The sequence below is a fragment of the Dysgonomonas sp. 37-18 genome (assembly GCF_001899125.1).
In the GTDB taxonomy this organism is placed as follows: Bacteria; Bacteroidota; Bacteroidia; order Bacteroidales; family Dysgonomonadaceae; genus Dysgonomonas.
The window spans coordinates 57,107-114,777 of the sequence record NZ_MKVC01000047.1 but is presented as its reverse complement, the minus strand read 5'-3'; the positions used below and the strand labels follow the sequence as shown (position 1 = coordinate 114,777).

44 protein-coding genes, 1 tRNA gene and 1 pseudogene (2 of these 46 running past the window's edge) are annotated in these 57,671 nt (G+C 36.4%); 25 read left to right on the top strand and 21 right to left on the bottom strand.

The features are described from left to right. The 3 genes from BGO84_RS17645 to BGO84_RS17635 form a co-directional block, all read right to left on the bottom strand. Positions 1-102, bottom strand: the start of a protein-coding gene (locus tag BGO84_RS17645) for a helix-turn-helix domain-containing protein (RefSeq protein ID WP_291031113.1). The gene continues 486 nt to the left of window position 1, outside the view; 102 of the gene's 588 nt are visible here — the first part of the coding sequence; the start codon lies at positions 100-102; its stop codon lies off the left edge, out of view. A 975-nt stretch (positions 103-1,077) separates the two neighbouring features. Continuing rightward, positions 1,078-3,042 carry a DUF3857 domain-containing protein gene (locus BGO84_RS17640; RefSeq protein ID WP_291031110.1) on the bottom strand — a complete coding sequence of 655 codons (1,965 nt, stop codon included), beginning with the start codon at positions 3,040-3,042 and terminating at the stop codon, positions 1,078-1,080. Then, positions 3,039-4,865, bottom strand: a complete 1,827-nt coding sequence (locus tag BGO84_RS17635; protein ID WP_291031107.1) for a DUF3857 domain-containing protein — start codon at positions 4,863-4,865, stop codon at positions 3,039-3,041. Before BGO84_RS17635 ends, BGO84_RS17640 begins: the two co-directional genes overlap by 4 nt. A 182-nt stretch (positions 4,866-5,047) precedes the next feature. Between BGO84_RS17635 and purH the strand changes: the two genes are divergently transcribed. The 6 genes from purH (at position 5,048) to rodA (ending at position 12,488) form a co-directional block, all read left to right on the top strand. Further along, on the top strand, positions 5,048-6,571 hold the full coding sequence (gene purH, locus BGO84_RS17630) for a bifunctional phosphoribosylaminoimidazolecarboxamide formyltransferase/IMP cyclohydrolase (RefSeq protein ID WP_291031105.1): 1,524 nt from the start codon (positions 5,048-5,050) through the stop codon (positions 6,569-6,571). A gap of 33 nt (positions 6,572-6,604) precedes the next feature. Further along, complete coding sequence (locus BGO84_RS17625; protein ID WP_006843992.1) at positions 6,605-7,630, top strand: rod shape-determining protein; 1,026 nt, start codon at positions 6,605-6,607, stop codon at positions 7,628-7,630. A 64-nt stretch (positions 7,631-7,694) separates the two neighbouring features. Continuing rightward, positions 7,695-8,555, top strand: a complete 861-nt coding sequence (gene mreC, locus BGO84_RS17620; RefSeq protein ID WP_135106054.1) for a rod shape-determining protein MreC — start codon at positions 7,695-7,697, stop codon at positions 8,553-8,555. A gap of 16 nt (positions 8,556-8,571) precedes the next feature. After that, positions 8,572-9,066 carry a rod shape-determining protein MreD gene (gene mreD / locus BGO84_RS17615; RefSeq protein WP_228093915.1) on the top strand — a complete coding sequence of 165 codons (495 nt, stop codon included), beginning with the start codon at positions 8,572-8,574 and terminating at the stop codon, positions 9,064-9,066. Continuing rightward, complete coding sequence (gene mrdA, locus BGO84_RS17610) at positions 9,048-11,024, top strand: penicillin-binding protein 2 (RefSeq protein WP_291031103.1); 1,977 nt, start codon at positions 9,048-9,050, stop codon at positions 11,022-11,024. The genes mreD and mrdA overlap by 19 nt, the downstream gene beginning before the upstream one ends. A gap of 6 nt (positions 11,025-11,030) precedes the next feature. Beyond that, positions 11,031-12,488: a rod shape-determining protein RodA gene (rodA, locus tag BGO84_RS17605; RefSeq protein ID WP_135106059.1), complete on the top strand. Its 1,458-nt coding sequence runs from the start codon at positions 11,031-11,033 to the stop codon at positions 12,486-12,488. A 3-nt stretch (positions 12,489-12,491) separates the two neighbouring features. Here the strand turns inward: rodA and BGO84_RS17600 are convergent, their stop codons facing one another. The 3 genes from BGO84_RS17600 to BGO84_RS17590 form a co-directional block, all read right to left on the bottom strand. Next, positions 12,492-13,508 (bottom strand): ABC transporter ATP-binding protein, encoded by a 1,017-nt coding sequence (locus BGO84_RS17600; RefSeq protein WP_291031101.1) that lies wholly within the window; start codon positions 13,506-13,508, stop codon positions 12,492-12,494. Between the two features lie 90 nt (positions 13,509-13,598). Further along, positions 13,599-14,630 carry an iron ABC transporter permease gene (locus BGO84_RS17595; protein WP_291031099.1) on the bottom strand — a complete coding sequence of 344 codons (1,032 nt, stop codon included), beginning with the start codon at positions 14,628-14,630 and terminating at the stop codon, positions 13,599-13,601. Positions 14,631-14,681: 51 nt separating this feature from the next. Continuing rightward, complete coding sequence (locus BGO84_RS17590) at positions 14,682-16,316, bottom strand: C69 family dipeptidase (RefSeq protein ID WP_291031096.1); 1,635 nt, start codon at positions 16,314-16,316, stop codon at positions 14,682-14,684. Between the two features lie 595 nt (positions 16,317-16,911). Here BGO84_RS17590 and BGO84_RS17585 point away from each other — a divergent pair. Beyond that, on the top strand, positions 16,912-17,403 hold the full coding sequence (locus BGO84_RS17585; RefSeq protein WP_291031095.1) for a helix-turn-helix transcriptional regulator: 492 nt from the start codon (positions 16,912-16,914) through the stop codon (positions 17,401-17,403). Between the two features lie 238 nt (positions 17,404-17,641). Here the strand turns inward: BGO84_RS17585 and BGO84_RS17580 are convergent, their stop codons facing one another. Next, complete coding sequence (locus BGO84_RS17580) at positions 17,642-19,018, bottom strand: tryptophanase (protein WP_291031093.1); 1,377 nt, start codon at positions 19,016-19,018, stop codon at positions 17,642-17,644. A 295-nt stretch (positions 19,019-19,313) separates the two neighbouring features. Here BGO84_RS17580 and BGO84_RS17575 point away from each other — a divergent pair, with 295 nt between their 5' ends. The 3 genes from BGO84_RS17575 to BGO84_RS17565 all read left to right on the top strand — a co-directional run bounded on the left by BGO84_RS17575 (position 19,314) and on the right by BGO84_RS17565 (position 22,108). After that, positions 19,314-20,096: a dihydroorotate dehydrogenase electron transfer subunit gene (locus tag BGO84_RS17575; RefSeq protein WP_291031091.1), complete on the top strand. Its 783-nt coding sequence runs from the start codon at positions 19,314-19,316 to the stop codon at positions 20,094-20,096. Beyond that, positions 20,084-20,995, top strand: a complete 912-nt coding sequence (locus tag BGO84_RS17570) for a dihydroorotate dehydrogenase (RefSeq protein ID WP_291031089.1) — start codon at positions 20,084-20,086, stop codon at positions 20,993-20,995. The genes BGO84_RS17575 and BGO84_RS17570 overlap by 13 nt, the downstream gene beginning before the upstream one ends. A 75-nt stretch (positions 20,996-21,070) precedes the next feature. Continuing rightward, positions 21,071-22,108, top strand: a complete 1,038-nt coding sequence (locus BGO84_RS17565; protein WP_291031087.1) for a galactofuranosyltransferase — start codon at positions 21,071-21,073, stop codon at positions 22,106-22,108. A 79-nt stretch (positions 22,109-22,187) separates the two neighbouring features. Here BGO84_RS17565 and BGO84_RS17560 read toward each other — a convergent pair whose 3' ends face one another. The 8 genes from BGO84_RS17560 to ilvD form a co-directional block, all read right to left on the bottom strand. Further along, positions 22,188-22,751, bottom strand: a complete 564-nt coding sequence (locus tag BGO84_RS17560) for a 30S ribosomal protein S16 (protein ID WP_291031085.1) — start codon at positions 22,749-22,751, stop codon at positions 22,188-22,190. A 122-nt stretch (positions 22,752-22,873) separates the two neighbouring features. After that, positions 22,874-23,842 carry an alpha/beta hydrolase gene (locus BGO84_RS17555; protein ID WP_291031083.1) on the bottom strand — a complete coding sequence of 323 codons (969 nt, stop codon included), beginning with the start codon at positions 23,840-23,842 and terminating at the stop codon, positions 22,874-22,876. 107 nt (positions 23,843-23,949) lie between these two features. Next, a complete protein-coding gene (locus BGO84_RS17550; protein WP_291031081.1) occupies positions 23,950-24,567 on the bottom strand; it encodes a hypothetical protein in 618 nt (205 codons plus the stop codon). A gap of 135 nt (positions 24,568-24,702) precedes the next feature. Beyond that, a complete protein-coding gene (ilvC, locus tag BGO84_RS17545; protein ID WP_135106081.1) occupies positions 24,703-25,749 on the bottom strand; it encodes a ketol-acid reductoisomerase in 1,047 nt (348 codons plus the stop codon). Positions 25,750-25,780: 31 nt separating this feature from the next. Next, the gene (locus tag BGO84_RS17540) at positions 25,781-26,524 is read right to left on the bottom strand and encodes an acyl-ACP thioesterase domain-containing protein (protein WP_291031079.1); all 744 of its coding nucleotides are present in this window, start codon (positions 26,522-26,524) and stop codon (positions 25,781-25,783) included. 24 nt (positions 26,525-26,548) lie between these two features. After that, a complete protein-coding gene (gene ilvN / locus BGO84_RS17535; protein WP_135106084.1) occupies positions 26,549-27,106 on the bottom strand; it encodes an acetolactate synthase small subunit in 558 nt (185 codons plus the stop codon). A gap of 68 nt (positions 27,107-27,174) precedes the next feature. After that, positions 27,175-28,878, bottom strand: coding sequence for a biosynthetic-type acetolactate synthase large subunit (ilvB, locus tag BGO84_RS17530; RefSeq protein WP_135106086.1), 1,704 nt, complete (start codon positions 28,876-28,878; stop codon positions 27,175-27,177). 26 nt (positions 28,879-28,904) lie between these two features. Further along, complete coding sequence (ilvD, locus tag BGO84_RS17525; RefSeq protein WP_291031077.1) at positions 28,905-30,734, bottom strand: dihydroxy-acid dehydratase; 1,830 nt, start codon at positions 30,732-30,734, stop codon at positions 28,905-28,907. Between the two features lie 724 nt (positions 30,735-31,458). Between ilvD and mfd the strand changes: the two genes are divergently transcribed. After that, positions 31,459-34,662, top strand: coding sequence for a transcription-repair coupling factor (gene mfd / locus BGO84_RS17520; protein WP_291031314.1), 3,204 nt, complete (start codon positions 31,459-31,461; stop codon positions 34,660-34,662). A gap of 56 nt (positions 34,663-34,718) precedes the next feature. Here the strand turns inward: mfd and BGO84_RS17515 are convergent, their stop codons facing one another. Then, on the bottom strand, positions 34,719-34,916 hold the full coding sequence (locus tag BGO84_RS17515; protein WP_291031075.1) for a hypothetical protein: 198 nt from the start codon (positions 34,914-34,916) through the stop codon (positions 34,719-34,721). A 305-nt stretch (positions 34,917-35,221) separates the two neighbouring features. Between BGO84_RS17515 and BGO84_RS17510 the strand changes: the two genes are divergently transcribed. The 9 genes from BGO84_RS17510 (at position 35,222) to BGO84_RS17470 (ending at position 49,394) form a co-directional block, all read left to right on the top strand. Then, on the top strand, positions 35,222-36,463 hold the full coding sequence (locus tag BGO84_RS17510; protein ID WP_291031073.1) for a DUF4105 domain-containing protein: 1,242 nt from the start codon (positions 35,222-35,224) through the stop codon (positions 36,461-36,463). After that, entirely contained in the window at positions 36,460-38,058 is a 1,599-nt protein-coding gene (locus tag BGO84_RS17505; RefSeq protein ID WP_291031071.1) for an alkaline phosphatase family protein, read from the top strand. The genes BGO84_RS17510 and BGO84_RS17505 overlap by 4 nt, the downstream gene beginning before the upstream one ends. A gap of 46 nt (positions 38,059-38,104) precedes the next feature. Then, complete coding sequence (gene secA / locus BGO84_RS17500) at positions 38,105-41,422, top strand: preprotein translocase subunit SecA (protein WP_291031069.1); 3,318 nt, start codon at positions 38,105-38,107, stop codon at positions 41,420-41,422. A gap of 192 nt (positions 41,423-41,614) precedes the next feature. Continuing rightward, positions 41,615-44,215, top strand: coding sequence for a DNA gyrase subunit A (gyrA, locus tag BGO84_RS17495; protein ID WP_291031067.1), 2,601 nt, complete (start codon positions 41,615-41,617; stop codon positions 44,213-44,215). Between the two features lie 22 nt (positions 44,216-44,237). After that, entirely contained in the window at positions 44,238-45,530 is a 1,293-nt protein-coding gene (locus BGO84_RS17490) for a hypothetical protein (RefSeq protein WP_291031065.1), read from the top strand. A 182-nt stretch (positions 45,531-45,712) separates the two neighbouring features. Beyond that, entirely contained in the window at positions 45,713-46,495 is a 783-nt protein-coding gene (locus BGO84_RS17485; protein ID WP_291031063.1) for a universal stress protein, read from the top strand. Between the two features lie 234 nt (positions 46,496-46,729). Then, complete coding sequence (gene meaB / locus BGO84_RS17480) at positions 46,730-47,827, top strand: methylmalonyl Co-A mutase-associated GTPase MeaB (protein ID WP_291031061.1); 1,098 nt, start codon at positions 46,730-46,732, stop codon at positions 47,825-47,827. Between the two features lie 112 nt (positions 47,828-47,939). Beyond that, entirely contained in the window at positions 47,940-48,902 is a 963-nt protein-coding gene (locus BGO84_RS17475) for an ROK family protein (RefSeq protein ID WP_135106107.1), read from the top strand. Positions 48,903-49,058: 156 nt separating this feature from the next. Beyond that, positions 49,059-49,394, top strand: coding sequence for a YegP family protein (locus BGO84_RS17470; protein WP_006843962.1), 336 nt, complete (start codon positions 49,059-49,061; stop codon positions 49,392-49,394). 98 nt (positions 49,395-49,492) lie between these two features. Here the strand turns inward: BGO84_RS17470 and BGO84_RS17465 are convergent, their stop codons facing one another. The 3 genes from BGO84_RS17465 to BGO84_RS17455 are packed head-to-tail and all read right to left on the bottom strand — an operon-like array spanning position 49,493 to position 52,093. Continuing rightward, positions 49,493-50,917 carry an ammonium transporter gene (locus tag BGO84_RS17465; protein WP_291031059.1) on the bottom strand — a complete coding sequence of 475 codons (1,425 nt, stop codon included), beginning with the start codon at positions 50,915-50,917 and terminating at the stop codon, positions 49,493-49,495. Between the two features lie 37 nt (positions 50,918-50,954). Beyond that, positions 50,955-51,323 carry a P-II family nitrogen regulator gene (locus BGO84_RS17460; protein WP_135106111.1) on the bottom strand — a complete coding sequence of 123 codons (369 nt, stop codon included), beginning with the start codon at positions 51,321-51,323 and terminating at the stop codon, positions 50,955-50,957. Between the two features lie 41 nt (positions 51,324-51,364). Then, the gene (locus BGO84_RS17455) at positions 51,365-52,093 is read right to left on the bottom strand and encodes a hypothetical protein (RefSeq protein WP_291031058.1); all 729 of its coding nucleotides are present in this window, start codon (positions 52,091-52,093) and stop codon (positions 51,365-51,367) included. 443 nt (positions 52,094-52,536) lie between these two features. Between BGO84_RS17455 and BGO84_RS17450 the strand changes: the two genes are divergently transcribed. The 3 genes and pseudogenes from BGO84_RS17450 (at position 52,537) to BGO84_RS17440 (ending at position 54,917) form a co-directional block, all read left to right on the top strand. Further along, positions 52,537-52,610, top strand: a tRNA-Asp gene (locus tag BGO84_RS17450). 297 nt (positions 52,611-52,907) lie between these two features. After that, positions 52,908-54,080 (top strand): annotated as a pseudogene (locus BGO84_RS17445) (site-specific integrase); the annotation flags it as partial. Between the two features lie 288 nt (positions 54,081-54,368). Continuing rightward, entirely contained in the window at positions 54,369-54,917 is a 549-nt protein-coding gene (locus tag BGO84_RS17440) for an ORF6N domain-containing protein (protein ID WP_085535602.1), read from the top strand. A gap of 147 nt (positions 54,918-55,064) precedes the next feature. Here BGO84_RS17440 and BGO84_RS17435 read toward each other — a convergent pair whose 3' ends face one another. Further along, positions 55,065-55,211: a hypothetical protein gene (locus BGO84_RS17435; protein ID WP_291031055.1), complete on the bottom strand. Its 147-nt coding sequence runs from the start codon at positions 55,209-55,211 to the stop codon at positions 55,065-55,067. Between BGO84_RS17435 and BGO84_RS17430 the strand changes: the two genes are divergently transcribed. After that, positions 55,210-55,731: a dihydrofolate reductase family protein gene (locus tag BGO84_RS17430; RefSeq protein ID WP_085535603.1), complete on the top strand. Its 522-nt coding sequence runs from the start codon at positions 55,210-55,212 to the stop codon at positions 55,729-55,731. The genes BGO84_RS17435 and BGO84_RS17430 overlap by 2 nt on opposite strands. Before the next feature lie 53 nt (positions 55,732-55,784). Here the strand turns inward: BGO84_RS17430 and BGO84_RS17425 are convergent, their stop codons facing one another. Further along, positions 55,785-56,312 carry an antirestriction protein ArdA gene (locus BGO84_RS17425; RefSeq protein ID WP_085535982.1) on the bottom strand — a complete coding sequence of 176 codons (528 nt, stop codon included), beginning with the start codon at positions 56,310-56,312 and terminating at the stop codon, positions 55,785-55,787. A 461-nt stretch (positions 56,313-56,773) separates the two neighbouring features. Between BGO84_RS17425 and BGO84_RS17420 the strand changes: the two genes are divergently transcribed. Then, positions 56,774-57,671 carry the 5' portion of a DUF3945 domain-containing protein gene (locus BGO84_RS17420; protein WP_085535604.1) on the top strand. Its footprint extends 500 nt past the window's final position, so the window shows 898 of its 1,398 coding nt (coding positions 1-898); the start codon lies at positions 56,774-56,776; its stop codon lies beyond the right edge, outside the window.

The window sequence follows — 57,671 nt, the reverse complement described above, 5'->3', positions numbered from 1 at the left end:
TTCTTTTTCTACAATTACTGTTCTGATGGCATTAATTAGTTTTTTATGAACTGTGTTATCTATTTTTGTCTCCCTCACATTATTAAAATCTAAATTATTCATTTTATTTCCTCTATAATATTAGTATTTAGTATTTTATCAAAAGAAAAAAGTGTGTTTTTATAATCTCAATGCCTAAGTTGAGTTAAGACTTAAATGTTTGTGACTAATTAAAGTGTATTCTTTTGTTTAATTGCAAAAATACAGATTGCTTAATGATGTGTAGTTTCATTTTTTGAGTATTATACACATGTTTTTTTCTAAAATCCTATTATTCTTAAATTTAAAACCATATTGTATTATTTATATAATCCGAATTCGTATTTAATCTATTTATATTGTTAAAAATGCATTAATCGTTGTTTTATGGGGTTTATGATGCAAATATTGACTTTGAAAAAAATAAGGATTTCTTTGTTTTTATAATATTAATAATTATAGAAGGAAGATGATAGATAGAAAGCGATGATTTCTTCTGATTGTTTTTTACCAGATAATGGCTACTTTGTTGATACAGTTTAAGAATATGAGCTTGTTATTACTCATAATTGGTCAAGATATACCCTAAAAAAGCCAAATAAGAGATTTTTTAAGCTTTAATAAGGTTTTCCTACAATTCACTATACCATATTGAGGGAAAGGGTATTGCTATGCACACATACATAATCTCTTAATATACATTATTAAGATTCACTTTCCGATAAAAAACTAACCCTTTTATACTTCTTATTTAAAAACAGCAACAAAAGAATAAAAAAAATAGGACTTTATTGTATCTTTTTGAATTGTTTATATATAAATATTATTTATTAGTATCATACATCTTTTTGTTTGTGATCTATGTCCTTGTTTGTTAGATTTTTATTATTTTTTTTTTATATGGTGTCTGATTAAATTGTGTACAATGATGACTGTTGAGTATCGGCGTAATTGATGCGTTAATATCGTATTACAAATAAAGGAGCAGAAAGATTAACTCCTTCTGCTCTCTTATTAAAAATAGATCCTATATTATTTGTTTTATATATACTCTGAAGGTTACTCTTTCTCAAGAATAACCATCTCTGAAAACCTTTTTATTGCCTCAGCAAAAGACATTTTCAGGCTAATATAGTTTTGAGGTTGATATATATTCTGTTTAAGAGTATAACCAGCATTTATTATTATTTTATTATTCTCTTTTTGTACTGTATATTGTATTGAGACCAGGTTGTCATCTACAATATAAGGTGATGGTAAATAATTAATCTTATACCCTTCAGGAATATTTATTTCAGATCGATAAAAATCACTTTGCATGTATATCATATCTACAGGTAATGTCCGCTTGGTTTGCTTAAAAGGGTTATCGCTGATGGATAGGTTGCAAAATGGATGAATAAATAATTTATCCGATAAATTTTCGAAAGAAGCATCAAATGCGAAAGAGAAAACAAAAGGTTTGTCTAAGTCATCATTTTCATCGATATTGATATCGCCTTTTACATCAATATTGTTATTGCTTTTCAATTCTTTTTGCAAATTTTCTGTTTTTCCTAGATATGTTGAACGATAATTATATGCTTTTTGTCCTCTCCCGGCAAATCTGGCTTTTACGTTCATTTTACTTTCTTCCGGAATAATATCTAGAATAAAATTCTTCTGTGAAATGGAAAGTTCTTTTTGTCGGATACTAACCCATTCTTCAGATTTAGGTTTTACTACAAGCCCATTTACATTGAGGCAGCGTTCAGGAAGATCACTATAGTAAAGTAACGGTTCGGTGGCGTCGAGATAATATATTTTTTCTCCAATTCTCACTAGTACTATTGTATAATTAAAGAACTGTTGAAAAGGATGAGATAAGCTTATCGATCCGTTCTTTCTTGTACTTAATATTATAGGATATGCTTCTAGTCCCGCAGAACGGAGTAGCCCGGTTAGAAATAGGTTTATATTGGCAACATTCCCCGTTTGTTTTTTTATAAAATCGGAAACACTATATTCACTGAGTTTACCATAATTTCCATTCCAATTGTATTTTTCTTTTACATATTTAGTTATAGCCTCCACTTGTTCCAGAGGAGTCTTACTTGCTATATCTAAAGTGGACAGTATTTTTTTACTTTCTTTTTCACTATTCTTTATGTACTTTCCAAAATCATTATCTTTCAAGAAATCATCACACATAGCAGGCCAGGTAGTCATGATTTCTTTGCTGCCTCCTCTTGGATAATATATTTTAGATAGCTGGAAGTAAAGACTTATCAAATAATCCTGTTCGGAAGTAATATACTCTTCGTCTTTAAATGCGGGAAGGTTTTTTAATCCAAACTCATATTGCATTTCTTTATAAACTAAATGACCAAAGCGAATTTCGTCATTTAGTGGTGTTGCTTTATACTCGTCAAATTTATTTATACTTCTTAGTATATATGTATACTCATAATATGGCATAGCTTTATATTTTAATTTGCTATAAACAACAGGTATTTTCTTTTGAAAATCCCATTTTCTCATGTTAAAAAAGTAAGGAGTCGTAATTAGATATTTGTATTCGATTACCGAACCTTCGCGGACATCAGCTAATGCGACCTTTTTTATACTTAGATTATTGCTAACCTTTTCTTCGTATATGTTTTTAGGATCGAGAATTGTTTTTGTTAATTGTCCTCCTTCCATGTTGTATGTTATGGCTTCTATTTTTTCGATAGACTCCCATTCTCTATTCTCTGAATAGTAAGGTATTTCGAAGTTTGCGTATTTTGTGCCTGCTTGTTTCAGTATTTTAATTTTTACTTTACGTTCCATCGATAACAAGAATCCTCGAGATTCGTCTGGTCTGAAATAATAATCGCCCAAGTCGTATATAACAACAGCTTCGGCATCTTTATCTTGCTCATATTGTGACATTGACATTTCATACTGTGTGACTTTTCCGAATTCTTGCGAATAGTTAAATTGAGAGTATCCACTTATAATAGATATTATAAATAGGATAGAAGCTGTAATTGTCTTTTTCATATGTACTGTAGGTATATTTTTTTTAGTTCATTATTCTTTACAGTCGTTATAAAATCATAGAATTCTTTATATTCAATAAGGTTGTATCTTCCCGATGAAATCAGTATCGATTTATATATATAAACTTCATTGTTTTTTTGCTTATAACTTATAGAGTATTTTCCATAATCAGATTCCATATTTATATCTTCCGGCAATTTTACTTTTTTGTCATCATGTAAGGAATAGCAAATAGTATCTTTATAAAAACTTGGATAATCTATTTGGAGATCACTTTTTCGTGTATCAGGTGTCTCATAGGTAGGTATCTCTATAGAAAAAGTCTCAATAATTAAGTTGACCCCATATTTTTTCAATAAATTATGAAACTGACACTCAGCATTCAGCTTTATAGAGGGATTGTCAGAAGCTGCCTTCTCTAAATTGAAATCAATGAGATCGTATGAACCTGTCAAAATAGTATTTCGTATATATTTATCAATCGTATTTTTATTAATATCGGAAGCCAGATAGATTAGATTTTCATAATTGTCGCCTCTAGCTGTTGATGTAAGTTTTATGTTAGACGTTTTGAGATCAACAAGAATCGAACGGCTGCATAATATATCGTTTGGGTTTAAAGGTGGAATGTTTACAAAATGGCTGTTATTCTCATCAATAAGTAAAGCTTTGCGAGCCTGAGTAAATGCCCCCATGTATCCGAATGGCGTATTTTTTGAAGTACACTCAAGGTAAACCGTATCTTTTTCGAAAGGAATTGTAAGAATAGCATGATTGAATACCTGAGAGGGGAAAGTCGTATCTACGTCAACTATTTGTCCTCCTGCAAATATTAATGTGTAATATGATTTTATTCCGGCATATTTGAGCATTGCCTGCATGTAGTTGGTCAGAGCTTTGCAATCTCCATATTTGTTGGTAGAAACATAGCTGGCCGGATATGTTTGCATTCCTCCTATATTGATGCTAACGTTTATGTAGCGAGTATAATCCTGTAGATATTGATATAAGATTTTTGCCTTTTCTTTATCATCTGTTACGCCTGAGAGTAACGAGTTTATCTTTGCTTGCTCTGGTGCGGGTAGGATATCTCTGCCTCTATTTAATCTGTATACCCAGTTCCCAAATGATTTCCAATTCTCTTTGTTGCCCTCTACTCCATATTTGAAATTGATTGGAGCAGCGTGTATTATGGGAGCTTCGGTATTGTTTGGTGAAGCATTTAGTTCTTTTGTTTTAAGAGGTCTATAATTATATTTCCAAACATATCTGGTATTATTGTTTATAGTATCTATAGCCGGAGCATCTGTGTTTCTTTGTTTAAATGTAATAGGCAGACCTATTGGTGCTTCAGCGACAAGTTCTCCTGAGATTATAGGTGTCCGTGAATTTGTATAATTGAGAGAGGCAAGACTAAGAAATTTAGAATAAATTACTCTGAACGAATAGACAATTCTGTAAGGATATTGATTGTGTTTCAGTTCAAAAGTTTTAACAAAATCATCTTCGTATAAAGAGATATTTGAAATAGAGCTTCTGTCTGTTATTTCTTTATTCTTTAATTTTCTTACAATATTGCCCTGCATATCTTCTATCCAGGCATCTCCCACAGAAACTTTATCGCCTTTACTATAGTTGATAAGTATCTCGGCATCATGATCGCCCATTCTTTCATTAATCTGTAATATAACAGAATCTGTTCTTATCAATTTGTCACCTTTGATTTGGTTATAACTTTTATACTTTATATATTCACTTCTGAAATCTTGAGATATAGCAAAAAGAGGTATTATATATAAGATTACAATTGCCACAAATTTCATGATTAACAAGCTAAGTAAGTAAATTAAGATTTGTTTGTAAATGTATAAAAAATGTGAACGCAATATTGAATTTTTGTTGATTTATGTAACAAAATGTATTCTTCAAAAATTATACTAAAAAGGGTAAGTAATACTAATAGTTTTTTTAACTTTGTATCCCTAAAAAAGGATATTAACACACCATGTCTTTAGAGAAAAAAATTAAAACCGCATTAGTCTCAGTTTATCATAAAGATGGCTTAGATGAAATTTTGAGAAAGTTAGATAGTTTGGGAGTTCGCTTTGTGTCGACAGGTGGAACCCGAAATTTTATAGAGTCGCTAGGCTTCGCTTGTGATGCAGTGGAAGATGTAACAGGATACCCCTCGATTTTGGGTGGACGAGTTAAAACATTACACCCTAAAATATTCGGAGGTATACTCTGTCGTAGAGAACTTTCGGAAGATATGAAGCAAATAAAAGCGTACGACATACAAGAGATTGACCTCGTTATTGTAGATTTATATCCTTTTGAAGAAACTGTTGCTTCAGGAGCAGGAGAACAAGATATAGTTGAAAAAATAGATATTGGCGGTATATCATTGATTCGCGCCGCTGCAAAAAACTTTAAAGATGTAGTAATTGTAGCTTCAAAGAATCAATATGTTCCTTTAATGAGTCTTTTGGAAGAAAAAGGCGGAAAATCAGATATTACAGATCGTAAATTCTTTGCAAAAGAAGCGTTCTCCGTATCATCGTCATACGATACTGCGATCTTTAATTATATGGATAATTATGAAGGATCGGCATTTCGCTACACAGAAGATGATGCAATGCATCTCAGATATGGAGAAAATCCGCATCAGAAAGGGACTTTTTACGGAGATTTCAATGCGATGTTCGATCAATTACACGGACGTGAAATATCTTATAATAACTTGTTAGATATCGAAGCTGCAATAAGTTTGATCAGTGAGTTTGACGAAACCACTGTAGCTATATTGAAACATAATAATGCTTGTGGTATAGCTTCGAGAGAAACAGTAGTTGAAGCATGGAAAGATGCATTGGCTGGAGATCCTGTTTCTGCTTTCGGTGGAATTATTATAAGTAATAGAAAAATAGATAAGGTAGCAGCTGAAGAAATAAATACCATTTTCTTTGAGATTGTAATTGCTCCCGAATATGATAAAGAGGCTTTAGAAATACTAGAACAAAAGAAGAATCGTATTATTCTGGTGCAAAAACAGCCTTTAGAGGGAACTAAACAATTTCGTTCATTACTGAATGGTGTTTTGGTTCAGGATAAAGACCTAAGTATACAAGCTGCTTCAGATTTGAAACTTGTTACAAACAGACCTTTACAAGGAACTGAAGCTGAAGATTTGCTATTTGCGAATAAGCTTGTAAAACATACGAAGTCGAATGCTATTATTCTGGTTAAAAATAAGCAACTTTGTGCAGGTGGTACAGGACAAACATCTCGTGTTGACGCTCTCAAGCAAGCGATAGAAAAGGCCGATGCTTTTGGCTTTAAGCTTGATGGTGCTGTAATGGCTTCTGATGCCTTTTTCCCTTTTCCCGACTGTGTCGAGATCGCAGGAAATGCAGGTATCACAGCTGTGGTTCAACCGGGAGGATCTATAAAAGACAACCTATCAGTAGAATATTGTAACGAACACAATATATCTATGGTTATGACGGGAGTGCGTCATTTTAAACATTAAATGTAATTGTAAATAAGCAAATATAACATCAATATGGGATTATTCTCTTTTACTCAGGAAATTGCGATGGACCTTGGCACTGCCAATACTATCATCATACATAACGACAAAATTGTTGTCGATCAGCCATCAGTAGTGGCTTTGGAACGTAAAACAGGGAAAGTCATAGCTGTTGGAGAACAAGCCCGACAGATGCATGGCAAAACCCATGAGGATATAAGAACAATCAGACCTCTGAAAGATGGTGTGATTGCTGACTTTACGGCTGCGGAACAAATGATTCGCGGGCTGATAAAAATGTTCAATAACAAAGGACGTTTATTTGCTCCGTCATTAAGAATCGTTATTTGTATCCCATCTGGAAGTACTGAGGTTGAAACCCGTGCGATCAGAGACTCTGCAGAACATGCCGGAGGTCGTGATGTTTATATGATATATGAGCCGATGGCTGCGGCACTTGGTATTGGCCTAGATGTGGAAGCACCGGAAGGAAACATGATCGTTGATATAGGCGGTGGTACAACAGAAATTGCTGTAATTTCTCTTGGAGGTATTGTGTCTAATAAATCAATAAAGATTGCAGGTGATGACCTTACTGAAGATATTCAGGAATACATGGGACGTCAACATAATATCAAAGTAGGAGAGCGGACAGCAGAAAATATTAAAATAGCAGTTGGTGCTGCTTTGACAGAATTACCTGACGAGGATGTGCCTGAAGACTTTATCGTTCATGGCCCAAATAGAATGACATCTTTGCCTATGGATATTCCTGTATCATATCAGGAAATGGCTCACTGTCTCGATAAATCTATTTCTAAAATGGATTCGGCTATCCTAAGTGCTTTAGAACAAACACCTCCGGAGTTGTATGCTGACATTGTTCGCAATGGTATATACCTTACAGGTGGTGGCGCATTGCTGAGAGGTTTGAGCAAACGTTTCTCTGATAGAATCGGTATCGCATTCCATGTAGCAGAAGATCCGTTACATGCTGTTGCCAAAGGTACTGGTATAGCCCTAAAGAATATAGAGAAGTTTAACTTCTTGATGAGATAAAAAGAGAAGTGATTTCTGAACAAATCGCGAATCATAACTATTTTAATATAGATAATTACAGAGAATGCATAACCTAATCAATTTTTTAAGAAAAAATAGCCATTGGTTTGTGTTTATTTTCCTTGAAATAATCTGTTTTTATTTTATATTCAGTAGCAACTCTTATCAAAAGAGTATATTTTTTAACTCTTCCAACGAATTTACTGGAAGAGTTTATACTATTTCAGGAAACGTGCTGTCTTATTTTGGATTAAGATCGGAGAATGAGGAGTTATTACTGAAAAATGCAGATTTACAGTCTCAAATTGCAGAATTGAAGGACTATATTTATGATCTTGAGAATGATTCCTTAAAGACAAATGCATTTATTACCGACTCTCTGGGCACTAGACAAAAAGAGCCGCATATTATAGCTCGTGTAGAAAATAACACTATATCACAGATTTATAACTTTATTATAATCAATAAAGGGAAGAAAGATGGAGTACAGACTGATATGGGGGTAGTTTCTCAACAAGGTATAGTTGGTGTTGTTAGGGATGCTACTTTAAATTACGCTGTAGTTCAGCCTGTATTAAATCCTCATAGTAGATTTAGTTGCAAGATATTAAACTCTAATACAGCAGGGACTTTAGTTTGGGAAGGTGGAGATCCTCGATATGCAAGCCTTACTGAATATCCTAAATATGAGAAGGTAGAGAAAGGTGATACTATTGTAACGAGTGGTTTTTCTGATATCTTCCCCGAGGGTATATTTGTAGGTGTAATTGAAGACTATAAAAGTGGAACGAATGATAATTTCTATTCTTTAAAGATCAAATTATCAACAGATTTTGGATCATTGAAAAGAGTTCTTTTACTGAGTGGAAAAGATGATGAGAGAAAAGAATTGGAGCAAAAAATAAAAAATGTTCAAGAGCAGTAATATAAAGTATATAATAATGTTTGTACTGCTTGTATTATTACAAGTATTGGTACTAAATCGGATTTCATTTCTTGGATATGGAGTCCCTTTTGCGTATGTATATTTTATAATAAAACTGCCTATCCGCTCTAATAAAAGTTTAGTTATCTTTTTAAGCTTCTTAATCGGATTTGTTATTGATCTTTTCTGTAATACGCCGGGAATAAATGCCGCAGCTTCCACTTTTGTGGGGCTTGTTCGCTGGCCTGTACAGAAGTTATTCTTTATGGTTGACGATTATGATGAGCAAACCCCGAGATTGTCTTTATTAGGAGGTGCATTTATAAGATATGCTATATTTTTGACACTGATTCACCATATTGTACTAATTTCGATTGAATCTTTTTCATATTTCAATTTGGAAATACTTTTGCAACGAATTCTTTTGTCTACTTTACTAACATCATTATTGGTGTTTGCATTTGAAGGTTTATCTTTTAAGAAGAAAAACTCATGGCAAAAAACATCTTAGACCTATCTAAAAGAAAATATGTACTAGGCGGAATAGCCTGTGGCATAATTCTTATATATATAATTCAACTTTTTAATTTACAAGTGCTTAATCCTGAATATAAGGATTTTGCAGATGGAAACGCATTCTTCAACAGGACATTATATCCTGCGAGAGGAGTCATTTCTGATAGAAAAGATCGAATACTTGTATATAACCAGCCTACATATGATATAGTATATATACCTCGTGAGGTACAGCCATTTGATACCCTCGACTTTTGTAAGTCATTGAATATAACTAGGGAGCAGTTTGATAAACGCATGAACGACATAAAAGATCGTCGTTTGAATCCCGGATATTCGTCATATACAATGCAAACGTTTATGACTCAACTTACAACTCAAGAGAGTGGTTTATTACAAGAGAAATTGTATAAATTTCCCGGTTTCTTTATTCAGAATAGGACATTGCGGCAGTATAACTATCATAATGCGGGCTTATTGCTAGGGTACGTAGCAGAAGTAAGTAGAAGTCAACTGGAGAATGATCCTTACTATGTAAGAGGTGATTATGGTGGAAAATCCGGGCTTGAAGCATCTTATGAAAACTATCTTAGGGGAGAAAAAGGGATAGAGGTTTTATTAAGAGACGCTCACGGACGTATTCAAGGGCGATATGAAAATGGAAAGTTTGACAAATCACCCGTATCGGGAAAAAATCTAACACTTTCTGTAGATATAGATCTACAAGCATATGGAGAGTATCTTCTTCAAAACAAAGTTGGATGTGTTGTTATGATCGAACCTTCGACAGGAGAGATATTATGCTTGGTTACATCTCCTACTTATGATCCTTCTATGTTGCTGGGGCGTAACTTTAGTAAGAGCTATAAAGAACTGGAAGATAACCCTCTTAAACCATTATTTAATAGGGCTATACAAGGGATGTATCCTCCCGGATCTACTTTTAAACCAACACAGGGATTGATTTTCCTCCAAGAAGACATTATTACTTCCAATACATTATATGCGTGTGCAGGAGGGTATCCGCCACTGGGTGGTCGTCCCAAATGTCACCCTCATGGTTCACCACTGTCATTAGTTCCTGCTATTGCAACTTCTTGTAATTCATATTTTTGTTATGGATTATCTGCGATGTTAGGAAACAGAAAAAAGTATAAAAGCACTGTTGAAGCTTTTGATATTTGGAAAGATCATATGGTAGATATGGGATTTGGTTATCGCTTAGGTGTAGATTTACCTTCTGAGAAGAGAGGTTTTATTCCTAATGCCAATTTCTATAGCAGAGCTTTTAAAAGAGAGAATTGGAGTGCTTCCAATGTTATTTCTATAGCAATAGGTCAGGGGGAAATAACAGCTACCCCTTTGCAAATAGCAAACTTTGCCGCAAGTATCTCTAACAGAGGATTCTACTATGCGCCACATGTTGTGCGTCAGATACAAGATACGCCTTTAGACAGTATATATACACATCCTCACTATACCGGAATAAAAAAAGAATACTATCAGTATGTAGTAGAGGGGATGGCTCTTGCTGTTACAGGCGGTACATGTAGAGGAGCTAATATACCTGATATTGAGGTTTGTGGTAAGACTGGTACAGCCGAAAATCCACATGGTAAAGATCACTCATTATTTATGGGTTTTGCTCCTAAAGATAATCCGAAGGTGGCTATTTGTGTTATTGTTGAAAATGCAGGATTTGGTGCTACATTTGCTGTTCCTATCGGACGTCTGATGATTCAGAAGTATCTGAAAGGAGAGGTGCCAGCTTCTGATAAATATATTGAAGATAGAATCGCAACTACGACAATTTTGCCCCAAACATTTTTTAATTGGAATAGGGCTAATAAGAAGTATGATGAGTTTTCTCAGCCTGCGGTATCAAATACAGATGGTGCAGTAGATGAAACATCTATAGAACCATTTTCATTAAACCCTGCTGAAAATCAATAATAAGGAATGTACAGAAGAGAAGATGAACATATAAAAAGCAGTATAGACTGGTTTACCATCGCATTATACCTGATTATGGTATTGTGTGGATGGCTCAGTATATATGGAGCTAGTTATCAATACGGAAGCACTACTAGCATGTTTGATATATCGGGTAGAGCCGGTATGCAATTGGTTTGGATTGGTACATCGATTGTTCTGGGTTTCATAATATTAAAACTGGATAGCAACTTATACGATATATTGGCTTATTATATTTATATAGCTTTTATATTACTTCTTATAGCTACTATATTTCTATCTACAGACATCAGAGGGTCTAGATCGTGGCTTAAAATAACTGACTCGGTGCAAATACAGCCTGCCGAGTTTGCTAAATTTGCAGTAGCTTTAGCTCTGGCAAAGTTGCTGAGCACCTACAACTTTAAATTACTCACCCCTAAAAATCTGATAACAGTAGCGGGACTTATTCTTCTCCCTATGTTGCTGATCATCATGCAGAAAGAGACAGGTTCTGCGCTTGTATATACAGTCTTCATATTAATGTTATATAGAGAGGGATTACCCGGAATTATTTTGTTCTTGGGAATATCAGCCATTGCATTTTTTGTAATTGGACTCAAATATTCGGATACAGATATAGGTATAATATCTACAGGTGAGTTTGTTACTATAATTTTAGTTATACTGATCTGTGCCGCATTATTGGTAAGTTATAGGCAAGATAAAGTAGCAGCTCGTAATATTATATTGGGAATGCTTGCGTTATTTGGAATTCCATATCTGATTTCGCTACTGAATGTAAATATTGATTTTGGCATTATTTCACTAATCGCTCTTGGTGTACTTGTCGTATATCTTTTGGTTCTGGCGAAGAAATATTGGTCGAAAGTATATTTTCTGACAGCCGTTTTTGCTATTAGCAGCCTTATATTCGTCAGCTCAATAGATTACCTTTTCTCAGATGTTATGCAACCCCACCAACAGATGCGTATAAAAGTCACTTTAGGGATGGAAGATGACCTAATGGGAGCGGGGTATAATGTGAATCAATCTAAGATTGCAATAGGCTCAGGAGGGCTTTTAGGAAAAGGATATTTAAATGGTACTCAGACTAAATTGAAATACGTTCCCGAGCAAGATACTGACTTCATATTCTGCACAGTAGGAGAGGAACAAGGATTTGCCGGATCGGTGTTTGTTCTTTTATTATTTTTAGCATTGATTCTACGTTTATTCTATCTGGCAGAGCGTCAAAAAAGTACTTTCGGAAGAGTTTATGGCTATTGTGTTGCTTGTATTTTTCTCTTCCATGTGATGATAAATATAGGAATGGTAACAGGTTTAACCCCTGTTATAGGAATCCCTTTGCCTTTCTTTAGCTATGGAGGTTCTTCTTTGTGGGGATTTACAATCCTTCTATTTATATTTCTGCGTATTGATATGGCAAGAAAACGTAGATAGAAATTATAGTGTTTTGTGCTTTCTCAAAAATGAAGCTAACTGTTCGTAGCTACTAATTTCTATTTTTATTGTATTATACTCTACTATAACTTGTTCAGACGATTGAACTTCAATTCGGAATATAGCATCATTCAAATCCTTAGTTAATGAGAATCCGTTTCTTTCTAATATATTTTTTGTCCAGTGGTGTAATATTCCATCTGCTTTAAGATAGACCTTTCTATTGTTGGCTCTTCTTGGTAAGAAATTGCCTGTATATCTGTCGAATACAACATTATCTCTTTTGAAGAAATCATCTAATGTACCTGACAATACGATGTCTTCAGTTACTCCTGTAGTCAACCCCTTTTCTCTTGATAATAGCCAAAGACGGTCGGCTAGGAGCAAGGCCATATCAATATCATGTGTTGATAATAATATTGTCTTATTTTGATACATTGCCAGATTATGGAGCAAATTCATAATCTCTATACGGCTTTCAATATCTAGAAAAGCTGTAGGTTCATCCAGCAAAACGACAGGGCACTCTTGCGATAAAGCTTTGGCTATCATAGCTTTTTGCCGCTCTCCGTCAGACAATTCTGCTATATAAGAATTAGCCTTATGTGCTATCCCTACATCTTCCATTGCTTTCTGAACAATTGATTTATCATTCTCTGATAATTGACCGAAAAATCCAGTGTAAGGATAACGTCCCAGCTCAATAAGTTCTTTGACAAGTAATCCTCCGGCAGAAGTTTTATCAGTTAAGACTAGGCCTAATCGTTGAGATAATTCTTTTTCTGATAAAGATGAGATGCTTTGATCCTCGAAAAGTATATCGCCACCTTGCGCTGGTTGTGATGCACTAATTGTTCGTAATAGTGTCGATTTTCCGGCACCGTTAGCTCCTATCAGACAAACAAGTTCTCCTCTATATAAATTGAATGACAGGTTGTTATAAAGAATATTATTATGCTTAGATTTAGCATAGCCAATACCAATATTTTGAGCCTTAATTACTACTTCTGCATTATTCATAAGTAATCAGTATAGTGTATTCAAAAAAAGTGAGTAATAATTAGTTTACATAAGTAAACTATTTGATATTCAGTGAATTAATTTTTAAACTTAATGAAAATATTGTATTTTTTTCTGATTAAGAATTACATATATTATTACAGGTGCTCCAAAAATAGGAGTTATAGCATTTAATGGTAGTACTCCACTGGCCCCCGGTAATACACAGATCAAATTGCAAAGCAAAGCCATTGCCGAACCAATTAGTATGGTAATAGGCAATAATGATTTATGGTTTGATGTTCCCAATATTAATCTGGCTATATGTGGAACTGCTAGTCCGATAAATGCTATAGGACCACAGAATGCACAAGTTATTGCAGTTATCAGTCCTGCACAGAGTAATAGTAGAAAGCGAATAAATTTTATATTTACACCTAAGTTTGCTGCATATCTTTCTCCTAATAGCAGAGCATTTAAGGGCTTGATTAGTAAGATAGAAAGGAGTAAGCTAACACAGACAACGATGCAATAAAAAGGCAATTGCTCCTTTGATACTCCCGAAAAATCTCCCATACCCCATATCATGAACGAATATGCATCTTCGCTAGTACTCCAGAACTTCAAAATAGATATAATAGAAGATGTAAGATAACCAACCATTATACCAATGATCAGTAACATAACATTATTTTTGATAATAGATGCGAATCCCATGATGATAGCTAAAATAATAGCTGCACCAATGAAAGCACCAAAAACGATAGTCATTGAGTAAGACAAATTAAATCCATTTACCGATCCGAAGCTATTTCCTATTAAAAGAATTACTATTGCTACTCCCATGTTTGCACCCGAACTGATACCTAATATTCCCGCATCAGCCAGAGGATTGCGAAATGCTGTTTGCAGCAACAAACCCGAAACAGCAATTGCTCCTCCTGTAAATAGAGCCGTGATGGCCTGAGGTAAGCGAGATTCGAGTATAATATAGGTCCAAGCTTGTTTCTCAACTTCATTTCCTTGCAATATTTGAAAGACAGCTTGCGACGGTATTGATACAGAGCCTAGAAATAGACTTAAAACAAATAGTATAAATATACTTATAACGAATAGAACACTATATGTAAATCCTTTGGACATAAGTACTGAATGTATAAAATAGCCCCTCGTTGTAGGAGGGGCTTGAATATTTTAATAAAGAACTTTATATTTATCTCCGGTTTCCTTCACTACCCGCTCATAGAAATCTTTAGGATATCCTACTCGCTGTGGCGAAGATGGTTTTCCATGTTCATTACGGATAAACTCACCATCTTTTTCTTTGCGGACAACACCATCCATATATTTGATGACTAAGAACTCCCCAAGTTTTTTCCATTTTTCAAAAGCATACTGTGCTTGCTTCTCACTATATTTAGTTAAGAATTGAACTGCTTGTTCCGGCGATTTCTTATATAATTCTAATGCCTCCTTTTCAGTACTATTTTGTTCAGCTAAGAACTTTCCTTCTAATTCATCCTGTACCTTTTTCAAATCAGGATGCATATAGTCGTATTTATTATATACCATATTTGACACCCAATTCTGAATCCAAAAGCTTGATGTCCAAGAGAATGTATACAAATCACCATTACCTTCACGATAACATTCAGGTACCTCTGTTACAGAACAATACATTGGTGTAAATACAGTTTGAGCAGCATCATCTGTTCCAAACCATAATACTCCACCGATTGAATTTGGTAGCCATGAACGCATCTGAGATGTAAACACAAAACCTGATTGTTGAGTTGCAATAGGGCGTTCGTTACAGTATTCTACAGAATCTACTTTCCAAGTAAGTGGAGCCCAGCGGTATGGAGATTTGAAAGGACCGGCTCCAATATCGTTAGTCCAATCTAATTCTGTTCCTTCGTAATGGTCTCTCATCATCCCTTGTATATCAGCAAGAGATAACTTCTTGTCAGGCTTGATATAAAGAGGCATTGGTTCTTGAGTTTTTCCTTGTGCATAGGTCACAAACTTAGCCATGTCTTTATTGCATTTGTTGAAGAAACTCCAAACGCGAGCTTCACAAAAACGCTGACCTCCAAAATCCAGGGGATTATATACCTTAGAAAAGCTAAAGTCTTCATCTTTACCAGTATAATAACCTTTCTCACGGGCAAAAGAAATAACATCTTTTGAGTAAAGGCAATTTTTAGGATCTTTTAGAGGAAATTGATGTATACGAGATTGGTTTGCATGGGCCGAAATGCAGTCGTCAGGTATACGTACAGCTACCCAAACAGCTCCTTTGTTTCCCTTACCTTTACCAATCATCTCCAAAACCCATATTTCATTCGGGTCACCTATCGAAAATGATTCTCCTCCGCTATAGTAGCCATATTCAGCAACAAGGTCAGTCATTATTTTAATAGCTTCTCTTGCTGTCTTGGCTCGTTGCAATGCGATATATATAAGACTTCCATAGTCGATGATACCATCCGGATCAGCCAATTCTTCACGTCCGCCAAAAGTTGTTTCGCCTATTGTCACTTGATACTCGTTCATGTTACCAACTACATTATATGTTTGGCTAGCTTGTGCTATTTCTCCTAAATATTTTCCGGAATCCCATTCATATACTTTTAGCATTTCTCCTTGTGAGTATTTTTTGGCTGGCCAATGGTACAACTCTCCATATAGAGCGTAAGAATCTGCCGAATATGTTATCATTGTTGACCCATCGACAGACGCATATTTGCCAACTAAAAAATTTGTGCAAGCAAATATGTGAATCTCGCAGAGAAAACAAAATAACATGAATAATGATATTTTCCTCATAGAATTATAAATTATTGTTATATAAGCGTAAAGATACTTCAATTAATTTATTCCTGCGATATGATTGTATCATTTTAATAAAGATGTATTTCATAATGTATTTCTTTCTTGTAACATTTGTGAATTATAGATCTGTTTACAAATGTTTCTCGGCTTATCAAAGCTAATATTGTAACATATGATTACAAAAATTCTCAAATGTAGTAATGTTTACATTTGAATATAACTTGTGTATAGATCATTTAATAAACAATTGTAAAATATTAAAATCCTTGAATAAATATAATCATAATATTATATATATCAGATAATTATTTAAATAAAATAAAGTAATAATTTAGATATATTAGCCATAATTCATTATATACAATAATACAGCCTCTAAATAAGGTATTTTATTAATTTATTTACATACTAATTAGTTTATTATATATTTATTATGAAGTGTTTATTTATGCTATATTCAATTGTATACACATATACATAAAACAAAAGTATATCATTGTATCCAAATGTAATTTACAAATATAAACCAAAACATTTTCCATTTGTAAAATATAAAGTTTACATTTGTGTTCTGATAATATACAAAAATATGAAGGATAGAATCAAGCTTATAATGGATAATGAGCACTTAACGCCATCAGCTTTTGCAGATAAGTTACAATTAGGACGTGCTGTTATATCTCATATACTGAATGGACGTAATAATCCTAGTTTGGATGTTGTATCTCGTATACTATCAAAAATGGATTATATCGATTCGGATTGGTTATTAACCGGAAATGGTAAAATGTATAAAACCGATAATAGAGAAAAATCACATCTCGCTACATCAACTATACCGGTAAATTCTAATCTTCAGCCCGATTTATTCTCTCTGAATGAAATATCTCAGCTATCCGATAAACCTGAACCAGAATATCGCAAGGAAATAATAGTTGAGAAGCCTCAAAAAGTAGAAGAAGACATTGTAAAACAATCTGTTATATATCAAAAAGCACCTGAGCGGAAAGTAACTAAAATAATTATATATTATTCTGATAGTACTTTCGAAACATTTAATGCTGATAACAAGCCATTATAAATATCTACTTTTCTATTTATTCGATACAGTATTTTTAATGTAATTGATTAGTATACATATGTTTATCTTTAATAAGTAACAAAAATGGCACTTTTATTACTTATTACTAATGTAACTTCTTATATATTCAAAAATATATCAAAGAACACTTTTGTATAAGATAAAATTCTCCATAAAAAATAAAAACCTCTCGAATTCTTATATTCCGAGAGGTTCCTTTGTCTTATATACTATATTCCTATTTTACCCTTTTAAGTTCGACTGTAAAATGTCTTAATAAATCAGCTTCCCAAGTAATCGTTAGTCCTTTTGTAATCGATTCTCTACGATCGAATATATTCTTTAACGCTACAGCTATTACATTCATGTGATTGTCTGTATAAACACGCCGTGGTATGGCTAACCGTAGTAAATCGAGCCCATCGAAACGATTTTTCCGGGTTATAGGGTCTCGGTCTGCTAATAGATAACCGATCTCACAACCTCTGATACCCGCTTCAAGATATAATTCTACAGCTAATGTTTGTGCCGGAAACTCTTCTTTAGGTATGTTTGGCAATACTTTCGATGCATCTACAAAGATTGCATGTCCTCCAGCCGGACGTTGATATGGAATATTATATTCATCAAGCTTCTTACCAAGATATTCAACTTGTTTTATTCTGCTTTCGAGACTATCAAACTCTGTATTTTCATCCAACCCTATAGCCAAAGCGTTCATATCACGTCCACTCATACCTCCATAGGTAATATATCCCTCATAAGCAATTCCTTTTATTTTGGCTACATCATACCATTCTTTCAGGTTTGTAGCAAAGAATCCTCCCATATTTACAATAGCATCTTTCTTCGCGCTCATGGTCATAGCATCGGCATATGAGAACATTTCGTCGCAGATCTCTTTTATTGTCTTGTTTTCGTAACCTTTCTCTCGTTTCTTGATAAAATATGCATTCTCTGCAAATCTGGCTGAGTCAAATATTATTTTTTTAGCATATTTATTTGCGATCATACGTGTTTCCTGCAAATTCTGCATAGATACAGGTTGTCCACCTGCCGTATTATTTGTTATGGTTATAATAATAAAGGGTGTACGATCTCCATACTTTTTCAGTGCTTCTTCAAGTTTTTTGATATCAACATTCCCTTTGAATGGAATTTCAAGTTGAGTGTCTTTAGCATCATCTATCGTACAATCTAACGCAATGGCCTTTCTGGATTCTATATGACCTTTTGTTGTATCGAAATGCGAATTACCCGGGCATACGTCTCCTTCTTTGATTAGACAAGAAAATAAAACATTCTCAGCAGCACGTCCCTGATGTGTAGGCAGAACATATTCAAATCCTGTAATATGCGTTATCATATCTTTCATTTTGTAATATGAAGACGCTCCGGCATAGCTCTCGTCTCCAACCATCATGCCAGCCCATTGCCTGTCACTCATAGCCCCTGTTCCAGAGTCTGTTATCAGGTCTATATACACTTGTTCCGATCTTAACTTAAACATATTGTATTTAGCATTTTTCAGCCATTGTTCACGTTCTTCCCGTGTGCTTTTATGAATAGGTTCGATCATTTTGATCTTCCAAGGTTCGGCAAAAGGCAATTCCATAATTATTTATGTTTAGATGTATGTTAGACAAATGCTTGATATAGATAATCACTATGAATAAAAGAAGAACAGATTATAAACCTATTATTTCAAAATGATATTTTAATAGTAATAATGATGTGTTTTTGGAATGTTTTCATACAGTATATACTTGTATTGGTGTGATATGTTTGACATAAAGGTAGTAAAACTTGTGAATAAATTAAAGTCTTTCCTAATTTTATTATAAAGTCAAACTTTATTAACTTTGTACTCGAAATAACTCAGGAAATATTTATCTCTAAATAATAGGTTAATGAAAAAAATGATGGATTTAGTTGTTACTCAAAATGAGCAACTAAACCAAAACTATAGCCTCATTAAGCTCACCACAACAGATAAAACTCCCTTAATCGAAATGCATCCCGGGCAATTTGTAGAAGTGAGAGTTGATGGATCTCCATCAACCTATCTTAGACGCCCTATTTCGGTAAACTTTGTGGATAAGCAAAAAAACGAATTATGGCTACTCGTTCAGGCTGTAGGTGATGGAACCAAGAAAATGTGTGAGTACAAACAGGGTGATATTGTAAACCTTCTATTACCGTTAGGTAATACATTTACAGTTCCTACTTCGAATCCGGAGCAAGAACTTCTTCTTATTGGTGGAGGTGTAGGTACTGCTCCTATGTTATTCCTTGGCGCACGTCTCAGGGAAGCAGGCTATAAACCTAAATTTCTTTTAGGTGCAAGATCAAAAAATGATTTACTCCAATTGGATGATTTCAGAAAATATGGAGAACTGTATTGTACCACCGAAGATGGAAGTTTCGGAGAAAAAGGGTATGTAACAGATCACTCTGTATTAAAAAATACTCAAATATCTAAAATCTATACCTGTGGTCCTAAGCCTATGATGGTGGCTGTAGCCAAATATGCCAATATGAATAAAATAGAGTGTGAAGTGTCACTCGAAAACCTTATGGCATGTGGGTTTGGAGTCTGTTTATGCTGTGTGGAGAAGACGCGCGAAGGGAATGTCTGTGTGTGTACAGAGGGCCCCGTATTTAATATAGAAAATTTGACATGGATAAACTAAAAATAAATATAGGAAACCTGCATTTAAAGAACCCGGTAATGACAGCATCCGGTACTTTCGGGTATGGAAAGGAATATTCTGACTTTATGGACTTGGAGCGAATCGGTGGTATTTTTGTAAAAGGAACTACTATTCGCGAAAGGCAGGGGAACGATTATCCTCGTATGGCAGAAACTCCATCAGGAATGCTTAATGCGGTGGGACTGCAAAATAAAGGCGTAGATTACTTTGTTTCAAATATATACCCCGAGATAAAAGACTTTGATACAAATATCATTGTGAATGTTTCGGGATCAACTATAGAAGATTATGTAGAATGTTCTCAAAAGTTGGTAGCTCTCGAAAAAATACCTGCTATTGAACTTAATATTTCCTGTCCAAATGTAAAAGAAGGGGGTATGGCATTCGGTACTTCTGCTTGTTCGGCTGCTGATGTAACAAAAGCTGTACGTGAAGTATGGAACAAAACCCTTATCGTAAAGCTGTCTCCTAATGTAACTGATATAACAGAAATCGCAAAAGCTGTAGAGGGTGAAGGTGCTGATGCTGTTTCACTGATCAATACATTGCTAGGGATGGCTGTAGACATAAATAGGAGACGTCCGGTGTTGTCTACTGTTACGGGAGGATTATCCGGCCCATGTGTGAAGCCTATTGCGCTTAGAATGGTTTGGCAGACTTACAATGCTGTAAAAATTCCCGTGATAGGTATGGGAGGAATATCATCGTGGCAAGATGCCATTGAATTTATCCTTGCAGGCTCTTCTGCCATACAAATAGGAACACACAACTTTATTGACCCTACAATTTCTGTAAAGGTTGTAGATGGCATAAAAGAATATCTGGATAAGAATAATATAAATTCCATTACAGACCTTATAGGAGCTTTGCAAGTATAATCTGATTGTTGGTATATTTCTAATTTAAGATTAGATAGTTATATAAACTTTGTAAAAATGAATTAACATAAATCTATGAAAAAGGTTTTTATATCCAGAAACTATAAAGGAATAGAGAGTGCTGGTGGAAAAGCAAAAACAGATGTAGAGTTAATTTTACAAGGCATTGGGTTTAAGAATATAGGATGGAAACAAAGTTCGAGCAACAATAAAATCATTGATTTTGTTTTAAATATTACAGGGATACTAAAAGCGGTAATACGAATGCCATCTAAAGGTATTTTATTTCTTCAGTATCCGATGAAAAAATATTATGCATTCATTTGTGGTGTTGCTCATTTGAAAAACACTAAAATCATTACACTTATCCACGATTTAGGAACTTTTAGAAGGCAGAAGCTTACTGTAGATAAAGAAATTACGCTCCTAAATAATTCCGATTACATTATAGCCTTAAATAAGAGTATGGCGAAATGGTTGGAAGAGAATAATTACAAAGGACAGACTGTGACTCTTGATATTTGGGATTATCTGTCAAAATACAAAAATACCTCAAGTTTTAGATCCAATGATGACCAAAACTATGTTGTTAATTATGCAGGAGGGCTTAGTCGACGTAAAAATTTATTCTTATACGAATTTAGTAAGCATGTAGATTCATTTATTTTCAATCTTTATGGTACAGGTTTCGAGCCTACAGAACAGGAATTAAAAAATCCTTACTTTGTTTATAAAGGTTTTGTTCAGAGTGATGATCTGATCAGTAGTATCACGGGTGATTTTGGACTGGTTTGGGATGGTGATTCGATTGATACTTGTTCTGGTAGTTTCGGTTCTTATCTGCAATTTAATAATCCTCACAAAGTATCATTATATATTCGTTGTCATTTGCCTGTAATTATTTGGAATCAAGCAGCTATGGCACCATTTGTTTTAGAGCATGGAGTTGGTTTTTCGATAAATTCATTGTCAGAAATAAAGCCGCGTTTATTGTCTCTTACAAAAGAGGAATATAATGAGATGAAGCGAAATACAATAAAACTCAGCTTACAGATAGAGTCAGGTTACTATATTAAGCAAGCAATGAATAAAATAAAGTTTGATGAAAAATAATATACTCTTATAATATCTATCTGTTATAAAAAAGAAAAGGCATCCAATCGGATGCCTTTTTTATGCTGTTTAAAACAAATTATTCAGCACTTTTCTCTTCTGCAGGAGCTTCTGTTTCAGTAGTAGGTGTTTCTACTACTTCTTCACTTGCTTCAGCTTCAGCTTCTGCCTGTGCTGCATTTTCTTCTGCTTTCTTTTGAGCTACAGCTTCAGCTTTTGCTTTGTTTGCTGCTTTTTCAGCATCTAAACGAGCTTTTGCGTCTGCCTGAGCTTTTGTTTGGTTCTTGTTGATAGCTGCTTGAGTACCTTTTTCTTTTTCAGCTTTCCATGCTTCAAATTTACTTTCTGCATCAGCTTCAGTAAATGCACCTTTAGCAACACCACCAAGTAAGTGTTTCTTTAATAAAACACCTTCTTCAGAAAGGATGTTACGAGTAGTGTCGGTAGGTTGAGCACCAACTTGTAACCAGTACAAAGCCCTGTCGAAATTTATAGTTATCGTAGCAGGATTGGTATTAGGATTATAAGAACCAACCTTTTCAATAAATTTTCCATCACGTGGAGCTCTGCTATCTGCAATGACGATGTGGTAAAAAGGATAACCTTTACGTCCTCGTCTTTGTAAACGGATCTTTGTAGCCATTTCTTTCTAGTTAATTTTAATTATACATAATTGTTATTAGCGCGTGCAAAGATAAGAATAAGTTTTTGTTATACAATAAAAATGATATAGAGTTATTTACTCTCTTACTAACTATATAAGGGTTATTCTAAATATTTCTTAAGCATAGCTGCCGTGAATATTATCATATTTCTGGTCGAAGGTAGATCTGCATAACCATTCAATAGACCCCAATCATGAATTACTCCATTAAATCTTACTGTAGTAACATCAACTCCGGCTTCATTAAGCTTGCGGCCTAATTCTTCTCCGGCATCTCTCAATATATCATTTTCGGCAACTTCGATGAGTGTCGGAGGCAATCCTTTCAACTGGTTGGTTGTAGCACGTACAGGGGATACATAAATATCATCGTGTTGCGTTTTGTCTGACAAGTAGTTGTCTCTCATCCAAATCATTAAAGATTTAGTTAGGAATCTTTCTTCTCCATATTTTTTGAATGATTCTGTGTTTATACCAGCGTCTGAATATGGCCATAATAGAATCTGACATTTAATATCCGGTCCTTTATTTTCCTTTGCCTTCAGACAAGTCCCGATAGTCATATTTCCTCCTGCACTATTTCCTACAATAGCTAACCTTTTTCCATCTATATTTATTTCATCGCCATGTTCTGCAACCCACTTTGTGGCAGCATAACATTCATTCAATGCTATTGGATATTTAGCTTCGGGCGAACGGCTATATTCAATAAAGACACAAGCATATCCTGATTCAACGACTAAATCGCGAACCAGGCGTTTATGAGTTTGATAATCTCCAAGAGCCCAGCCACCACCATGTATAAAAATAAAAACAGGGAGTTTCCCTTTAGTTTTCTCTGGCCGTACAATATATAGTTTTATATCATGTTCATCGACTAATATTACTTTTTCTGTTTCCTCAATACCACTAACATCTACTTTTATTGCAGCTTGGGTATCGACCAATACATTACGTGCATCGGATACAGGTAATGATTCAACAGGTTTTCCACCGGAATTCAAAACCTTCAGATACTCTTTGGTTTCTTTACTCAAATGCGGGTCTTTTAAAAAATCCGAGGTATTCATAATCTTAAAAATTTAATTATTATCAATTACTAACCTCTTTTTTAACGGCTTCTTATTAACTGTTGTTTTCTCAAATATTGATAAATAACATTTTATATACTGATTTTTTATTTTTTTACAATAGTTACTTTTGCAGAAACTGTATTCGAAAACTCTTTTTCTTCTTCTATATTTAGAGCGAAGCTGACAAGTGAATATCTCCGTTCGGTTACAGACTTATCTATTTCTGTTTCTTTTGTAATGAATATCCCTTTACTTCCTTCAAGTTCTATTTTACAGTTATATATTCCTTTTTCGAGAATGATGAAGTAGGCATCTACTACAGCTTTAGACTTGATTTTACCTAAATAATCGAGACTTACACCCGTGCAAATATTTGCATTATATGAAATAGGATCATAATATTGCCCGGTAGCTCCTTTATCCAGACCTTCTACTGTCTGAACCAAGGTGCGACCCATCACCGAAGCTACTTTTTCGGCATGCTCATTCATTTGTCTGTCTAGGCTTTTTCCTATACCATCAGCAAGTTTTCCTGCTGCATCTGTTGCTTTTTCACCAACTCGGGCACCGTGTTCGTCTACAGCCTCGGCAACACCTTCTATAGCATTTATACCGGTTTCTGTAACTTTTTTTGTTGCTTGTTTTACACAGCCCGAACAGGAATTAAGGGTTGTTATAATAGCGGAAAGGATAATAAGTGATAAGATCGTTAATTTTCTCATGTGATTAAAATATGTGTTAAGCTTAATAATAAATCGTAAAAAACAAAGATAGAGAATTTGAGTTAGATAGACTAATAAATAAAAAGAGGCTGAATAAAAACAGCCTCTTCATACGTATAATATTGAAATCAATAATTAGTTATTTTCTGGTCTCAATTTTCTCACAACTGCTCCTGTACGCCACATTTCGCTTTCACGAAGAGCTTTTAGTTCTTCTTCTAGTTTTTCACGATAGTCAGGTTTAGAGTTGGTATCGATAGAGCGTTGTGCTTCATTACCGTTTGCTACTTCTGAATATAATTTGGCAAATACAGGTTTTGTTGCATCATGGAAAGGTACCATCCAGTCTAGTGCACCACGTTGTGCTGTAGTAGAACAATTTGCATACATCCAGTCCATTCCTTTTTCTGCAAATAGAGGCATCAAAGATTGAGTAAGCTCTTCTACAGTTTCGTTAAATGCTTCGGACGGTGAGTGACCGTTTTCACGTAACACTTCATATTGAGCAAGCAGGATACCTTGTATAGCACCCATCAATGTACCACGCTCACCTGTAAGGTCAGAATATACTTCACGTTTGAAATCTGTTTCAAACAAATATCCCGAACCAACGCCAATGCCCAGAGATACAGTTCTTTCGAATGCACGACCTGTAGCATCCTGGAAGATAGCATAGCTTGAATTCAAACCGCGACCTTCGAGGAACATGCGACGAAGACTTGTTCCTGAACCTTTTGGAGCAACAAGAATAACATCGATGTCGGCAGGAGGAACAATTCCTGTACGTTCTTTATATGTAATACCAAACCCATGAGAAAAGTAAAGAGCTTTTCCGGCAGTCAGGTAAGGCTTAAGACGTGGCCACACTTCTATCTGAGCAGCATCAGACAATAGATATTGTATGATAGTACCTTTGGCTGCAGCTTCTTCGATATCAAATAATGTTTCGCCCGGAACCCATCCGTCTGCTATTGCTTTTTCCCATGTTTTGCCACCTTTTCTTTGTCCTACGATTACGTTAAACCCATTATCTCTAAGGTTTAATGCTTGTCCCGGACCTTGTACGCCATAACCGATAACAGCAATGGTTTCATTTTTCAATACTTCTCTTGCTTTTTCCAAAGGGAATTCTTCACGGGTAACTACTTTTTCTACTACCCCGCCAAAGTTCATTTCTGCCATAATTTGTTTTTATTAAATAAAATATTTAGGTTCAAAATTGTTTCCATATAATACGGGTCGAGCATACACTCGTTTCTCCGTCTTTCATTTCTAAAATAAAATTAGAGTCTTCTTCTTCTCTTTTCAATATATCCAACTTGGAGCCGTAGTGCCCTTCGGATATATAATTTATCTCAATCCGTCTGATTTCCTTATCCTTGAACATATCTATATCAAACACATCTACAAAATGTTCGATATACTTCATACTGTTCAAGTGTTTATTGATATCCACATCGCTATATTTTACAATAAACTCATCCGCTTTTTCATAATCATCCTTTAACGCTGAGATTTTGCTCAATCCCTCTATCGGACATTCTTTTTCCGTATAGATATAATCAGACAATCCATCCAGCTCTGTCAGATTGGTCGGTTTACGAGTTTTAAGATCTATCGAAGCCCATAGTGATCTCGCATAGCCTATTGTTTTTCCGTCAGAGTCTTCGAAAGCAAAATGTCGCTCTGTGAACAACCTGTTGATACTAACAATCCAGGTCTTGATTATCATGTTAGTATCGTTTTTCGGATATTCGAACAGCTCGATTGCCATTCGGGACAAAACCCAGACTCGTTGCTGAGAAGTCATTGATGAGTATCCAAACCCACGTTCATCGGCATGCTTGGTTGCTGCTTGCAGCATAAAACCTCCAATCATGGGCAAAGTGGCTCTGCCTCTGAAATCGGTTAAGTATGCATCGATCGTAAATTCGTATCTTCCTATAGGAGCAAACATTAAATATAGTTTTGAATGGATATATTAATTTGTGTCTTGCGATTTATGTCTTTTATCTAACTCCGCTAGCATGTCGCTTAATCTCTCAACTTTCGACTTTGTAATCGCTATCCGACCCGAACGTATAAATTGCAGAACACCAATGCTTTTACTCAGTTCTTCAAATAAATATTGAGTCTCTTTATAGTGTCCTGTTTTTTCCAAAACAACACAGTTTTCATTTATATCGAGAATATGCGCATTGTGTTTGCGGATAAGCTCTTCTACCGATTCTATCTTAAGAAAATCGGGAGTAGATAGTTTATAGAGAGCGATTTCTTGATGAATAAGCTCTTCATCGGTATTGTAATACGCTTTCAGTACATCTACTCGCTTATCTATCTGGAGTACAACCTTTTTTACAACATCTTCGTCACAAAAAACAGTGATGGTAAACTTATGTATGCCTTCTAAGGCTGAAGCAGAAACAGATAGAGTTTCAATATTCAATTGACGACGAACGAATACACTGGTTACCTGACTCAACAGACCAACGGTATTCTCTGAAAATATAGTTATCGTATATAATGTTTTATCTTGCATAAGATTTATTTTTACAACTGTAATATTAGACAGTTTCAAATTTAACGAATCTCATCAATATAATGAACTTATTCGTTCCCTAATAATATATTTGTAACGCAAGTACCGGCAGGAACCATCGGGTAAACCATGCCTTTAACCTCTACCTGTACGTCTAGCAAATAAGCTCCTTTGTGATCCAGCATTTCTTTTATTGCTCCGTCCAATTCATTGCGGTCGTCCACCTTCTTTGCCGGAATATTATATGCTTCAGCTATTTTCACAAAATCAGGATTATTCATCCGGGTTTCAGAATATCTTTCATCAAAGAATAGTTCTTGCCACTGACGTACCATTCCCAAGAAGTGGTTGTTCAATATAATGATTTTAACGTCAACGTTATACTGCATGATAGTACCTAATTCTTGTATGGTCATCTGGATACCTCCATCGCCAACAAAAAGGCATACTGTACGATCGGGTGTTCCGTATTTTGCACCTATCGCAGCAGGTAATCCAAAGCCCATTGTGCCCAGCCCTCCTGATGTAACCACACTACGGCTTTGGTTGTACTTGAAGTAGCGCACAGCCATCATCTGATGTTGACCTACATCCGTAACCAATACAGCATCGTGGTTTGTAGCTTCGGATACTTTATTGATAACTTCACCCATCTTCAACTGTCCCGATGTAGGGTATAGCTCGCTATCTATGACAACGTCGTACTCTCTTTGATAACATGCTTTAAACTCTCCAAGCCATTCGCTATGCGTGGCAGGGGTTAGTAATTCTGTCACCTTTGGTAGCGTATCCTTTACATCTCCGAGTACACGTGCTGTAACAGATACATTCTTATTTATTTCAGCTTTATCGATATCAAAGTGGATTACTTTTGCCTGTTTTGCGTACGTCTTAAGATCTCCCGTTACACGGTCGTCGAAACGCATGCCAATGCCAATTAGTACATCACATTCATTTGTTTTCTGATTAGGGCCAACATTGCCATGCATCCCTAACATACCAATCTGTAAAGGATGGTCGGAGGGTATGGCAGATAGTCCCAATACCGTAGATGCCGCAGGAATGCCGGCCTTTTCGAGAAAAGCAAGCAATTCTTTTTCTGCTCCGCCCAAAATAACACCCTGTCCCACAAGTGCTAGAGGTTTTTTTGCACTGTTTATTATTTGGGCAGCTACTTCCATTTCTGATAGTTTTACTTCGGGTTTAGGCTGATAGCTACGGATAAAATCAACTTTTTTGTATTCCGATTTATCCATTTGCCCAAACTGAGCATCTTTGGTTATATCCAGAACTACCGGTCCGGGTCTTCCTGTTGACGCTATATAGAATGCCCTAGCTACTGCCGATGGGATGTCTTCGGCTCTGCGAATCTGATATGCCCATTTGCATACAGGCTGTGTAATACCTACTACATCTGCTTCCTGAAAGGCATCACTTCCTAGTAAGGAAGAAGCAACCTGCCCGGATATAACAACTATAGGTGTGCTATCTATCATTGCATCAGCAATTCCTGTTACCGTATTGGTTGCACCGGGGCCCGAGGTTACCAGCGCAACGCCAACTTTACCCGAAGTGCGTGCAAACCCTTGAGCAGCATGTGTAGCACCTTGTTCGTGACGAACAAGAATATGATTTATTTTATCTTTATAATGATATAAACTGTCAAATACGGGCATTATGGCTCCACCCGGATACCCGAATATGGTATCTACACCTTCACTCAACAAAGATTGAATAAGGGCTTCACTTCCTGTAATTTTATTTTTATCCATGATACTTGTCTCTATTTTGTGCTATTTTATTCAATGATTCTTATTCCACCTAAATCAGCCGAACTAACCATACTTGCATAGGCTCGTAATGCTTTGGATACCGTACGATTACGATTTGGTTTGAATGCATCTTTACCTTTGGCAAGCTCCTCATGTCGGCGAGCTTCCAGTTCTACATCGGATATACGTACATCGATAGAACGGTTAGGAATATCTATATCTATAATATCTCCATCTTTAACCAAGCCAATAGCACCACCTGATGCAGCTTCGGGAGAAACGTGACCGATAGAAAGACCTGATGTTCCGCCCGAGAAGCGTCCGTCTGTAATAAGGGCGCATTCTTTACCCAGGTGCTTAGATTTGATATACGATGTAGGGTAGAGCATTTCCTGCATACCCGGTCCTCCTTTAGGTCCTTCGTATGTGATGACAACAACATCGCCGGCTTGTACATCACCTTTCAATATTCCTTCACATGCCGCATCCTGAGAGTGGAAAACTTTGGCTGTTCCCGAAAATTTGAATATGCTTTCATCCACACCCGCAGTTTTTACAACACATCCATTCAGGGCGATGTTACCTTTCAATATAGCCAATCCTCCGTCTTTGGTATATGCATGCTCCATACTGCGGATACAGCCGTTTTCTCTGTCGGTGTCCAGAGTAGGATAGCTACTGTTTTGAGAGCCCATTACAAGATTAAACTTATTTCCAGGTGCTGATTTATATAAATCCTCGGCGGCTTTTTCTGGATTAGCTTTTGTTATATCATATTTCTCTATAGCTTCCGCAAGAGAAAGTCCATCGATTCGTGAAACGGCAGTATTAATCAACCCACCTTTATTCAATTCGTTCAAAATACCAAGTATACCTCCTGCACGGTTGACATCTTGTATATGGTATTTTTGAGTATTAGGCGCTACTTTGCACAAACATGGTGTTTTGCGCGACAGTTTGTCTATATCGTCCATTGTGAAGTCTACTTCGCCTTCTTGTGCTATAGCTAGCAGGTGAAGGATTGTATTTGTAGAACCTCCCATCGCTATATCTAATGTCATAGCATTCAGAAAAGCCGTTTTGGTAGCTATCTTTCTGGGAAGTACCGATTCATCACCGTCTCTGTAATAACGATAAGCATTATTTACAATCTGTTTTGCAGCATCTTGGAATAATTTAGATCGGTTTGCATGAGTGGCAACGATTGTTCCATTGCCCGGTAATGCAAGTCCTATGGCTTCGTTCAGACAGTTCATCGAGTTAGCAGTAAACATGCCCGAACAAGATCCGCATGTAGGACATGCCGCACGTTCTATGGCGTTTACTTCTTTATCGGAAACGGTATCATCCGCAGCTTTTATCATCGCATCTATCAGGTCGAGGTGTTTATTGTCAAGCTCTCCTGCTTCCATTGGTCCTCCGGATACAAATACAGTTGGGATGTTCAATCTCATCGCTGCCATCAGCATACCGGGAGTGATCTTATCACAATTGCTGATACATACCATTGCATCTGCTTTGTGAGCATTCACCATATATTCTACACTATCTGCAATCAAATCTCGTGATGGAAGAGAGTATAACATTCCATCGTGTCCCATGGCAATACCATCGTCTATAGCTATGGTATTAAATTCGGCAGCAAAGCATCCCAAAGCTTCAATTTCTGCTTTTACTTTCTGGCCTATATCATGAAGGTGTACGTGTCCCGGGACAAATTGAGTAAATGAATTGACGATAGCAATGAGAGGTTTTCCCATTTGTTCTTCTTTCATGCCATTGGCTCTCCATAGGGCTCTTGCCCCGGCCATACGCCGTCCTTGTGTACTAGTCGAACTTCTTAATTCAAATCCCATAATTATACATACAGTTAAAAAAAAACCTTTCCCATTGAATGAGAAAGGCCTATGTTAATTTCCTTATTATATACTTAACTTCATATACATACCTTTCTCATTTATTCTGACCGACGAGGAGAATATCAATGAGACTGAGGATATGTAAAAAGCAATTTGTCATTATTTCGCTATAAAAGTGATCACAAAGTTATAAACTTTTTTTTAAAAACAAATTTTATCCCATTTTTTTTAAGTTGACTAGGAAACTAGTCATTGGATATCTCTTAATGGATTGGCTTCAGCACTTGTAATTGATGTTACAATATTCGTGTAAAATTGTCTAATGGTAGAGGTTTTCGAGTGTGTATAAAGTGACAGTATAAAACTTCTATAAAAAGTGTCACTTTTGTCACCTTTTGTTTGTATGCTATTGATATATAGTAGTTTGTGTTTTGTGTGGTTTGTCACTTTTTGAGAGCAATATTTACATTGAGTTGATATGAGGTATTAAATGTTTAGGATTGATAAAATTTATATATTATATCCATATTATAAACACGTTGCAAATACAACACAACAATAATTTTATTAATTTTGCATCCCAATTAAATTTTTTACAGTGCTAAAATTATCCATACTACAACAGATTTTTGAGACTCACAAAAATATACCCGCAATAATAGATTTATTGTCTAAGCATAAAGATATCTATGTTAAAGGTTTGCAGGGTTCGTCAGCGTCTATGTTTGCTACAGCCTTGTTTCATAAGACAGATAGCTGCTATTTGTTTGTGCTAAACGATTTAGAAAGTGCGGGGTATTTTTATCACGACTTGAATCAGATTTTAGACTCGGATAAAGTTTTATTCTTTCCTTCCGCATACAAACGGGCGATAAAGTACGGACAGATAGATGCTGCCAATGAAATCCTCCGTACTGAGGTGATGGGACAGTTACAGGTTGAAGATAAAAACCTGATAATCGTAACATATCCGGAAGCTTTAGCCGAAAAGGCTGTAGCTAAAGATATACTGAAGAAGAATACGATACAGATGTCGGTGGATGAAGAGATCGATCGTAATTTCGTATCTGAGATGTTGGATAGTTTTGGATTTGAATACGTTGACTATGTGTATGAGCCGGGACAATATGCTATCAGGGGAAGTATTCTGGACGTTTTTTCTTTTTCGAGCGAATATCCTTATCGTATCGACTTTTTTGGAGATGAAGTGAGTACAATACGAACTTTTGATATCGAAACACAGTTGTCGAAAGAGAAACTAAACCAGATACAGATTATCCCTGACATGCAAAAGTCGAATATGGATCGGGAGTCGTTGTTGAAACTGATTCCGAAGGATACGGTCATTGCATTTAAGGATTTTGTATGGGCTCGCGACAAAGTAGAGAGTGTATATAATGATTCTACTATTTTGGATAACCCTGAATATGAGAAAGATTTACAAAATAAGCTGACGTTAAGGGATGAATATGATGCGTTGGTTAAGGGATTCAAGCATATTCATTTCGGGAATAAAATACAGGCAGAAGCTGTTGTCGAATTCAAAACAGATATACAACCTTCGTTTCATAAAAACTTTGACCTGATCAGTGAAACTCTTCACAAATATCTCGATAAAGATTATACTATATATATATTAAGTGACAGTGAGAAGCAACAGAAACGTCTAAAGTCTATTTTTGAAGACAGGGGAGATAATATCAATTTTACACCTGTGGAGAGGACTCTATCAGAAGGGTTTATTGACGAAACTTTAAAAATCTGCTGTTTTACCGATCACCAGATTTTTGACCGTTATCATAAATATAATCTTAAATCCGATAGGGTACGTTCAGGTAAGTTTGCTCTTTCTTTAAAGGAACTTCAACAGTTTCAGATAGGAGATTATATCGTACACATCGATCATGGTGTAGGTCAATTTGGCGGTCTTGTGAGGTCTGATATGAATGGGAAGATGCAGGAGTTAATAAAACTCATTTATTTGAACAATGACGTTATCTTTGTTTCCCTGCACTCTTTACATAAAATATCAAAATATAGAGGGAAAGAAGGCGAACCGCCACGTATCAATAAGTTAGGGACAGGGGCATGGAATAAGATTAAGGAGAAAACCAAAAATAAAGTAAAGGATATTGCCCGCGACCTGATACAACTATACGCCAAACGCCGGCAGGAAGAAGGATTTAGCTTCGCTCCCGATTCTTTTCTACAGCATGAGCTCGAAGCCTCATTTATTTATGAAGATACCCCCGATCAGGTAAAAGCAACTGCGGATGTCAAACTTGATATGGAGAACAGCAAACCGATGGATCGCTTGATTTGTGGCGATGTTGGGTTTGGAAAAACAGAAGTATCTATCCGGGCTGCATTTAAGGCCGTAACAGATAATAAGCAAGTTGCAGTATTGGTTCCTACAACAGTTTTAGCCTATCAGCACTATCAAACATTTAAAGAGAGGCTTAAAGACTTTCCTTGCCGTGTAGAATATATCAGCAGGGCACGGTCGGCAGCACAAATTAAAGAGGTTCTAAACGATTTGAAGGAGGGAAAAGTTGATATCCTGATTGGTACGCATCGCATTGTTGGCAAAGATATTCAGTTTAAAGATTTGGGCTTACTTATAATAGACGAAGAGCAAAAGTTTGGTGTTGCTGTAAAAGAGAAATTGAAGCAAATGAAGTCTAATGTGGATACTTTAACGATGACAGCTACGCCTATTCCACGTACATTGCAGTTTTCGTTAATGGGAGCAAGAGATTTGTCTGCAATAACAACGCCTCCTCCAAACAGGTATCCGATACAGACTGAAGTACATACATTCGATCCGTTGATTATTCGTGAAGCTATAGAGTTTGAAATGAGCCGTAACGGGCAGGTATTCTTTATCAATAACAGGATAAAGAATATACATGAACTTGAAGATATAATAAAGAGAGAGGTTCCTGATGCTCGTATTGCCGTTGGGCATGGACAAATGGACCCCGCCAAACTGGAATCGATTATTATAGACTTTGTAAATCAAGAATACGACGTATTGATAGCAACTTCAATTGTCGAGTCGGGTATTGATATCCCCAATGCAAATACGATAATAATAAACAATGCTCAGAATTTTGGTTTGAGCGATCTGCATCAATTGCGTGGACGTGTTGGGCGAAGCAATAAGAAGGCTTTTGCATATCTATTAGCACCCCCGTTACACACCTTGACTCCTGAGGCTAGAAGACGATTGCAAGCAATTGAGAACTTCTCCGAACTGGGTCATGGATTTCACATTGCTATGCAGGATTTGGATATTCGTGGAGCCGGAAATCTACTTGGAGCAGAACAGAGTGGTTTTATTGCAGATTTAGGATATGAAGTTTATCAGAAAATATTGACGGAAGCAGTAAATGAGCTCAAAAATGATGAGTTTGCAGAACTCTATCATGAGGCTGATGAAGATAATAAGATTTCGGGAGAAAACTTTGTTGATGATGTTCAGATAGAAAGTGATCTTGAACTTTTGTTCCCTGCTCTTTATATACCAAATGATTCGGAACGTATTACACTCTATCGGGAGCTCGATAATATGGAGAAGGAGTCGGATATAATGCAATTTACAGAACGTCTCGAAGACCGTTTCGGAAAAATTCCATCCGAAGGTCGAGAGTTGATTCTGGTAGTTCGGCTTCGATCTATAGCCAAAACACTGGGTATCGAAAAGGTTGTTTTAAAAAATGGAAGAATGAGTTTATTCTTGGTTACAAATTCGGAGTCACCATACTATCAGTCGAAAGCGTTCGATAAATTACTCAATTACATCCAGAAGTATCCTCGTAAGTGCGAATTGAAAGACAGGAACGGAAGGCGTTCTGTGAGCATACAGAGCATTCCAAATGTGGAAACAGCTTGTATGGTATTATCAGAAATAAACGGGCTGTAAGCAAAAAAAGAGAAAAGCTTGCGCCTTTCTCTTCTAAGCTTCTGTAAATTTGATATTTACTTAATGTATCCTACCGGTTGAACGAATGTTATTTCTTGTTTGTCAGTAAGTTTCAATGTATTATGTAGGTCAGGGCGAGTAAATGATCCTCTTGCTACAGAACCTAAACCTACTGAAGCACAATACAGGGTTTGGGCCGGCATTTCTTTATATTCGAATGATCTATGAGACTGACGTTCATTCAGGGCCTCCATCAAGGGTTTTCCTCCTGTTTTGGTTGGAGAAACTAATTGTATATCCTGGGCAGAGACACAATTTATTAAACAAAATAACGCAATGGCTAATAAACCTTTTTTCATAATTGTAACCTAATTTTATAATTAACAGAAACAAAAATATAGAATTATATTCGTTTATAAACTCTTGTTTTTGAATTAAGTTCTTTGTGTAACTCTTGTTTTTAAGTAAAATTCACAACTTGAAATAAAATATATATACTTATAAATAAATTCTATCGCTTATTGTTTTATATTTGTGAATAAAATCCGCTAATAATACAATGCGAAACCTATTCTTTATTGTTTTTTTGATCATAGCATCCTTTTCGCAGGGAATACGGTCACAGCAGAATACATTCCGGTCGCCCATAACTCTTAGTGATACAGCTCAAATAAGTTTACTGACTAGCTCCGCATGGGAAAAAGAGATCTATGCTTTGTTTGGGCATACGGCTATTCGGGTTTGTGATACAACACAACATTTAGATGTCGTGTTCAACTACGGCTTATTTGACTTCAATAGCGATAATTTCATATATAGGTTTGTCAAGGGAGAAACTTATTATATGGTTGGCTCTATACCTTTCAAGTATTACATAGAAGAGTATGGACAAAGAGGTGTAGGAGTTACCGAGCAGGTTTATAATTTGACCCTAAAAGAAAAGCAAGAGATATTTGATGCTTTAGCTCAAAACTCTAGTCCCGAAAACAGGGAATATCTTTATAACTTCTTTTATGATAACTGTGCAACCCGTCCTCGTGATATCGTAGAGAAATATGTACAGGGAGAAATAGAGTATACTCCGACTGATAAGCAACAAACATATAGAGACCTAGTATGGGAGTGCGTTGGAATACAGCCATCGACAAAATTTGGTATAGATATCATAATTGGGGCAGATGCTGATAAGGTAATCACAGACAAACAAAAGGATTTTTTACCGGCTTATTTGATGAAAGCCAACGAAGGGGCTCGCATTAGAAATACAGATGGGACATACCGAAACTTCATTTTAAAAGAGCAGCAACTTTTGACGCCACAAGAATTAGTTTCATCAGAAAGTCACATACAACCACTGTATGCCGGTTGTATCTTGTTGTTGATTACTATACTCTTGTCTTTCTTAGTCTATAAAAAAAGGTGGTTTACATTAGGACGAATTTATGATACACTATTGTTTATTGTAGCAGGACTTGGAGGATGTGTAATTTTCTTTTTGATGTTCTTTTCCATTCATCCATGTGTTAATCCAAACTGGAATATAGTGTGGTTAAATCCGCTTCAATTAATCGTTGCTTGTTTATTCTTTGTAAAATCACTTTCAAAATTCATAAATTGTTATCATTTTATTAACTTTGTAGCACTTTTGGCTTTTCTTTTGGCATGGTGTTTGATACCACAACAATTAGAGATAGCCTTTATCCCATTCATCTTATCATTATGTATAAGGTCGGGGATGAATATTTTACAACTTAAAAAGTTAAAGAAAAGAGCTGATTATAGCTTGCCTAGGCGAAAATGATAAGAATACTAACCTCTTTAGTTGCAGTGTTAACCATAACATCTGTTCAGGCACAGACTTCTGTTCACGAGGTGCCGAAGTTGGTGATTGGAATAACTATTGATCAGTTGAGAGGTGATTATCTAGAACTCTTTCAAGGTTCATTTTCTGAAAGGGGCTTCAAACGTCTCTTGAATGAAGGATTGGTATATCAGAATATAAAATTTGATTTTTCAAATTTAGACGATGCTTCTGCAATTGCCACTATATACACTGGTGCTTCACCTTTTTATCATGGTATCGTAGGGAATAAAAAGTACATTGTAGCAAAGAAGCAAGAGGTCTCGACATTTACAGATGAAGCTTTCTTAGGTAACTATACACAGGATAAAGTTTCTCCTTTGGCTATCAAAACCTCTACTATAACAGATGAGTTGAAGATGGCATCGCAAGGAAAATCTGACGTATACTCCTTTGCTCCTCAAATAGCTCAGGCTTTGATATCATCCGGAAAAAGAGGTAATTCTGCTTTCTGGATAGATGATTATACCGGCAAATGGGCTTCAACTACTTATTATAAGGATTTTTATTGGTCGGTAGATCAGGATAATCGTAGTACAACAAACTTTGCATCTAAGGTTTGGAGTATGTATTGGCGTCCTTCTAAGGAAGTTAGTACATATAAGGCTTTTCCTTATGAGCAAAGCGAATCGTCTTTCCAGCACTTTCTTGGAGGAGATAAGCAGACTTATTTGTTAGCGAAACAAATTCCTGCTGTCAACGAGAATGTACGATCTTCGGCTATGACTCTGCTTGCTAAAGCAGAATTAGGTAAACGTACTAATCCTGACTTTTTGTCTTTGACATTTTATGCAGGGAACTTTCCCGGAGTTTCCGATTATTCATACGAGATACAAGATATTTATAGCTGCCTTGATAAAGAAATAGAAAAGTTGTTAGACGAGGTCGAAAAGACTGTAGGTCTTAAAAATACGTTGATCTTTGTCACTTCTACCGGATATTACAATTCGTCGGAACATACAACGTCCACAGCTTTATCAAATTCAAATATCCCAGAAAATAAGTTCTATGTCAATCGTTGCGAAGCATTGCTGAATATGTACTTAATGGCTATATATGGCAGAGATGGGCAATGGGTTGATAAATTCTATAAAGGACAGGTTTATCTGAACAGGGAACTGATAAAGAGTAAAAATATATCATTACAAGAAATACAGGAAAAAGCGGCAGAGTTTGTTTCTGAATTTACCGGCGTGCAAGAAGTATATACTTCATATCAAATACAGCACGGTCAGTGGAATCCTGTAATGGAATATTACAAGAATGGCTATACTAAAGAGAACTCTGGCGATCTATTTGTCGAATTACAGCCCGGCTATAAAATCGTAAACGAGCAAGATGCTTCATTTAAAGAAAAGCAGACTCGTAATAATGCGATTGTGAGCCCTGTGATTTTCTTTGGCAATAATATTAAGCCCGCCAGAATAAGAAGGACGATTAAAGCTACAGAAATAGCTCCTTCGGTAACCTATATAATGCGTATAAGGTCTCCCAATGGAGCAAAAGAAGAGCCTTTACCGGAGTTAATTTGGTAGTACAATAAAACAAACAAAATAAAAAGAAAATAAACTAACTAAATATATGGGATTCGCTGACATTTTAACATCATTATTCGGAAATAAGTCTCAAAGAGACTTAAAAGAAATCAATCCGTATGTAGACCGTATCAAAGCTGTATATCCTTCTATTGAACGTCTGTCACACGATGAATTGCGTGCAAAGACAATGGAGATCAGACAAAAAGTTCAGGAGTACGTAGCAGCAGAAAAGAATAAAATAGCAGAACTCAAAGCCAATATCGAATCACTGGATATTGATCAACGTGAGGATGTATGGGTAGAAGTAGATAAGCTGGAAAAAGAAATAACAGACAAGTATGAGAAAGTATTAGACGAAGTACTTCCCGAAGCTTTTTCTATTGTAAAAGAGACCGCTCGCCGTTTGACTGAGAATGAAGAGATTATAGTTACAGCCACAGAGTTTGATAGAGAGTTGGCTGTAGATCATGACTTCGTGCGTATTGATGAAGATAAAGCTATATATCAAAATCACTGGCAAGCAGGAGGTACAGAAATACAATGGAATATGATCCATTATGATGTACAGCTGTTTGGTGGTGTTGTGCTTCATAAAGGTAAAATCGCCGAAATGGCTACAGGGGAAGGTAAAACACTGGTAGGTACTTTGCCTGTATTCCTTAATGCACTTACTGGTAATGGTGTGCATGTGGTTACGGTGAATGACTATCTGGCAAAACGTGACTCTGAGTGGATGGGACCAATTTACATGTTTAACGGACTTTCTGTAGATTGTATCGATAAACATCAGCCTAACTCAGAAGGCCGTCGTAAAGCATACCAAGCAGATATTACTTTCGGGACAAACAATGAGTTTGGTTTCGATTATCTACGTGACAATATGGCAATCAATCCGTCAGATCTTGTTCAACGCAAGCATAACTATGCGATTGTTGACGAGGTTGACTCCGTATTGATTGACGATGCTCGTACACCATTGATTATTTCCGGGCCTGTACCTAGGGGTGAACAACAGTTGTTTGAAGAATTTCGTCCACGTGTAGAGATTATCGTAAAAGCACAACGAGATCTTTGTACTAAATTACTGGCTGAAGCAAAAGCAAAAATGGCTTCCAGTGATAAGAAAGAGCAAGAAGAAGGATCGTTGTTGTTATATCGTTCATTCAAAGGGTTACCAAAGAACAAACCTCTTATCAAGTTCCTTAGTGAGCCGGGTATAAAGGCATCCATGTTGAAGACTGAAGAGCATTATATGAGCGAACAAATGCGTAATATGCACATTGTTACAGATGATCTTTATTTCACTATAGACGAAAAAAATAACAGCATAGAGCTCACAGATAAAGGTATCGATTTGCTTACAGGTAATTCAGATGACCCTTTGTTCTTTGTTTTGCCTGATATCGGGTCTTTATTATCAGACTTGGAAAATCAATCGCTTACTGACAGCCAAAAAGCAGAAAAGAAAGACGAGTTGATGCAAAACTATTCTATCAAGTCGGAACGAGTACATACAGTCAATCAGTTGCTAAAAGCTTATGCTTTATTCGATAGAGATGATGAATATGTGGTTATCGATAATAAGGTAATGATTGTTGATGAGCAAACAGGACGTATTATGGATGGTCGCCGCTATTCGGACGGATTACACCAAGCGATAGAGGCTAAAGAGCGTGTTAAAGTAGAAGCTGCAACACAGACATTTGCAACTATTACATTACAGAACTATTTCCGTATGTATCATAAGCTTTCGGGTATGACCGGTACAGCTGAGACAGAAGCAGGTGAGTTGTGGAACATTTACAAATTGGATGTGGTTGTAATTCCTACCAATAGACCGATCGCGCGTAAGGATATGAATGACCGTATATATAAAACAAAACGCGAAAAATATACTGCGGTTATACAAGAAATAGAAAAACTGGTAGGGGAAGGTCGTGCTGTACTTGTGGGTACAACATCTGTCGAAATCTCTGAGTTGCTGGGTAAGATGCTTACCATGCGTAAGATTAAGCATAATGTATTGAATGCTAAGTTGCACCAGCGTGAAGCTGAAGTCGTAGCTCTTGCCGGACAACCGGGAGCTGTTACTATAGCAACAAACATGGCCGGTCGTGGTACCGACATCAAGCTTGCACCAAGTGTGAAAGAAGCAGGAGGGTTGGCGATTATCGGTACAGAAAGACATGAGTCTCGTCGTGTCGACCGTCAGTTGAGAGGTCGTGCAGGACGTCAGGGTGACCCGGGGTCATCCGTATTCTACATCTCGTTAGAAGATGATTTGATGCGTTTGTTCGCATCGGAACGTATTGCCGGAATGATGGACCGTATGGGCTTCAAAGAAGGAGAAATGCTTGAGCATAATATGCTTAGCAAGTCTGTAGAAAGAGCTCAGAAGAAAGTAGAAGAAAACAACTTTGGTATTCGTAAACGCTTGTTGGAATATGATGATGTAATGAATTCTCAACGTGAAGTTGTGTACAAACGTCGCCGTCATGCTCTTATGGGAGAACGTATTGGTATCGATATCGTGAATATGATATATGATACGGCTGTGAGTTTAACAGAGCAACATGCCGATAATCTTGATTATGAAGGATTGACGGTTGATATGTTACGTTTGTTTACGACAGAGCCACCTGTTGATGAAGCGACATTCCGTTCTACCAAGCCTGATACATTGACCGATATGATATATGATAAGGCTATCCAGAACTTCAAACATAAGATGGATCGTTTAGCCGAAATTGCCAATCCGGTAATCAAACAGGTTTACGAAGAGCAAGGTGATAAGTTCGAGAACATTCTTATTCCTATCTCAGACGGAAGACGTGTTTATAATATCTCTTGTAATCTGAAAGAGGCATACGAAACACAATCTAAAGATGTGATCAAATCTTTTGAAAAATCAATAGTCCTTCATACAATCGATGAAGAGTGGAAAGAACATCTTCGTGAAATGGACGATTTGCGCCAATCCGTTCAGAATGCCAGCTATGAACAAAAAGACCCATTATTGATTTATAAACTTGAGTCTTTCAATCTGTTTAAGAGTATGTTAAACAGCATAAATAGTAAAGCTGTAACAATTCTTATGCGTGGACAGATACCTGTTCGTGAACCGGAACAAGTACGTCAGGCAGAACCGGAACAAAAGACTGACTATAGCCGTTACCGTACCGAACGTAATGATATAGAAGATGGACAACAAAGAGCTTCGGCTCCGGGGCAAGGGCAAGCAGCTCAGGAACGGCCAAGAGTTACAGCTCCTATACAAGTAGACAAAAAGCCGGGGCGCAATGATCCTTGTTTTTGTGGCAGTGGGAAAAAGTATAAAAACTGTCATGGAAGAAATGAATAATCGGAAGTAAATACTTGATATATTTATAATAATGAAAAGCCCGACAAGTAAGTTTCTGTCGGGCTTTTTTTATGTTATTATGTTTTCTAATACAAACAAAATTTGTATCTTAGCATGTTTTTTAATTGTCAGAAAAACAAAGTGTAAATGTACTTTACAAATATTTGAAAATAAAAATTTTAACTTAAGATAATGGCAGAAACAGAGGACAGAATTATCAGGATCAATATTGAAGACGAAATGAAGTCGGCATATATCGACTATTCTATGTCAGTAATTGTATCCCGTGCATTACCCGATGTAAGAGATGGATTTAAGCCTGTTCACCGTCGTATCCTTTATGGTATGAGTGAGCTAGGTAATACGTCAAACAAACCGCACAAGAAATCCGCAAGGATTGTAGGGGAAGTGTTAGGTAAGTATCACCCACATGGAGACTCTTCTGTCTATTTTGCAATGGTGCGTATGGCCCAAGAATGGAGCATGCGTTACCTTTTGGTAGATGGACAGGGTAATATGGGGAGTGTAGATGGTGATAGTCCCGCCGCCATGCGTTATACAGAGGCCAGGTTAAGTCGTTTGGCCGAAGAAATGCTTAAAGATATTGACAAGGAAACTGTTGATTTTCAATTAAACTTCGACGATACGTTGCAAGAGCCGACAGTGCTTCCTACACGTATACCTAATTTGCTTATAAATGGAGCTTCGGGTATTGCTGTTGGGATGGCTACGAATATGGCTCCTCACAATATGACAGAGTCTATTGATGCTATTGTAGCATATATAGACGATAGAGATATCGATACAGATGGTTTGATGCAATATATCAAAGCTCCTGATTTTCCATCAGGAGGGTTTATATATGGTTATCAAGGAGTAAGAGATGCTTTTGAAACAGGGCGAGGACGTGTTGTTATGCGCGGTCGTGCCGAAATAGAGACAGAAGGTAATCATGAAAAAATAGTAATTACCGAAATTCCTTATCTGGTAAATAAAGCTGAATTAATCAAGCATATAGCTGACCTGGTCGGAGAAAAAAGATTGGATGGTATCAGTAATGTTAACGACGAGTCTGACCGCCAAGGAATGCGTATCGTTGTAGATATCAAGCGTGATGCTAATGCGAATGTTGTGCTAAATAAATTGTATAAGCTTACAGCTCTACAATCTTCATTTAGTGTTAATAATATTGCTTTGGTAAAGGGACGTCCTAGAACGTTGAATCTTAAGGATATGATATCATTATTCGTTGAACACAGAATAGATGTTGTTATCCGCAGAACTACATACGATTTACGTAAGGCCGAAGAGCGTGCTCATATTCTGGAAGGATTAATAATTGCATCAGATAATATAGACGAAGTAATAGCTCTTATAAGGGCTTCTAAATCGCCTCAGGAAGCTATTGAAAGTTTGATGAATAGATTCAACCTGAGCGAGATACAGTCTCGTGCAATCGTTGAAATGCGTTTGCGTCAATTAACCGGACTTGAACAAGATAAACTTCGTAATGAATATGACGAAATACAGAAACTAATTGCTTACCTGAACGAAATCCTATCGAACGAAGATCTTCGGATGCAGGTAATCAAAGATGAACTGATAGAAATAAAGAATAAATATGGTGATGCTCGTCGTACAGAGATTGTATATGCATCTGAAGAACTGAATCCTGAAGACTTCTATGCAAATGATGAGATGATTATAACAGTATCTCATTTCGGATATATCAAACGTACACCTCTTACCGAGTTCCGTGCACAAAACAGAGGTGGAGTAGGAGCTAAAGGTTCTGAAACACGTGACGCAGATTTTATTGAACACATCTATCCGGCATCGATGCACAACTATATATTATTATTTACTCAAAAAGGTAAATGTTTTTGGTTGCGTGTATTTGATATTCCGGAAGGAACCAAGAATTCAAAAGGAAGGGCTATACAGAACTTGCTGAATATTGAATCGGACGATAAGGTTACGGCATTTATTCGTGTCAGAGGATTTAGTGATACTGATTACATTAATAGCCATTACCTTGTATTCTGTACAAAAGCAGGAGTTATCAAGAAAACCAGACTTGAAGCATATTCTCGTCCTCGCCAGAATGGGGTCAACGCAATTACTATTCGTGAAGATGACAGAGTGATTGAAGTCTTGATGACTGATGGAGACAGTGAAATTCTCATAGCAAATCGTAATGGACGAGCAATTCGTTTCCATGAATCAGATGTTCGTGAGATGGGTCGTACTGCTACCGGAGTAAGGGGTATGCGTATCGATGAAGATGGACAAGACGAAGTGATAGGAATGTTGGCTATGTCTAAAGAAGATCAGAAAACTCATACTATCATGGTGGTTTCAGAGCAGGGATATGGAAAACGTACTAATCTGAATGATAAAGACGAAGAAGGAAATGATCTTTTTGATGAAGATGGCAATATTATTCCTGTATATCGTATAACCAGTAGGGGAGGTAAGGGTGTTAAAACATTGAATATAACAGATAAGACCGGTAAGCTCGTTTCTATAAATAGTGTTACTGATGATAACGATTTAATGATAATTAACAAGTCTGGTATTACAATTCGTCTAAAAGTTTCAGATATTCGCACTATGGGACGTGCTACACAGGGCGTTAGACTGATAAATTTAGGAAAACGAAATGATGAAATAGCATCTGTTTGTAAGGTCGATTCCGAAGATGAAGAAGATATTGAACTTGCCGAAATAGAGTTGGATGAAGATACCCAGAATAGCTCAACCCTGGATGAAAATGAGGAAATAAATAACTGATATATGAACTAAAAAAATAATTATGAAGCGAAGTTTATTATTAATAGCATTATGCATATTTGCAGGATTCTCTTTTGCCCAGAAAAAAGCTGTGAAAGATGCAAAATCCGCAATGAAGAACGTTGATGAAGCAAGAGAATTAATCAAACCCGCACTCACTAATCCTGAAACTGTGAATGATCCTGAAACATGGAAAATAGCAGGTGATATCGAGTACAAAGCGTTTGATGATGAACGAACTTTAGAAATGCAAAAAGAGATCACCGGTAAAGGAGGGAATGAAGAAAAGATGTATATTGGACTTTACAATATGTATGATCCATATATCAAAGCTGATGAACTAGGTCAGATACCAAATGAAAAAGGACAGGTAAAGAACAAGTTCAGAAAGGATATTGTTAAAAATATGAGAGATGGACACAGGTTCTATATTAATGGAGGTGTGTACTATAACGAGAAGAGAGACTTTAAGAGAGCAACTGACTTTTTTGAAAGATACTGGGAACTTCCTTCTTTAGCTATGTTTGAAGATACAAAAGGTGACTTCAATACACAAGATAGTGTTTATCAGACTATCAAATATTATGCTGTTATTAGCTCTATCCAATCGGCTGATCATGACCGTTCTATCAAACTATTGAAGAAGATTATCGCTGAACCTTACGTTCAGAACAGTACTTATAAGGAAAGTGATGCATATGAACTCTTAGCTAGTGAATACCAACAAGTAAATGATAGTCTTGCGTTTGTACAAGTATTGAATGATGGTGCTAAGAAATTCCCTGGTAATAAATATTTCACACCAAACTTGATCAATGAGTTCATTAGAGGAGGCAAGACGGCAGAAGCTATGGCTTATTTGGATCAAGCGATTGCTAACGATCCAAGCAATACTTGTGAATTGATAGGAGTAAAAGCATCATTGTATGCTGAGCAAAAAAATTATGCAAGTGCAGAACCTGCATATCTACAAGCTATCGCTGCTGATGCTAACTGTGAGAAAGCCCTTGAAGGCTTAGGCGTGTTGTATATACTTCAGGCTCAGGATGTAAAAGAAAAAGCTGGTCAAACAAATAGTAGAAGTGAACAAGCACAGTTAGATAAGCAAACTGCAGATTTTTATCAGAAATCTTTACCATATCTTGAAAAATATAGAGATTTGTTGAAAGCCAGAGGTGCTGATTTTGATTTAGATATCAAACCTGCATTAATGAAATTACAAAATGTATATTATAACTTGAGTCTATTGAATATAGATAAATCAGCTGAATATGAAGCAGTTCAAAAAGAGCTAGGTATATCAGATAAGCAATAATATTTATACTATAAATAATAATAAGCGTCCGGAACTAAAAAGTTCCGGACGCTTTTGTTTTATCATATGTTTAAATAAGGTGAAACTTTATTGCTTCTTGTTAATATTGAGGCTATTTATCACTTTTATTGTGGATAGTTTTTTGTAAATTTGTTAGAAGCGAACTTTAAATAGGTAAAGACATGAAAGAAGATAAATTAGTAACAATAGCGATACATACTCCTCAGAAAGCTTATATCTTAAAGCAGGTTTTGGAAGAAAGGGGTATTAACACACATCTTGTGAATGTTTCGCAAAATGCTGACGATACAAGCCTGGGGTTGGCCGTACGTGTAGATAAAGAAGATTTAATGAATGCCATATCTGTAATTGAAAATAAAAAACTATTCAGATATGATGATGAGAAGATCTCTAAAATAGATGACGGACGAAAACGCATTCTAGTCGCTGTAGACTTTTCCAGTTACTCAATAAAGGCTTGTCATGCAGCATTTACCATAGCGCAACAAACGAATGCTAAAGTGAAAATACTGCATGTATATCGGGTACATTTTCCAATTACATTCCCATTTGCTGATAATTTAAACAAAGATGATGAAAGTGATGTACTAAGTGTAGCTAGACGGAGAATGCTTGATTTTTGTAATGAAATAGATGAAAAAATTACACAAAAAAAATTTCCTCCTATAAATTATTCATATTCGTTACGTGAAGGACTCATTAGTGAAGAGATAGAAAACTTTGTAGAAGAATATAAACCATTCTTACTAGTCTTAGGTACTAAAGGTTTAAGTAACAATAAGAGGAATGTAGTAGGGAATGTAACGGCTGATATAATTGAGATGACCAATGTGCCTGTGATGGCTATTCCGGAGAACTTTACGATTGAAAATACTCTTGATTTTCAGAATATAGCTTTTTTTTTGGTAGAATCTTTTTGCCTAGTATATCTAGAAAGGTTCTAATAAATTCTGATGTTGCTCTTATTATCTTTAGATAGAATCTTAGAAATAGCATAGCGAATGATAGCCAAATTTAAAACGCTATCATTTGTTATATAATTACTATTATGTTTAATTGTGTATTTAAAATCTATTATTACAAACTCAAGTTATATCGCCTCTCTCTTTTTTAGTTATCTTTGATTATAATTCTAGATTTTATAAAAATCTATTCACTAGCATTCAAAAATAGAATTTATGGATCATATTGAGAACGATGAACAATTTCAAGGATTAAGTGTAAATAAAGGCACTTCAGAGCAACCGACTATTAATCCTTATCTAAATAGCTTCAAGAAATTTAAACGCAAAACGTATTCTGTGTCTGAATATGTTGATGGTATTCGCAAGGGAAATATATCTATTCTTGGACAGGCAGTTACACTTATTGAAAGTTCTAAACCAGAACATCAGGCTATAGCACAAGAAGTTATAGAAAAATGTTTGCCATATACAGGCGATTCTGTTCGAATTGGTATTACAGGTGTACCCGGAGCCGGAAAAAGTACTTCTATTGATGCATTTGGAATGCATATTCTGAAAAAAAATAATAAACTAGCCGTTCTTGCTATAGATCCATCAAGTGAATTGACTAAAGGAAGTATACTTGGAGATAAGACTCGTATGGAACGTTTGTCTGTTGAAAAAAATGCGTTTATACGCCCCTCCCCTTCTGCCGGGTCCTTAGGTGGTGTAGCTCGCAAGACGAGAGAAACGATTATACTCTGTGAAGCTGCTGGATTTGACCGTATTATAATAGAAACAGTTGGTGTTGGGCAGTCTGAAACAGCTGTACACTCTATGGTCGATTTCTTTTTACTTATACAATTAGCCGGAACCGGAGATGAATTGCAAGGTATCAAGCGTGGTATAATGGAGATGGCCGACGGAATTGTTATAAACAAGGCTGATGGTAATAATATAGAGAAGTCTCGTTTAGCACAGTCCCATTTTAAGAATGCTTTACACCTATTTCCTCTGCCGGAATCAGGATGGGTGCCTAAAGTCTTGACTTACTCCGGATATTATGAGATAGGTATAGATGAAGTATGGAATATGATTGATGAATATATTGTATTTGTCAAAGAAAATGGTTATTTTGAGCATAAACGTAACGATCAATCTCGCTATTGGATGTATGAAACGATAAACGAACGGTTAAAAAATAATTTTTATAACAATGCTGTCATACAAAAGGAATTAAGGGTATGTGAAGAACAAGTACTTAATTCCCAGATAAGCTCATTTGCTGCTGCTAATAAAGTCTTAGATATTTATCAGAAGATATCTAAATGATAAGGAAACGTATATTATTGCAGATTTATAACCGAATATTTTCTTAGAAATCATTATATTTGTACACTTTAATAGAAATAATTTCATTGTTGAATTAACATTAATATAAATCATGGAGAAACCATATGCTATTGGGATTGATATTGGTGGAACCAATTCTGTTTTTGGTGTTGTAGACAAACGTGGACACATCATTAATCAGGGTTCTATCAAAACTGGTGCTTATAAAGAAATCAACGAATATGTAACAAATCTCTCAGCCGGAGTTCAAGAAATTATAGATCAGGTTGGAGGATCAAGCAATATCAAAGGTATTGGAGTTGGAGCTCCAAACGGAAATTACTTTACAGGTTGTATCGAATTTGCACCTAATCTTCCATGGAAAGGTGTTATTCCATTGGCTCAGATGCTGACAGACAAACTAAATGTACCTGTGGCATTAACCAATGACGCGAATGCAGCGGCTATAGGTGAAATGACTTATGGAGCAGCTCGTGGAATGAAAGATTTTATTGTTATTACACTAGGTACAGGCGTTGGTAGTGGTATCGTAGTAAATGGTCAATTGGTATACGGCCACGATGGATTTGCAGGCGAACTAGGTCATACTACAATTCAACGTAATGGACGTATGTGTGGTTGTGGTAAGAAAGGTTGCCTTGAAACATATAGTTCTGCTACTGGTGTAGCACGCACAGCGAGAGAGTTTCTTGAAACAAGAAAAGACCCAAGTTTATTAAGAGAACTTGATCCGAACGAAATAACATCAAAAGATGTGTACGATGCTGCTGTGAAAGGTGATGTTTTGGCAAAAGAAATTTTTGAGTTTACCGGTCAGATGCTTGGAGAGGCGTTTGCAGATTTTGTAGCATTCTCTAGTCCCGAAGCGATCATACTATTTGGAGGATTAACCAAATCAAGCAAATTTATTTTTGATCCTGTGCGCAAGCATATGGAAGAAAATATGTTGCCTATATTCCGTAACAAAATTAAACTTTTAATGTCTGAGCTTAAAGAAAGCGATGCCGCCGTACTTGGTGCAAGTGCTTTAGGTTGGGAAGTAAAAGACTATTAAAAAGTTCTATAAATAGAAAGTATATATGTAGCAGTAGATTTTTTTCTACTGCTATTTTTTTATCAGTAATTTATTATAGTTGAATAGAGGTTGATAATAAACTTTTTATAATAAACTAGTGTTTTACTTTAATATGAACTTTTAAAACACAACAAAATGGGAAAATTTGAAATTTCGAAGAGAAAGAATGGTGAATTCCAGTTTAATCTTAAAGCAGGCAATGGACAAGTTATATTAAGTAGTGAAGGATACACAAAAAAAGAAAACTGCAAAAATGGCATTGAATCTGTAAGAAAAAATAGCCAGGTTGAATCTCGGTTTGAGAAACTAGAATCAAAAAATGGTAAACCATATTTTAATCTAAAAGCTACGAATGGGCAGATTATAGGAACGAGCGAATTATACGAAAGTGTAGCTAGCCGCGATAACGGTATTGCATCTGTTGTTAAAAACGCACCTGATGCTGAAGTTGTAGATCTGAGTGCAGAGTAAAGAATAAGCCCCCTACCCTCTTTTTAGAAAAAAAAATGCCATGCAAAGATATTTTCTTTGCATGGTACATTTTCTGTGTTTAATAGTGCGATTTCTAGTTATTCTTCTTCGCTGTAAGCAATTTCTCCATGTTGAGATATGTCAAGTCCGGTAGACTCGTCATCTTTGCTTACCCTCAGTCCAATAGTTTTATTAACAATAAAGAATAGTATGAATGTTAGAACAGCACTGTATACAACTGAAGCTCCAGTTGCAACAACCTGTATCCATAATTGATTCCAATCTCCGTATAATGCTCCTTGAACGCCCTCCGGGCCGGTGATAGCTCGTGTGGCAAATACCCCGGTAAGTATAGATCCAACTATACCACCGATACCGTGTACACCAAAAGCATCTAAAGAATCGTCGTATTTAAGTTTTGGTTTTACATAAGCAACCATAAAGAAACATACTAAAGCAGAAATTCCTCCTATGGCAAAAGCTCCGAGCACATCAGCAGTTCCTGCTGCGGGAGTTATTGCTACAAGCCCTGCAACAGCACCTGTACAAAATCCTACAATAGTTGGCTTTTTATAAAGAATCCATTCCAGAGCCATCCATATCACAGCTGCTGCAGATGTAGCTAAATGAGTTACAAGGAATGCATTTGCTGCCAATCCGTCAGCTGCAAGTCCACTACCTGCATTAAATCCAAACCATCCGAGCCATAGTAGAGATGTACCTATGAATACAAATGGGATGTTATGCGGTGTAAAAGGATGACCTATTGTTCTGTATCCTTTTCGGCGTCCTAACATGATAGCCATAACAAGAGCAGATATACCGGCATTGATATGTACCACAGTTCCTCCGGCAAAGTCAATGGCACCCATTTTCATTAGCCATCCACCGCCCCATACCCAGTGAGCCATTGGGTTGTAAACGATGATTGACCATAGGATGATAAAAACCACATAACCCGAAAACTTGATTCTTTCAGCAAAGGCACCAATAATCAAAGCCGGAGTGATAACTGCAAACATACACTGGAATAAGGCAAACAAAATCTCAGGAATGCCAACTCCGCTCATATATGTGTCTAATTTTATACCATGTAAAAATGCCTTATCAAATCCTCCGATAATTTGACCTAGAGGACTGCCGGAATCCATAAAGCTAGTACCAAATACCCAACTGTAGCCAAAAGCTACCCAGATAATACTAATTATACCGGTAGCCATAAGGCACTGCATAAGGATGCTCAAAATATTTTTTTGACGAACAAGACCTCCATAGAATAATGCTAACCCGGGAATTGTCATCATCATAACAAGCACAGTAGCTACTATAATCCATGCAGTATTCCCTGAATTTAAAACTGTAGGTTCTTCCGTAGCTGCTGCTACAGCTTCTACGGGAATAGCCATTGTTGTTTTTAAAGAGTCAGCAACAGTTGTAAGAGAATCCTGTGCCCATACAGCTGTGGGTAAAACCATAGCTATAAACAATATAATAGTGACGTATTTGAATAATCGATGTTTCATATTTTTATTTTTTACCTAAAGCTTTTTAACCTAATCTTTATTTACTCTCTTCATCCTCTTCATCCTTGTCGTACAAGGCTTCGTCACCATGGTCTCCGGTGCGTATACGGATTGATTGTTCTATTGCCGATACGAATATTCTACCATCTCCGCTTTCGCCTGTAAAAGCTGAACCTAAAATGGCATTAATTGATTTTTCTACATTTATATTTCTCACAACAAAAGCGATATAGATACGTTCTATTGTATTTACATCATATGCTATACCTCTGAATATTAAACCTTGACGGGCACTTCCCTGTCCATTGACTTCCCACCATGACAAAAAGTCGATATCTGCTTCATGTAATGCTCGGCGGACTTCATTAAATTTTGATTTGCGAACGATTGCTTCAATTTTTTTCATATAAAAAATGATAAAGTGTTTTATTTATAATAAGGAGGTTCTTACTTAAAAGACATACCAAATACAAAATGTATATCTTCAAGATTTGGGTTGCAGATGATATGCCCAAATATTGGTAAAGAAAATGAGTCTGTAACTTTTAAACTTTTGGATGCTTTTAAATATATAGAAGTGAAATTGAATCCATTTGTTCCATAAACAGCACTTTCCCAAGGTGTGAATCCTGTTGATATTCCCATGTCTATTCCCGCAACTGAGAATGGATAAGCTAACTCGATGTAAGTAGAATAAGAATTTTTACCATCTTCTTTCTTATTTCCTTTGCCTAATAGGAATGTATTCCATGTAACATTTAAAGGGAATGATTCGGGCAGTGTATAGCCTAATGATGTTTCTAAATAATGTCCATTGTTACTTCCTTGAGGGCTACTCAAATATCGATACTGGCCTTCTCCATCCCACCAGTAATCTGTAACAGCAATTTTAAATCCGCTATTTTCGTATGCGGCAGTAAAGTCTACTTCTTTTTTACCATTTTCGCTAGTAAAATCTGTAGAAGCCCATGCTCCTAGTGAGAATCCATTTACACTAGCACTTAATGTTGGTTGAAAACTGGCTCCGGCTTGCTTATAACCGCGCCATGCATAGGAACTTACTAAATCGGCTCCGAAATCAATATTAACTGATTGCGATTTTACGGATAAAGTAGAGAGGAAAGCAAATAATACTATAGCCAGACAACCTTTTTTACCTAAAATTAGAGTTTCCATAATCAAAATATTTAAAGATATTAAAATTAATCTTTATTATTCATTTTGATTAGATATATGGGTTATGAGTTTCTTTTTGGTTTATTTATTTGCAAAAATATGACAAAATATTTTATAAATCAAAATAAAGTGTAAAATATTTCAAAAAATATTTAGTGAAGTCATAAATTTGGTAGATATCAATATTGTAAATGTTGTTTATGTTGCTACTTTTTTAAGTATCAATTCTCGTAAACTTTTTTATTTATTTATATTTTTCCATTTAAATTTTCATAGAATACTTAAGCCGATAATTTTTCTTTATTTTTAATCCTTTGAAACACAATGATGTTAAATTTTATTCTAAAAAATCTTTGTAAATCTATTGCAGGATTCAAATCCTTATCCTATCTTTGCATCGCATTTGAGAGGAAATGCTGCTAATAAAAAAGCAAAAATAAAATGGTGTGGTAGTTCAGTTGGTTAGAATACCTGCCTGTCACGCAGGGGGTCGCGGGTTCGAGTCCCGTCCATACCGCTGGTAGCCTAAGACAATAGGCGACAGAAGTAAGACAAACCCTTCAAATTCAGTGAATTTGGAGGGTTTTTTGCGTTTAAACTGTCTGGGTCGAAAGACAAAAATAAGCCAAGAAACGCCAAATTCGTAGATTCAAAGTGTACCCCTTTTTATTTTTTGCCTTGGGGGTACGGCATTTCAAATACAAGGGGGTACAGTTTGTCCAAAATTGGCAGTCTGTTGTCGTGAATTGGCACTGCATATAGAACTCAAATTTAATCAGTTACAAGTAATTTTGTTTCATTAAAATTTGAGTTTATGAAATCTACATTCCGAATTCTTTTCTACCTGAAAAGAGACAAACAGAAAGCAGACGGCACAGTTCCAATTTGGTGTCGCATTACGGTTGACGGACAAGCAACCCGTTTCAATACCAAGTCAGACATTCATCCCGATTCTTGGGATTCTAAAGCCGCAAAAGCAAGCGGAAAGACAAAAGAGGCAATGGCAATCAATTCTCTTTTGGACACAATCAAAGCAAGTATCTATAAAGTTTACTACGACTTACAGACACGTGAGAACGATGTTAATGCCGAACGTGTGAAAAACATTTTTCTTGGTATTGAAGTCAAACAACAGACCATATTAGAACTATTCAAGCGTCATAACGAAGACGTAGAAAAGTTAGTTGGTATCAGTCGGTCAAAAGGAACACTTCAAAAGTATGAGATTGCCCGTAAACACCTTACCCGATTTATCCAAGAGAAATACAGTGTATCGGACATTTCGCTGAAAGAAATCAATCACATGTTCTTATGTGACTTTGAGATATTCTTGATGACTTCGTGCAACTGCGGCCCGAATACAACAGCTAAATTCATGCAGCGATTTCGCACCATTATTATATCTGCAAAAAATAATGGATGGATTCACATAGACCCATTCGCCAACTATAAAATAAGGTTTCAGAAAGTTGACAAGGGCTACTTGACGCATGAACAAATCGAAACTATCATGCAAAAAGAGTTTACCACTAAACGCTTGGAACAGGTCAGGGATATTTTTGTGTTCAGTTGTTGGACTGGACTTGCCTACATTGATGTTAAGAACTTACGGGAAACCAATATTCGGACTTCTTTCGATGGCAACCTATGGATAATGGGAAAGCGAGAAAAAACGGGCGTAAACTTCAATGTTCCCCTACTGGATATTCCAAAACAGATTATAGAAAAATACGAAGGCAAGTTACCGAACAAAATGGTGCTTCCTGTTCCGAGCAATCAAAAAATGAATGAATATCTCAAAGAAATCGGCGGATTGTGCGGTATTGAGAAAGAGTTAACATTTCATTTAGCACGCCATTCATTTGCTACTCTGACACTTAGCAAGGGTGTATCCATTGAAAGCGTGAGTAAGATGTTGGGACATACCAACATCAAAACAACTCAAATTTATGCCAAAATTACGGATACTAAAGTCAGTAATGATATGGCTTCTTTTGCAGAAAAGTTGGAAAGTACAAAAACAAAATCCAAATCGAAGTTAGACAGCCTGTTTGAATGCCTTTCTTTGAATGAAAAAATGCACCTGTTCAACCTTCCTACCACCCTATCTTCCGATAATGAACGAGAAAAACGCATGTCCTTGATTTGGCAGAGCCTTTCAGAAGAAGAAAAGACTTCTCTTTGGGAAAAGGCGTTTGAAGACAATGAAATGACTGTTTTCAAACCCAAAGCGTTCATCCATAAATTAGTCGTTAATAAATAAAATCATAAAGTCATGGAATTACAAGCAATCAAAAACAAAATTATCACCATTCAGGGACAACAAGTCATCCTCGATAGTGATGTCGCCGAACTGTACGGTGTGGAAACAAAGCGTATCAATGAGGCGGTAAAAAATAACCCTGATAAATTCCCCGAAGGGTACATTCTGTATTTGTCTATGGATGAAGCCATTTCTTCAAGGTCGAAAATTTCGACCTTGAAGAATACGAAGCGTGGTGACAACTTGAAGTACCCACCCAAAGCGTTCAGTGAACGCGGTTTGTATATGTTGGCGACCATCCTAAAATCGCCTGTGGCAACCGAAACAACGATTGCCATTGTTGAAACATTCGCCAAAGTGCGGGAACTATCCCGAAACATTACCGAACTTCAACAGCAAACGGATAAAGAGCAACAAAAAACGATGCTGCAAAAAAGCGGTGAAATCATGTCGGATATTATATGTAGCGATTTTGAAACAACCGATACGGAAACTACGCTCGAACTCAACCTTTTTGTGTTGGGCGTAAAGCATACCATTAAAAGAAAGCCTAAAAAATAATGAGGCATTCGCAAAACATCGCTATCTTTGCAATAGTAATTAGAATTATAACGGTTTGAGTACCGTTGATATATAACATAACGTTCGCTGAACGTCTCACCACGAAAACTGGCACTTTTCAAACAGACGAGACAACAGTTGCAATGTTCATGCTATACGAAAGTATGGCGTGGGCTTGCCTGTTTCGTCTGTGGGTATGCCAGTACCTCGTGGTGGAATAGTGTGAGTTCCACGCTTTTTCTTGGGATATTGGCGAACATCCGTAGATTGTAAAACGTTTATATCTAAAGTCATGAAAAAAGTAAAATTGTTTATTATTGCGTCCATCGACGGTTACATCGCCTGCCCGTGGGATGATGATATGGAATGGTTCGCCGAGTTTCCCAATCCATCAAAGAACGATTACGGGTATAAGGATTTTTTTGCTTCTGCCGATACTGTTATTATGGATGAACTCGTGTATAACGGAATCATGTGCTTAGATGTAATCTGGCCATATAAGGATAAGGAAACTATTGTTGTTTCCAGTTTTGCGCGTGAATCTAAAGAAAATATCCGTTTTACTACCGATGATGCCGCAGCAACTATTACCCAACTCAAACAGCAAGGCGGAAAAGATATTTGGCTGATGGGTGGTGACGTAATCGCATCGCTGTTCGATTTAGTGGATGAAATGCAACTGGTGTACATTCCCGTGATTCATGGTAACAACAAACCACTGCTACCCGAAAAATTGAAACCATCGCAATGGTTATTGACCGAAAATAAAGCGTATGATAACGGTGTAATACGGTTGACATACGAACGAAAATAAAATGGAAAAGGTCAGACGGTAAATCTGACCTTTTCCATTAAAAAAGCGGTCTGTTACGACCGCCTAAAAACGAAACCTTCTTCGTACCAGTAATCGCCGATAAATAAATCGCGGGCGAATTTTTCGTAGTCGAAATACGTTTTTGCAAATTCCGGTAAATCGTAGCATTCATCAACGATTTGCATTGCGTAATCTTCTTCGCTGTCATATTGACCTTGATAATCATCTTCAAACGATGAAATCAAATCGGCAATATCTTCGGAAGCGATATCGCTGCTTGAATTATTGAGCCAAACCGTAAACGCTTCTTGTTGCGTTTCGTTAAGGTTGCCAACGGCTTCGATAACTGCGAAAATATTTGGTGAAAGCCAACTTTCGTTGATAAGACTTTCTGGAATATTTTCATAATCTTGGAACATCAGTTCCGGGTCTTCTTCGTCGGCATGAAGTTCTCTACATGCTTTGTAAAATTCTTCACTGTCGGAATAATCCGATAAATCCATCCACTTTCCGAAGATTGAACCTTCGTTGTACTTGGCATAAGTGCCAACATAAATCCGTGCTTCCGATAAATTTTCCATGACTTCAATTTTTAAAGATTTCCAACCTTGCGGTCGTTTTGTTTTCATGGGCAACTCTCGGTGTAGGCTTTAGGGCTGTCAAGTTTTGCGCAAAAATTACGCTCGCCCAACAGGGAAAGAGGAAGAATATTTGCAGCAACCGCAGGCTCGAACTTTACTGCCCGTTTAGAAGCCGTAAACACCTTTGCCCAGTGAATACAAATGACCCATTGCAGGTTGGATTTAATTGAGAAAAGTTATGGAATCGGAAGTGTCTTTATGTATATATGCCTTGAATGAATGGTTTTCTTTGGGATTGGATTTTACGATTCCGACACATTGATTTTTGCATTAGTAAGACAACCTCTGCCAAATCGAAGCCAACCCCTACCACAAGCTATCAACCCCTTTACCATCAACGTTCATCCACGTACTTTTGAACTGCATTAATAGTGATGCAGAACAAATAAATCAAAAGTATTATGGACGAAAAAGTAAAAGACCAGGATGTTCTGTTGGTCGCAGAAAAAGGAAGTACCGAACTGAAAGCGGTAAAAGGCATGGAAAAAGGCGAATTGCAAACAACGCACCTTGACCCACGGGAAAACAACAGTTTCCTGAAAATTGACAAAAACGGCAACGCACTGGAAAATTTTATGTCGAACTTCATGCGTCAGGCCAAAGACCCTACGCATTTCCAGTTTTTTAAAGTCCCATTGGACTACATTGCCAAAGCAATTACTTTTATTGAAGATGGCCTGAAAAATCCGAAAGACCCCGATAATGCCAATAATTTAGAGCAGTATCGGGTCAAGCCCGAAGACTTTACTAAAAAACAATCGCATGCTATCGACGAAAGCCGTATCGACTGGAAACAGTTGGAACGATTGGGCGTTACGCGTGAATCGCTCGAAAAGAGCAACAGTTTGGATGCGATGCTGAACTTTCAAAAGTCGCCGGGGCTGATTCCCATCGTCGCCAAATTCGATGATGTTACGCTTCGCACCGATGCGCGGTTGTCGTTTCGCGAAACGCCCGAAGGGAACCTGACGGTTGCCATCCACGCCCTGCGCAAAGAACCCGAACTGGAACGCCCCTACTTCGGGATGAAGTTTTCGGACGAAGACAAGAAAAACCTGCTTTCTACGGGCAACCTCGGACGAGTGGCCGACGTGCAATTCAAGCAAGGCGAAAATACGCCTGTGTTCCTGTCGCTCGATAAGTTGACCAACGAATTGGTTGCCGTTCGTGCCGATAAAATCAAAATTCCTGAAACCATCAAAGGCGTTACGCTCGATGACAAACAGAAACAAGCCCTGTCCGAAGGTAAGTCTGTTTTGGTGGAAGGTATGACCGCCAAAAACGGCAAAGAATTTTCCG

What these genes read in the sequence shown, in the direction of transcription:
- BGO84_RS17560 (WP_291031085.1), bottom strand. Translation starts at nt 22,751, where the DNA reads ATGGCTACAAAGATCCGTTTACAAAGACGAGGACGTAAAGGTTATCCT.
- secA (WP_291031069.1), top strand. Translation starts at nt 38,105, where the DNA reads ATGGGATTCGCTGACATTTTAACATCATTATTCGGAAATAAGTCTCAA.
- BGO84_RS17580 (WP_291031093.1), bottom strand. Translation starts at nt 19,018, where the DNA reads ATGGAATTGCCTTTTGCCGAACCTTGGAAGATCAAAATGATCGAACCT.
- BGO84_RS17485 (WP_291031063.1), top strand. Translation starts at nt 45,713, where the DNA reads ATGAAAGAAGATAAATTAGTAACAATAGCGATACATACTCCTCAGAAA.
- gyrA (WP_291031067.1), top strand. Translation starts at nt 41,615, where the DNA reads ATGGCAGAAACAGAGGACAGAATTATCAGGATCAATATTGAAGACGAA.
- mfd (WP_291031314.1), top strand. Translation starts at nt 31,459, where the DNA reads ATGTTTGCTACAGCCTTGTTTCATAAGACAGATAGCTGCTATTTGTTT.
- ilvB (WP_135106086.1), bottom strand. Translation starts at nt 28,878, where the DNA reads ATGGATAAAAATAAAATTACAGGAAGTGAAGCCCTTATTCAATCTTTG.
- BGO84_RS17555 (WP_291031083.1), bottom strand. Translation starts at nt 23,842, where the DNA reads ATGAATACCTCGGATTTTTTAAAAGACCCGCATTTGAGTAAAGAAACC.
- purH (WP_291031105.1), top strand. Translation starts at nt 5,048, where the DNA reads ATGTCTTTAGAGAAAAAAATTAAAACCGCATTAGTCTCAGTTTATCAT.
- mreC (WP_135106054.1), top strand. Translation starts at nt 7,695, where the DNA reads ATGCATAACCTAATCAATTTTTTAAGAAAAAATAGCCATTGGTTTGTG.
- mreD (WP_228093915.1), top strand. Translation starts at nt 8,572, where the DNA reads ATGTTTGTACTGCTTGTATTATTACAAGTATTGGTACTAAATCGGATT.
- BGO84_RS17440 (WP_085535602.1), top strand. Translation starts at nt 54,369, where the DNA reads ATGGAATTACAAGCAATCAAAAACAAAATTATCACCATTCAGGGACAA.
- rodA (WP_135106059.1), top strand. Translation starts at nt 11,031, where the DNA reads ATGTACAGAAGAGAAGATGAACATATAAAAAGCAGTATAGACTGGTTT.
- BGO84_RS17595 (WP_291031099.1), bottom strand. Translation starts at nt 14,630, where the DNA reads ATGTCCAAAGGATTTACATATAGTGTTCTATTCGTTATAAGTATATTT.
- BGO84_RS17435 (WP_291031055.1), bottom strand. Translation starts at nt 55,211, where the DNA reads ATGACTTTAGATATAAACGTTTTACAATCTACGGATGTTCGCCAATAT.
- BGO84_RS17565 (WP_291031087.1), top strand. Translation starts at nt 21,071, where the DNA reads ATGAAAAAGGTTTTTATATCCAGAAACTATAAAGGAATAGAGAGTGCT.
- BGO84_RS17460 (WP_135106111.1), bottom strand. Translation starts at nt 51,323, where the DNA reads ATGAAAAAAATTGAAGCAATCGTTCGCAAATCAAAATTTAATGAAGTC.
- ilvN (WP_135106084.1), bottom strand. Translation starts at nt 27,106, where the DNA reads ATGCAAGATAAAACATTATATACGATAACTATATTTTCAGAGAATACC.
- BGO84_RS17465 (WP_291031059.1), bottom strand. Translation starts at nt 50,917, where the DNA reads ATGAAACATCGATTATTCAAATACGTCACTATTATATTGTTTATAGCT.
- BGO84_RS17540 (WP_291031079.1), bottom strand. Translation starts at nt 26,524, where the DNA reads ATGTTTGCTCCTATAGGAAGATACGAATTTACGATCGATGCATACTTA.
- ilvC (WP_135106081.1), bottom strand. Translation starts at nt 25,749, where the DNA reads ATGGCAGAAATGAACTTTGGCGGGGTAGTAGAAAAAGTAGTTACCCGT.
- BGO84_RS17505 (WP_291031071.1), top strand. Translation starts at nt 36,460, where the DNA reads ATGATAAGAATACTAACCTCTTTAGTTGCAGTGTTAACCATAACATCT.
- ilvD (WP_291031077.1), bottom strand. Translation starts at nt 30,734, where the DNA reads ATGGGATTTGAATTAAGAAGTTCGACTAGTACACAAGGACGGCGTATG.
- BGO84_RS17635 (WP_291031107.1), bottom strand. Translation starts at nt 4,865, where the DNA reads ATGAAATTTGTGGCAATTGTAATCTTATATATAATACCTCTTTTTGCT.
- BGO84_RS17425 (WP_085535982.1), bottom strand. Translation starts at nt 56,312, where the DNA reads ATGGAAAATTTATCGGAAGCACGGATTTATGTTGGCACTTATGCCAAG.
- BGO84_RS17585 (WP_291031095.1), top strand. Translation starts at nt 16,912, where the DNA reads ATGAAGGATAGAATCAAGCTTATAATGGATAATGAGCACTTAACGCCA.
- BGO84_RS17470 (WP_006843962.1), top strand. Translation starts at nt 49,059, where the DNA reads ATGGGAAAATTTGAAATTTCGAAGAGAAAGAATGGTGAATTCCAGTTT.
- BGO84_RS17455 (WP_291031058.1), bottom strand. Translation starts at nt 52,093, where the DNA reads ATGGAAACTCTAATTTTAGGTAAAAAAGGTTGTCTGGCTATAGTATTA.
- BGO84_RS17430 (WP_085535603.1), top strand. Translation starts at nt 55,210, where the DNA reads ATGAAAAAAGTAAAATTGTTTATTATTGCGTCCATCGACGGTTACATC.
- BGO84_RS17600 (WP_291031101.1), bottom strand. Translation starts at nt 13,508, where the DNA reads ATGAATAATGCAGAAGTAGTAATTAAGGCTCAAAATATTGGTATTGGC.
- BGO84_RS17510 (WP_291031073.1), top strand. Translation starts at nt 35,222, where the DNA reads ATGCGAAACCTATTCTTTATTGTTTTTTTGATCATAGCATCCTTTTCG.
- mrdA (WP_291031103.1), top strand. Translation starts at nt 9,048, where the DNA reads ATGGCAAAAAACATCTTAGACCTATCTAAAAGAAAATATGTACTAGGC.
- BGO84_RS17575 (WP_291031091.1), top strand. Translation starts at nt 19,314, where the DNA reads ATGAAAAAAATGATGGATTTAGTTGTTACTCAAAATGAGCAACTAAAC.
- BGO84_RS17550 (WP_291031081.1), bottom strand. Translation starts at nt 24,567, where the DNA reads ATGAGAAAATTAACGATCTTATCACTTATTATCCTTTCCGCTATTATA.
- BGO84_RS17625 (WP_006843992.1), top strand. Translation starts at nt 6,605, where the DNA reads ATGGGATTATTCTCTTTTACTCAGGAAATTGCGATGGACCTTGGCACT.
- BGO84_RS17640 (WP_291031110.1), bottom strand. Translation starts at nt 3,042, where the DNA reads ATGAAAAAGACAATTACAGCTTCTATCCTATTTATAATATCTATTATA.
- BGO84_RS17570 (WP_291031089.1), top strand. Translation starts at nt 20,084, where the DNA reads ATGGATAAACTAAAAATAAATATAGGAAACCTGCATTTAAAGAACCCG.
- BGO84_RS17515 (WP_291031075.1), bottom strand. Translation starts at nt 34,916, where the DNA reads ATGGAGGCCCTGAATGAACGTCAGTCTCATAGATCATTCGAATATAAA.
- BGO84_RS17475 (WP_135106107.1), top strand. Translation starts at nt 47,940, where the DNA reads ATGGAGAAACCATATGCTATTGGGATTGATATTGGTGGAACCAATTCT.
- BGO84_RS17590 (WP_291031096.1), bottom strand. Translation starts at nt 16,316, where the DNA reads ATGAGGAAAATATCATTATTCATGTTATTTTGTTTTCTCTGCGAGATT.
- meaB (WP_291031061.1), top strand. Translation starts at nt 46,730, where the DNA reads ATGGATCATATTGAGAACGATGAACAATTTCAAGGATTAAGTGTAAAT.
- BGO84_RS17490 (WP_291031065.1), top strand. Translation starts at nt 44,238, where the DNA reads ATGAAGCGAAGTTTATTATTAATAGCATTATGCATATTTGCAGGATTC.